The organism is Phycicoccus avicenniae, assembly GCF_050496545.1.
GTDB lineage: Bacteria > Actinomycetota > Actinomycetes > Actinomycetales > Dermatophilaceae > Phycicoccus > Phycicoccus avicenniae_A.
This window is the reverse complement of the sequence record NZ_JBNVZV010000009.1, coordinates 1-56,384: the sequence shown is the minus strand read 5'-3', so window position 1 is coordinate 56,384 and position 56,384 is coordinate 1. Positions and strand designations below refer to the sequence as shown.

Annotated in this window: 47 protein-coding genes, 1 tRNA gene and 1 pseudogene (1 of these 49 running past the window's edge); 24 read left to right on the top strand and 25 right to left on the bottom strand. The window is 73.9% G+C overall.

Going from position 1 to position 56,384, the window contains the following annotated elements; translation table 11 throughout:
• The 6 genes from iolC to ACQZ2A_RS09655 all read left to right on the top strand — a co-directional run.
• Window positions 1-838: the 3' portion of a 5-dehydro-2-deoxygluconokinase gene (gene iolC / locus ACQZ2A_RS09680; protein ID WP_430210121.1), read on the top strand. It extends 119 nt beyond the left edge of the window; only the last 838 of its 957 coding nucleotides appear in the window; its start codon lies beyond the left edge, outside the window; it ends in the stop codon at window positions 836-838.
• Window positions 835-1,725 (top strand): Cgl0159 family (beta/alpha)8-fold protein, encoded by an 891-nt coding sequence (locus tag ACQZ2A_RS09675; RefSeq protein ID WP_430210118.1) that lies wholly within the window; start codon window positions 835-837, stop codon window positions 1,723-1,725. Before iolC ends, ACQZ2A_RS09675 begins: the two co-directional genes overlap by 4 nt.
• Window positions 1,722-2,669: a 5-deoxy-glucuronate isomerase gene (gene iolB / locus ACQZ2A_RS09670; RefSeq protein ID WP_430210115.1), complete on the top strand. Its 948-nt coding sequence runs from the start codon at window positions 1,722-1,724 to the stop codon at window positions 2,667-2,669. Before ACQZ2A_RS09675 ends, iolB begins: the two co-directional genes overlap by 4 nt.
• A 2-nt stretch (window positions 2,670-2,671) precedes the next feature.
• On the top strand, window positions 2,672-3,691 hold the full coding sequence (locus tag ACQZ2A_RS09665) for a Gfo/Idh/MocA family protein (RefSeq protein ID WP_430210112.1): 1,020 nt from the start codon (window positions 2,672-2,674) through the stop codon (window positions 3,689-3,691).
• A gap of 95 nt (window positions 3,692-3,786) precedes the next feature.
• Window positions 3,787-5,292 carry a CoA-acylating methylmalonate-semialdehyde dehydrogenase gene (locus ACQZ2A_RS09660; protein ID WP_430210110.1) on the top strand — a complete coding sequence of 502 codons (1,506 nt, stop codon included), beginning with the start codon at window positions 3,787-3,789 and terminating at the stop codon, window positions 5,290-5,292.
• A 165-nt stretch (window positions 5,293-5,457) separates the two neighbouring features.
• Window positions 5,458-6,873 carry a L,D-transpeptidase family protein gene (locus tag ACQZ2A_RS09655; RefSeq protein ID WP_430210107.1) on the top strand — a complete coding sequence of 472 codons (1,416 nt, stop codon included), beginning with the start codon at window positions 5,458-5,460 and terminating at the stop codon, window positions 6,871-6,873.
• A gap of 93 nt (window positions 6,874-6,966) precedes the next feature.
• On the opposite strand, the gene ACQZ2A_RS09650 is transcribed toward ACQZ2A_RS09655, so the two are convergent.
• The 4 genes from ACQZ2A_RS09650 to ACQZ2A_RS09635 all read right to left on the bottom strand — a co-directional run bounded on the left by ACQZ2A_RS09650 (window position 6,967) and on the right by ACQZ2A_RS09635 (window position 11,408).
• Window positions 6,967-8,055, bottom strand: coding sequence for a transaldolase family protein (locus tag ACQZ2A_RS09650; protein ID WP_430210104.1), 1,089 nt, complete (start codon window positions 8,053-8,055; stop codon window positions 6,967-6,969).
• Between the two features lie 122 nt (window positions 8,056-8,177).
• Window positions 8,178-9,194, bottom strand: a complete 1,017-nt coding sequence (locus ACQZ2A_RS09645; protein ID WP_430210101.1) for a Gfo/Idh/MocA family protein — start codon at window positions 9,192-9,194, stop codon at window positions 8,178-8,180.
• Window positions 9,191-10,177: a sugar phosphate isomerase/epimerase family protein gene (locus tag ACQZ2A_RS09640; RefSeq protein WP_430210098.1), complete on the bottom strand. Its 987-nt coding sequence runs from the start codon at window positions 10,175-10,177 to the stop codon at window positions 9,191-9,193. Before ACQZ2A_RS09640 ends, ACQZ2A_RS09645 begins: the two co-directional genes overlap by 4 nt.
• A 34-nt stretch (window positions 10,178-10,211) precedes the next feature.
• A complete protein-coding gene (locus ACQZ2A_RS09635; RefSeq protein ID WP_430210095.1) occupies window positions 10,212-11,408 on the bottom strand; it encodes a Gfo/Idh/MocA family protein in 1,197 nt (398 codons plus the stop codon).
• A 117-nt stretch (window positions 11,409-11,525) separates the two neighbouring features.
• On the opposite strand from ACQZ2A_RS09635, the gene ACQZ2A_RS09630 reads away from it, so the two are divergent.
• Window positions 11,526-12,587, top strand: coding sequence for a LacI family DNA-binding transcriptional regulator (locus tag ACQZ2A_RS09630; protein ID WP_430210092.1), 1,062 nt, complete (start codon window positions 11,526-11,528; stop codon window positions 12,585-12,587).
• Window positions 12,588-12,650: 63 nt separating this feature from the next.
• On the top strand, window positions 12,651-13,448 hold the full coding sequence (locus ACQZ2A_RS09625; RefSeq protein ID WP_430210089.1) for a TIM barrel protein: 798 nt from the start codon (window positions 12,651-12,653) through the stop codon (window positions 13,446-13,448).
• A gap of 23 nt (window positions 13,449-13,471) precedes the next feature.
• Here ACQZ2A_RS09625 and ACQZ2A_RS09620 read toward each other — a convergent pair whose 3' ends face one another.
• The 3 genes from ACQZ2A_RS09620 to ACQZ2A_RS09610 form a co-directional block, all read right to left on the bottom strand.
• On the bottom strand, window positions 13,472-14,485 hold the full coding sequence (locus ACQZ2A_RS09620) for a Gfo/Idh/MocA family protein (protein ID WP_430210086.1): 1,014 nt from the start codon (window positions 14,483-14,485) through the stop codon (window positions 13,472-13,474).
• Window positions 14,485-15,270: an SDR family oxidoreductase gene (locus ACQZ2A_RS09615; protein ID WP_430210083.1), complete on the bottom strand. Its 786-nt coding sequence runs from the start codon at window positions 15,268-15,270 to the stop codon at window positions 14,485-14,487. The genes ACQZ2A_RS09620 and ACQZ2A_RS09615 overlap by 1 nt, the downstream gene beginning before the upstream one ends.
• A gap of 192 nt (window positions 15,271-15,462) precedes the next feature.
• A complete protein-coding gene (locus tag ACQZ2A_RS09610) occupies window positions 15,463-16,644 on the bottom strand; it encodes a phytanoyl-CoA dioxygenase family protein (RefSeq protein ID WP_430210080.1) in 1,182 nt (393 codons plus the stop codon).
• Window positions 16,645-16,764: 120 nt separating this feature from the next.
• Between ACQZ2A_RS09610 and ACQZ2A_RS09605 the strand changes: the two genes are divergently transcribed.
• Window positions 16,765-17,805, top strand: a complete 1,041-nt coding sequence (locus ACQZ2A_RS09605; RefSeq protein ID WP_430210078.1) for a LacI family DNA-binding transcriptional regulator — start codon at window positions 16,765-16,767, stop codon at window positions 17,803-17,805.
• Window positions 17,806-17,832: 27 nt separating this feature from the next.
• Here the strand turns inward: ACQZ2A_RS09605 and ACQZ2A_RS09600 are convergent, their stop codons facing one another.
• Entirely contained in the window at window positions 17,833-18,978 is a 1,146-nt protein-coding gene (locus tag ACQZ2A_RS09600) for an ROK family transcriptional regulator (protein WP_430210076.1), read from the bottom strand.
• Window positions 18,979-19,071: 93 nt separating this feature from the next.
• Between ACQZ2A_RS09600 and ACQZ2A_RS09595 the strand changes: the two genes are divergently transcribed.
• Window positions 19,072-20,376 (top strand): DUF1479 domain-containing protein, encoded by a 1,305-nt coding sequence (locus ACQZ2A_RS09595; protein WP_430210074.1) that lies wholly within the window; start codon window positions 19,072-19,074, stop codon window positions 20,374-20,376.
• Between the two features lie 53 nt (window positions 20,377-20,429).
• Here ACQZ2A_RS09595 and ACQZ2A_RS09590 read toward each other — a convergent pair whose 3' ends face one another.
• The gene (locus ACQZ2A_RS09590; RefSeq protein WP_430210071.1) at window positions 20,430-21,182 is read right to left on the bottom strand and encodes a sulfite exporter TauE/SafE family protein; all 753 of its coding nucleotides are present in this window, start codon (window positions 21,180-21,182) and stop codon (window positions 20,430-20,432) included.
• Window positions 21,183-21,246: 64 nt separating this feature from the next.
• Between ACQZ2A_RS09590 and ACQZ2A_RS09585 the strand changes: the two genes are divergently transcribed.
• Window positions 21,247-22,287, top strand: coding sequence for a Gfo/Idh/MocA family protein (locus ACQZ2A_RS09585; RefSeq protein ID WP_430210068.1), 1,041 nt, complete (start codon window positions 21,247-21,249; stop codon window positions 22,285-22,287).
• Between the two features lie 29 nt (window positions 22,288-22,316).
• Here the strand turns inward: ACQZ2A_RS09585 and ACQZ2A_RS09580 are convergent, their stop codons facing one another.
• The 4 genes from ACQZ2A_RS09580 to selD all read right to left on the bottom strand — a co-directional run bounded on the left by ACQZ2A_RS09580 (window position 22,317) and on the right by selD (window position 26,679).
• Window positions 22,317-22,814 carry a CAP domain-containing protein gene (locus tag ACQZ2A_RS09580; RefSeq protein ID WP_430210065.1) on the bottom strand — a complete coding sequence of 166 codons (498 nt, stop codon included), beginning with the start codon at window positions 22,812-22,814 and terminating at the stop codon, window positions 22,317-22,319.
• Between the two features lie 167 nt (window positions 22,815-22,981).
• On the bottom strand, window positions 22,982-24,283 hold the full coding sequence (locus ACQZ2A_RS09575) for a fatty acid desaturase family protein (protein ID WP_430210061.1): 1,302 nt from the start codon (window positions 24,281-24,283) through the stop codon (window positions 22,982-22,984).
• 43 nt (window positions 24,284-24,326) lie between these two features.
• Window positions 24,327-25,487, bottom strand: a complete 1,161-nt coding sequence (locus ACQZ2A_RS09570; RefSeq protein ID WP_430210058.1) for a ferredoxin reductase — start codon at window positions 25,485-25,487, stop codon at window positions 24,327-24,329.
• A gap of 172 nt (window positions 25,488-25,659) precedes the next feature.
• Window positions 25,660-26,679, bottom strand: a complete 1,020-nt coding sequence (gene selD, locus ACQZ2A_RS09565) for a selenide, water dikinase SelD (protein WP_430210055.1) — start codon at window positions 26,677-26,679, stop codon at window positions 25,660-25,662.
• 140 nt (window positions 26,680-26,819) lie between these two features.
• Between selD and ACQZ2A_RS09560 the strand changes: the two genes are divergently transcribed.
• From ACQZ2A_RS09560 to selB, 3 genes are all read left to right on the top strand, one after another.
• A tRNA-Sec gene (locus ACQZ2A_RS09560) sits at window positions 26,820-26,915 on the top strand.
• Between the two features lie 27 nt (window positions 26,916-26,942).
• On the top strand, window positions 26,943-28,235 hold the full coding sequence (selA, locus tag ACQZ2A_RS09555; protein WP_430210052.1) for an L-seryl-tRNA(Sec) selenium transferase: 1,293 nt from the start codon (window positions 26,943-26,945) through the stop codon (window positions 28,233-28,235).
• A 1-nt stretch (window position 28,236) separates the two neighbouring features.
• A complete protein-coding gene (gene selB / locus ACQZ2A_RS09550; protein WP_430210049.1) occupies window positions 28,237-29,988 on the top strand; it encodes a selenocysteine-specific translation elongation factor in 1,752 nt (583 codons plus the stop codon).
• Window positions 29,989-30,104: 116 nt separating this feature from the next.
• On the opposite strand, the gene ACQZ2A_RS09545 is transcribed toward selB, so the two are convergent.
• The 8 genes from ACQZ2A_RS09545 to ACQZ2A_RS09510 all read right to left on the bottom strand — a co-directional run bounded on the left by ACQZ2A_RS09545 (window position 30,105) and on the right by ACQZ2A_RS09510 (window position 38,909).
• Complete coding sequence (locus tag ACQZ2A_RS09545) at window positions 30,105-31,790, bottom strand: ABC transporter ATP-binding protein (RefSeq protein ID WP_430210046.1); 1,686 nt, start codon at window positions 31,788-31,790, stop codon at window positions 30,105-30,107.
• Entirely contained in the window at window positions 31,790-32,788 is a 999-nt protein-coding gene (locus ACQZ2A_RS09540) for an ABC transporter permease (protein WP_430210043.1), read from the bottom strand. Before ACQZ2A_RS09540 ends, ACQZ2A_RS09545 begins: the two co-directional genes overlap by 1 nt.
• Before the next feature lies 1 nt (window position 32,789).
• Entirely contained in the window at window positions 32,790-33,956 is a 1,167-nt protein-coding gene (locus tag ACQZ2A_RS09535) for an ABC transporter permease (RefSeq protein ID WP_430210040.1), read from the bottom strand.
• 220 nt (window positions 33,957-34,176) lie between these two features.
• Window positions 34,177-35,265, bottom strand: a complete 1,089-nt coding sequence (locus ACQZ2A_RS09530; RefSeq protein ID WP_430210037.1) for a BMP family ABC transporter substrate-binding protein — start codon at window positions 35,263-35,265, stop codon at window positions 34,177-34,179.
• 281 nt (window positions 35,266-35,546) lie between these two features.
• Entirely contained in the window at window positions 35,547-36,299 is a 753-nt protein-coding gene (locus tag ACQZ2A_RS09525; RefSeq protein WP_430210034.1) for an SDR family oxidoreductase, read from the bottom strand.
• Window positions 36,296-36,787: a cupin domain-containing protein gene (locus ACQZ2A_RS09520; RefSeq protein WP_430210031.1), complete on the bottom strand. Its 492-nt coding sequence runs from the start codon at window positions 36,785-36,787 to the stop codon at window positions 36,296-36,298. Before ACQZ2A_RS09520 ends, ACQZ2A_RS09525 begins: the two co-directional genes overlap by 4 nt.
• A complete protein-coding gene (locus ACQZ2A_RS09515) occupies window positions 36,784-38,136 on the bottom strand; it encodes an amidohydrolase family protein (RefSeq protein ID WP_430210028.1) in 1,353 nt (450 codons plus the stop codon). The genes ACQZ2A_RS09520 and ACQZ2A_RS09515 overlap by 4 nt, the downstream gene beginning before the upstream one ends.
• Entirely contained in the window at window positions 38,133-38,909 is a 777-nt protein-coding gene (locus tag ACQZ2A_RS09510; protein WP_430210025.1) for an S-methyl-5'-thioinosine phosphorylase, read from the bottom strand. The genes ACQZ2A_RS09515 and ACQZ2A_RS09510 overlap by 4 nt, the downstream gene beginning before the upstream one ends.
• A gap of 62 nt (window positions 38,910-38,971) precedes the next feature.
• Here ACQZ2A_RS09510 and ACQZ2A_RS09505 point away from each other — a divergent pair, with 62 nt between their 5' ends.
• From ACQZ2A_RS09505 to ACQZ2A_RS09495, 3 genes are all read left to right on the top strand, one after another.
• Window positions 38,972-40,513, top strand: a complete 1,542-nt coding sequence (locus ACQZ2A_RS09505; RefSeq protein WP_430210022.1) for a gamma-glutamyltransferase — start codon at window positions 38,972-38,974, stop codon at window positions 40,511-40,513.
• A 160-nt stretch (window positions 40,514-40,673) separates the two neighbouring features.
• Window positions 40,674-43,982: a S8 family serine peptidase gene (locus tag ACQZ2A_RS09500; RefSeq protein ID WP_430210019.1), complete on the top strand. Its 3,309-nt coding sequence runs from the start codon at window positions 40,674-40,676 to the stop codon at window positions 43,980-43,982.
• Between the two features lie 106 nt (window positions 43,983-44,088).
• Window positions 44,089-45,447: an MATE family efflux transporter gene (locus tag ACQZ2A_RS09495; protein ID WP_430210016.1), complete on the top strand. Its 1,359-nt coding sequence runs from the start codon at window positions 44,089-44,091 to the stop codon at window positions 45,445-45,447.
• 27 nt (window positions 45,448-45,474) lie between these two features.
• Here ACQZ2A_RS09495 and ACQZ2A_RS09490 read toward each other — a convergent pair whose 3' ends face one another.
• Window positions 45,475-46,701, bottom strand: a complete 1,227-nt coding sequence (locus ACQZ2A_RS09490; RefSeq protein WP_430210014.1) for an acetyl-CoA hydrolase/transferase family protein — start codon at window positions 46,699-46,701, stop codon at window positions 45,475-45,477.
• Window positions 46,702-46,797: 96 nt separating this feature from the next.
• Here ACQZ2A_RS09490 and ACQZ2A_RS09485 point away from each other — a divergent pair, with 96 nt between their 5' ends.
• From ACQZ2A_RS09485 to ACQZ2A_RS09470, 4 genes are all read left to right on the top strand, one after another.
• Complete coding sequence (locus tag ACQZ2A_RS09485; RefSeq protein ID WP_430210011.1) at window positions 46,798-47,073, top strand: DUF2277 domain-containing protein; 276 nt, start codon at window positions 46,798-46,800, stop codon at window positions 47,071-47,073.
• 455 nt (window positions 47,074-47,528) lie between these two features.
• Window positions 47,529-48,899: a replicative DNA helicase gene (gene dnaB, locus ACQZ2A_RS09480; RefSeq protein ID WP_430210008.1), complete on the top strand. Its 1,371-nt coding sequence runs from the start codon at window positions 47,529-47,531 to the stop codon at window positions 48,897-48,899.
• A 170-nt stretch (window positions 48,900-49,069) separates the two neighbouring features.
• Entirely contained in the window at window positions 49,070-50,050 is a 981-nt protein-coding gene (locus ACQZ2A_RS09475) for a GTP pyrophosphokinase (protein WP_430210005.1), read from the top strand.
• 31 nt (window positions 50,051-50,081) lie between these two features.
• The gene (locus tag ACQZ2A_RS09470; protein ID WP_430210002.1) at window positions 50,082-52,040 is read left to right on the top strand and encodes a glycoside hydrolase family 30 beta sandwich domain-containing protein; all 1,959 of its coding nucleotides are present in this window, start codon (window positions 50,082-50,084) and stop codon (window positions 52,038-52,040) included.
• 14 nt (window positions 52,041-52,054) lie between these two features.
• Here the strand turns inward: ACQZ2A_RS09470 and ACQZ2A_RS09465 are convergent, their stop codons facing one another.
• Window positions 52,055-52,729 carry a TetR/AcrR family transcriptional regulator gene (locus tag ACQZ2A_RS09465; RefSeq protein WP_430209999.1) on the bottom strand — a complete coding sequence of 225 codons (675 nt, stop codon included), beginning with the start codon at window positions 52,727-52,729 and terminating at the stop codon, window positions 52,055-52,057.
• Window positions 52,730-52,821: 92 nt separating this feature from the next.
• Here ACQZ2A_RS09465 and ACQZ2A_RS09460 point away from each other — a divergent pair, with 92 nt between their 5' ends.
• Window positions 52,822-53,505 (top strand): DUF4386 domain-containing protein, encoded by a 684-nt coding sequence (locus ACQZ2A_RS09460; RefSeq protein WP_430209997.1) that lies wholly within the window; start codon window positions 52,822-52,824, stop codon window positions 53,503-53,505.
• A gap of 13 nt (window positions 53,506-53,518) precedes the next feature.
• On the opposite strand, the gene ACQZ2A_RS09455 is transcribed toward ACQZ2A_RS09460, so the two are convergent.
• Entirely contained in the window at window positions 53,519-54,325 is an 807-nt protein-coding gene (locus ACQZ2A_RS09455) for an alpha/beta fold hydrolase (protein WP_430209995.1), read from the bottom strand.
• Window positions 54,326-54,495: 170 nt separating this feature from the next.
• Here ACQZ2A_RS09455 and ACQZ2A_RS09450 point away from each other — a divergent pair, with 170 nt between their 5' ends.
• Together ACQZ2A_RS09450 and ACQZ2A_RS09445 are read left to right on the top strand one after the other, a co-directional pair.
• On the top strand, window positions 54,496-55,131 hold the full coding sequence (locus ACQZ2A_RS09450) for a hypothetical protein (protein ID WP_430209992.1): 636 nt from the start codon (window positions 54,496-54,498) through the stop codon (window positions 55,129-55,131).
• A 43-nt stretch (window positions 55,132-55,174) separates the two neighbouring features.
• On the top strand, window positions 55,175-56,119 hold the full coding sequence (locus tag ACQZ2A_RS09445; RefSeq protein WP_430209990.1) for a GNAT family N-acetyltransferase: 945 nt from the start codon (window positions 55,175-55,177) through the stop codon (window positions 56,117-56,119).
• Here the strand turns inward: ACQZ2A_RS09445 and ACQZ2A_RS09440 are convergent.
• A pseudogene (locus ACQZ2A_RS09440) lies at window positions 56,066-56,384 on the bottom strand (lytic transglycosylase domain-containing protein); the annotation flags it as partial. The gene ACQZ2A_RS09445 and the pseudogene ACQZ2A_RS09440 overlap by 54 nt on opposite strands.

The window sequence follows — 56,384 nt, the reverse complement described above, 5'->3', positions numbered from 1 at the left end:
CGCGGGCAACGTCGCGGTGGCCGTGGCACGGCTCGGGCACTCCGCGGCGCTGGTGAGCCGCACCGGGAACGACCCCTTCGGGCGGTTCGTCACCCGCACGCTCGCCGAGCTGGGCGTGGACCCGGTCTACGTGAGCACCGACCCCTCGCTGCCGACCCCGGTGACCTTCTGCGAGATCTTCCCCCCGGACCACTTCCCGCTGTACTTCTACCGCTACCCCCAGGCCCCCGACCTGCGCGTCACGCCGGAGGAGATCGCCCCGGTCGCGGTGCGCGAGAGCCGGCTCTTCTGGACGACCCTCACCGGCCTGTCCGCCGAGCCGAGCCGCACGGCGCACGCCACGGCGTGGTCGCTGCGCGGCCGCCGGGAGCACACCGTGGTCGACCTCGACTTCCGCCCGCAGTTCTGGCGCGCCGAGGCCGAGGCCACCCGGGCCGCCGCGGAGGCCCTCGAGGCCAGCACCGTCGCCATCGGCAACCTCGACGAGTGCCGCGTCGCCGTCGGCACCGACCACCCCGAGGACGCCGCGAAGGCGCTCCTCGACCGCGGGGTCGGGCTCGCCGTCGTCAAGCAGGGACCCAAGGGCGTCCTCGCCGTCTCCGCCTCCGGTGACCGGGTGGAGGTCCCCCCGGTGCCCGTCGAGGTGGCCAACGGCCTGGGCGCGGGCGACGCCTTCGGCGGGGCCTTCTGCCACGGGCTCCTCGAGGGCTGGGACCTCGAGCGGACCCTGCGCTTCGCGAACGGCGCCGGAGCCATCGTCGCCTCGCGCCTCGAGTGCTCCACGGCGATGCCGGAGGAGCACGAGGTGCTGGCGCTCCTCGCGGGGAGCGCGTCGTGACCCGCATCGACACCGCGGCGCTGACGGCACGACGGGTCGCCGAGCCCGGCGCCGTCGCCGCCGCGTGGGCGGGGCGCCGCCGCCGCGAGCGGCTGAGCGCCGACGGGCGCCTGCTCCTCATCGCCGCCGACCACCCGGCGCGCGGGGCGCTCGCCGTGCGCTCCGACGCCACCGCGATGGCCTCCCGCCCCGCGCTGCTCGAACGGCTCGCCACCGCGCTGGAGCGCCCGGGCGTCGACGGTGTGCTCGGCACGCCCGACGTCCTCGAGGACCTGCTCCTCGCCGGCCTGCTCGACGACAAGGTCGTCATCGGGTCGATGAACCGGGGCGGCCTGCAGGGCGCGGTCTTCGAGCTCGACGACCGGTTCACCGCCTTCGACGCCGACACCCTCGCCGCCCACGGCCTCGAGGGCGGGAAGATGCTCACCCGCGTGGCCCTCGACGACCCCGGCACCGCGCCGACGCTCGAGGCGAGCGGTCGAGCGGTCAGCGAGCTCGCCCGCCACGGGCTGATGGCGATGGTCGAACCCTTCCTCACGGTGCGGCGCTCGCCGACGCGCGTCGAGAACCTCCTCGACCCCGACTCCGTCATCTCCTCGATCCACGTCGCCGCCGGTCTCGGCGCCACGAGCGCGCACACCTGGCTCAAGCTGCCCGTCGTCGAGGAGATGGACCGCGTCCTCGACGCCACGACCCTGCCCAGCCTGCTGCTCGGGGGCGACCCCACCGGCGACCCCGGAGACACCTACGCGCAGTGGGGCAAGGCCCTCGGCCACCCCTCTGCCGCAGGCCTGGTCGTGGGGCGCGCCCTGCTCTTCCCGCCCGACGGGGACGTCGCGTCCGCCGTCGACGTCGCCGCCGACCTCGTCCACGGAGGATCCCGATGAGCACGCACACCGGCCTCGGGGTCGACAACCCCGACTTCGTCCGCCCGTGGGGGTCCTCGGCCGAGGGGGCCTTCCAGGTGGTCATCGCCCCGACCTCCGCCGCCCCGGTCCCCGGCTGGGTGCACACGACGCTGCGGGTGGCGGCGGTCGAGGGGGAGGAGACGCTCGAGCACGTCGCCGGCGAGGAGGAGACCCTCGTCGTGCCCCTCGCGGGGTCCTGGCGGGTGGAGGTCACCGACGCCGACGGCAGCACGCACACCGCCGACCTCCCCGGGCGGGCCACCGTGTTCGACGGGCCCACCGACGTCGTGTACGCCGGCCGCGGCTCGACCCTGCGCCTCGCGAGCACGACCGACGGACCGGCACGGGTCGCCCTCTGCGGGGCCCCGGCCACCAAGTCCGCCGCCCCGAAACCGTTCCGGCACATCACCGCCGGCGAGGTGCCGGTCGAGCTGCGCGGTGCCGGGCAGGCCAGCCGCGAGGTGCGCAACATGGGTCTGCCCGACGTCCTCGACGCCGACTCCTTCCTCGTGTGCGAGGTCATCACGCCCGCGGGGAACTGGAGCTCGTGGCCCCCGCACAAGCACGACGAGGAGCGGCCCGGCGAGGAGACCGAGCTCGAGGAGATCTACTACCTCGAGACCCGCGCCACCGACGTCCGCAACACCGACCCCGTCGGCTACCTGCGGGCCTACGGCTCCTCGAGCGAGCGTCCCCTCGACGTGCTCTCCGAGGTGCGTACCGGCGACGTCGTCCTCGTGCCCCACGGCTGGCACGGCCCGGCCGTCGCGGCGCCGGACGCCGACCTGTACTACCTCAACGTCATGGCCGGCCCCGGGCCGGAGCGGGCCTGGCGGATCTGCGACGACCCGGCGCACGCCTGGGTCCGCGACTCCTGGGCCGCCGAACCCGTCGACCCCCGCCTCACGAAGGGACAGCAGTGACCATGCGCATCGGACTCGCGGGGACCGGCCGGATCGGCGCGTTCCACGCCAAGACGCTCTCGACGCTGCCCGGCGTCGACGAGGTGGTCGTCGCCGACCTCGACACCGCGCTCGCCGAGCGGGTCGCGGCCGACCTCGGGGTGTCCGCTGCGCCGTCCATCGACGCGCTGCTCGGCTCGGGCCTCGACGGCTTCGTCATCACGGCCGGCACCGCAGCGCACGCCGACCTCATCGAGGCCGCCGTCGCGCGGGACATCCCGACGTTCTGCGAGAAGCCGGTCGCCCTCGACCTCGAGCGCACGATCGCCCTCGCGGAGCTCGAGGAGCGCAGCGAGGTACCGGTGCACATCGGCTTCCAGCGCCGCTTCGACCGCGGGTACCGGCGGGTGCGGGAGGCCGTCGCCGCCGGCGAGATCGGGTTCGTCCACACGATCCGCGCGGCGACGATGGACCAGGCGCCGCCGCACGCCGCGTACCTGCCGACGTCCGGCGGGTTGTTCCGCGACTGCAGCGTCCACGACTTCGACATCATCCGGTTCGTCACCGGCCGCGAGGTGAGCCGCGTCTTCGCCGTCGGCGCCAACAAGGGCGAGGACTTCTTCACCGAGGCGGGCGACGTCGACACCGCGGCCGCCACCCTCGTGCTCGACGACGACACCCTCGTCTCGGTGACCGCCACGCGCTACAACGGCGCCGGCCACGACGTCCGGATGGAGGTGCACGGCTCCTCGGGCACCCTCGGCGTCGGCCACGACACCACGCTGGCCATCACGTCCGCCGAGGAGGGCGTCGAGTGGCCTCCCGGCCCGCGGCACTGGTCGTTCATGGAGCGCTTCCTGCCGGCCTACGTCGCCGAGCTGACCGCCTTCGCCGACGTCGCCCGCGGGGCGATCGCCAGCCCGTGCACCGTCGTCGACGCGCTCCAGGCCTTCCGGACCGCCGAGGCCTGCGCCCGCTCGATGGCGAGCGGCGCTCCGGTCGACCTCGCCGACGTCCCCGGCCTGCGCGCCACGGCCCACTGATCGAGGAGCTGTATGCCGCCACGAGCGCGGCATCCGTCGCACCACCGTACCTGACACACTGAATCCACCATCCCCACGGACAAGGACCGATACCCGTGAGCACGACCCCCACCCGCATCACCCACCTCGTCGGCGGCACGCCCTGGGAGGGCACCGCCGAGCGCACCAGCCCCGTCTACAACCCCGCCACCGGGGCGCAGTCCGGCGAGCTCGACCTCGCCTCGGCCGCCACCGTCGGTGAGGTCGTCGCGACCGCGAAGACGGCCTGGACGAACGAGTGGAAGGACGCCTCGCTGACCAAGCGCACGCAGGTCCTCTTCGCCTTCCGCCAGCTGCTCAACGAGCGCAAGGAGGACATCGCCGCCCTCATCACGGCCGAGCACGGCAAGGTCCTGTCCGACGCGCTCGGTGAGGTCACCCGTGGCCTCGAGGTCGCCGAGTTCGCCTGCGGCATCCCGCACCTGATGAAGGGCGGCTTCTCGGAGAACGCCTCCACGAAGGTCGACGTCTACTCCATCCGGCAGAGCCTCGGCGTCGTCGCCGTCATCAGCCCGTTCAACTTCCCGGCGATGGTGCCGCTCTGGTTCGTGCCGGTGGCCATCGCCTGCGGCAACGCGGTCGTCATCAAGCCCTCCGAGAAGGACCCGTCGGCCGTCAACGCCGTCGCGGCCCTGTGGAAGGAGGCCGGCCTGCCCGACGGCGTGCTGAACGTCGTCCACGGCGACAAGGAGGCCGTCGACGCCCTGCTCACCCACCCCGACGTCAAGGCGGTCTCCTTCGTCGGGTCCACCCCCATCGCGAAGTACGTCTACGAGACCGGCACCGCGCACGGCAAGCGCGTCCAGGCCCTCGGCGGGGCGAAGAACCACATGATCGTCCTCCCCGACGCCGACCTCGACCTCGCGGCCGACGCGGCCATCAACGCCGGGTTCGGGTCGGCCGGCGAGCGCTGCATGGCGATCTCGGCACTCGTCGCGGTCGAGCCCATCGGGGACGAGCTGGTCGCGAAGATCGAGGACCGGATGGGCAAGCTCGTCACCGGCGACGGCACCAGGAACCCGGACATGGGGCCGCTCGTCACGCGGCAGCACCGCGACAAGGTCGCCTCCTACCTCGACTCCGGCGTCGCCGACGGCGCGACGCTCGTCGTCGACGGCCGCGAGGGCGACGTCGACGCCGACGGCGAGGGCTTCTTCCTGCGCCCGACCCTCTTCGACCACGTCGAGAAGGGCATGTCGGTCTACGACGACGAGATCTTCGGGCCGGTGCTCTCGGTCGTGCGGGCGCGGAGCTACGACGAGGCGCTCGAGCTCATCAACAGCAACCCCTACGGCAACGGCACGGCGATCTTCACCAACGACGGCGGCGCCGCCCGGCGCTTCCAGAACGAGGTCGAGGTCGGGATGGTCGGCATCAACGTGCCCATCCCCGTGCCGATGGCCTACTACTCGTTCGGCGGCTGGAAGAACAGCCTCTTCGGCGACAGCCACGCCCACGGCATGGAGGGCGTGCACTTCTTCACCCGCGGCAAGGTGGTCACCTCGCGCTGGCTCGACCCGAGCCACGGCGGCATCGAGCTGGGCTTCCCGCAGAACGCCTGACCTGCGCACCCCGACGATGCCCCGGCGCCCGCGCGCCGGGGCATCGTTGCGGGTTCGTGACGCCCACGGACCGGTCCCCGTGTGGTACGGACCGGGGATCTGCCCCATCATGGTCCGGGGTGTGTCCGGGTCGGAGCCGGCACCGGAAGCGGGAGAGGTGGACCGATGGGTTCACGCAGGAAGGTGCTGCTCGGCGTCGCCGTGGCGGTGCCGCTGGTGCTCACGGGGGCGGGCACGGCGTACGCGACGCACTACGCGGACCGCGCCCTGCCGGGAAGCGCCGTCAGCGGGACGGACGTCGCGGGGCAGACGCGTGAGCAGGTCGCCGCGTCGGTCCGCGAGCGGGCCGAGGCCCTGACCGTCACCGTGCGGAACGGCTCGAGCACGCACGCCGAGCACCTCGCCGACCTCGGCTACCGGGTCGACGTCGACGCCACCGTCGACGCGGTCTTCGCCGCCAACGGCCGCTGGTCCTCCTACGCCAGCTCGCTGGTGTCCGAGCACGACGTCCCCGCCGTCGTCCGGGTCGACGAGCGGGCCCTCGAGGCCGCCGTGGACGAGCTCGTCCAGGAGGCCGGCGAGTCCGGCCGCGACGCCTCCGTCGCCCTCGCGAAGAACAAGAAGTCCTTCGTCGTCACGCCGGCCGTCGCGGGCCGCACCGTCGACCCCGCGAGCCTTCACGACGTCGTCGCCGAGGCGGCCCGCACGCTGCGCCCGGCGACCGCCACCGTCGCCTTCGTCGACGGCGAGCCCGACGTGACCACGGCCGCCGCCGAGAAGGTCGCTGCGGCGGCCAACGCCGTCGTCAAGGCGCCCGTCGTCATCTCCGACGGCGAGGAGAAGCACGCCGCGTCCCCGGCCCTCAAGGCCTCCTGGGTCGTCCTGCCGAGCACCGGGGGCTCGGCCGTGCCGACCCTGGACGCCGCCAAGGTGGGCCGGTGGGTCGACTCGGTCGCGAAGGACGCGAACCGCGACCCCCGCAAGGGGCTGCGCTACCTCGACGGCTCCGGTGAGGTCCGCAAGGTGATGACCGAGGCCCGTGACGGCCGCACCACGAAGAACGCCGAGGCCCTCACCTCGGCCGCCGTCGCCGCCCTCGGCTCCGGCGCGAAGTACTCCGGCAAGCTCGCCTACACGACGACGAAGGCGACCTGGGAGGAGCGGACCATCGCCCCGGGCGCCGAGAACCTGGCGTACCCGGCAGCGGTCGGGGAGAAGTGGATCGACGTCAACCTGAGCCGGCACACGATGACCGCCTACGTCGGCGCCGAGGTCGTGTACGGCCCGGTCGCGATGGTCAACGGCTCGGCGCAGAAGCCGACCGTCACCGGCACGTTCGCGGTGTACTACAAGAACCCGCTGATGACGATGCGCGGCAGCAACGCCGACGGCACGAACTACGAGACGCCGAACGTGCCGTGGTCCTCGTTCTTCCACCGCGGGTTCGCCCTCCACGGGGCCCCGTGGCGCAAGACCTTCGGGTACTCCGCGTCGCACGGCTGCGTGAACCTGCCGGTCCCGGTGGCCAAGTGGGTCTACGACTTCGCGACCATCGGCACCTCGGTCACCAGCCACTACTGAGCGGCGCCCGCGCGCCGCACGCCACGGAGCCCCGGGAGCCGACAGGCTCCCGGGGCTCCGCAGGGTTCCCCTCGGGCGAGGGTCAGGCAGCCCTCACGGGGCGGGGGTGATGACGTCGCGGACGAGCTGGTCGAGCTCCTCGTCGGCGGTGAGGAACTGGCGCAGCGTCTTGCGGGTGGCGCCGAAGTCGTCGAACTCGGCGGGGGTCATGCCGTCCGGCTCGTAGGCGCGGCGGAAGTCCTCGATCCGCTCGAGCGAGGCGATGATCTCGGGGTCGACGGGGACGTCGATGCGCGGCTGCGGGTCGATGCCGCTGTCCTGGAACGTCTGCTGCCACGCGAACGGCGGCGAGAGGACGAGGTCGCCCCCCACGAGCTCGGTCCACTGCAGCTGGTTGCGGTAGGCGGCCGCGAGCACGCGGGCGCGCAGCCCGCGCTCGCGGAAGAGGGCGTAGGCGCGCTTGACCGCTGCGACGCCCGCCCACTCGAGGTGCTCGGGGTCGATGTCGAGCCCGTCGCGGGCGACGACCTCCTTGAGCCAGTCGTCGAGGCGGCCGACCATGATGGTCACGACCGGGCCGATGCCCTCGACGGGCAGGCCCTCGGCCTCGCGGCGCTCCAGCCCGCGCTCGATCGCCTCGCCCGTCGCGAGCGCCTGCGGCACCGTGAAGGAGACGGTGACGTTGATGTTCACCCCGCGGTAGGTGGCGTCCTCGATGGCCTCCACGCCCACCGAGGTCGCCGGCACCTTGACGATGATGTTCGGGGCGAGCGAGGCGAAGTGCTCGGCCTGGTCGGCCAGGTCCTTCGCGGACCGGCGCAGGCGGGGGTCGGTCTGCATCGAGAGGCGGCCGTTGCGGCCGCCGTGCTCGGCGAAGAGCGGCTCGAGCAGCCGGGCGGCCTCGAGCGAGACCTCCTCGACCACGAGCCAGCCGATCTCGGACTCGGTCGCGGTCGGCCGCTCATCGGCGATCTCGCGGATGCGGGCCTCCCACCGGGGCTGGTCCGCGCGGATCGCCGCGAGCGCGATGACCGGGTTGCACGTGGCGCCCACGGCGCCCCACCCGATGGCCGTGGCCAGCTCGCGAGGGTCGGCGCTGTCGTTCCAGAGCGCGGTGGGGGTGGTCCTCGTCATCGCCAGGAGCGGCGAGCCCACTGCCGTCGTCGTGTGCGCGTCGGCCATCACGACTCCTTCCGTTGCTAATGTCCTGACAAACAGACTAACCTACAAATCCGCCGACGGGAACCGCTGCGAGCCCCCGGTCCTCAGGATCCGGGGGCTCGGGCGGCGGCGCTCGCCGATGGTCAGCGCGCGGGGCGCCGGACGTCGAGCCCCGCTGCGCGGTAGGCGGCGTCGACCATCGTCATGGTCGCGACGGGGAAGTCGACGTCGGTGACGACGGGGACACCCTCGCGCACGGCGGCGGCGAACGCCTCGAGCTGGTAGGTGTAGCTCGTCCTCCGTCCGAGCCGTTCGACCGCCGGCTCCCGGCCCGGCCGGCGCCACACGAGGGTGTCGTCCTCGCTCGGTACCGCGAACATCGGCACCTCGAGCGAGCCCTCCGACCCCGTGACCGTCAGGCTGAAGTTCCGCCCCGCGAAGTCCATGTCGGCGCCGCCCGTACCGGTCGCGCCGGAGGGATAGCTCACCTCGAGCGACAGCCGCTCGTCGACGCCGGGGCGGCCCGGACGCTCGGTCGCGGTCGCGGAGACCAGGGTCGGCTCACCGCCGGCGTGCTCGCCGAGCAGCCGGAGGCAGGAGATCGAGTAGCAGCCGAGGTCCATCGTGGCCCCGCCGGCCAGCTCCGAGGACCAGCGCGGGTCGTCGTCGGGGGGTGCCGGCATCCGCAGGGGCGCGTCGACGTGACGGACCTCGCCGATGCCACCCGCCCCGAGGATCTCGCGGACCCGCAGGAAGAGCGGGTGGTACGGGTAGTGGAAGCCCTCGAGCCAGACGACGCGGGCCGCCCGGACGGCCTCGGCCACGGTGCGCATCTCCTCGCCGTTGGCCGCCGCCGGCTTCTCGGTGAGCAGGTGCTTGCCGGCCCGGACCACCGCGAGGTTCCAGTGGCCGTGCATCGCGTTGGGCAGCGGGTTGTAGACGGCCTCGACCTCGGGGTCGTCGATGACGTCCTGGTAGCTCCCGAGGACCCGCTCGATGTCGTGCTCGGCCGCGAAGGCCACCGCCCGCTCGCGGGAGCGGGCCGCCACGGCGACGACCCGGTGCCCGGTGGCCCGAGCGGGTTCGACGAGCGCCAGGGAGGTGATGCGCGCCGCCCCGAGGACGCCGATGCGGAGCGGCTCCGGGGCGGCGGGGCTCACAGCGCCCGCTCGGCCTCGAGCAGGGTGTCCGCCGCGAAGCGCAGGCCCTCGAGCTGGTCGAGCTCGAGGTCCTCGTGCTCGATGTTCACCGGCATGTCGGGGTCGACGTCGCGCAGGGCCCGGAGGAACTCGGTCCACCACTGCACGTCGTGGCCGCGGCCGACGGCGACGAAGTCCCACGAGGAATCGCTCGGCCAGCCCGAGAGGGACGTGCCACCGCCGAGGGGCAGGTAGCCCTTCTCGCCCTCGGCGACCCGGGTGAAACTGTCGTCGAGCACGCCGTTGACCGCGGCGGCCTCGTTGATGCGCGTGTCCTTGGCGGCGGCGTTGACCACGAGCGAGCCGAGGTCCTTGACCGCCTCCACCGGGTCGATCCACTGCCAGAAGAGGTGGCTGGGGTCCATCTCGGCGCCGACGTGGGTGGAGCCGATCTCCTCGGCGAGGCGGTGCATCGTCCGGGGGTTGAAGACGATGTTGCCCGGGTGCATCTCGATGGCCACCTTCACGTCGGCCGCGGCGGCGCGGGCCTGCACGTCCTTCCAGAACGGCACGGCGACGCCCCACTGGTGGTCGCGCACGTCGAGCAGCGGGCTCCACCACGGGAGGGGGTTCCACACGGGGTTCGTGCCGCCCGGGCTGCCCGCGGGGATGCCGGACATCGTCACGACGCGCGTCACCCCGAGCAGGGCCGCGAGCTCGATGGAGTCGAGCAGGTCCTGGGCGTGGGGGAAGCCCTCGCGCGGGAAGAGCGGGTTGCCGTTGCAGTTGAGCGCCGTGAGGGTCAGGCCCCGCGAGCTGAACTCGCCGAGGTACTGCTGGCGGGCGTCCTCGCTGGCGCGCAGCTCCTCGACCGGCAGGTGGATGGGCGGGAGGAAGCCGCCGGAGTTGATCTCGACGCTGGTCATGCCGAGGCCGGCGATGATGTCGAGGGCCTCGCCGAGCGGCTTGTCGCCGAGGCAGGCGTTGTAGACGCCGAGGTACATGAGCTGCTCCTAGCTGCGGGGGAACCGGTGTGGGTCAGGCGGAGTGGTGCACGGGGAGGTCGACGACGGCCCCGCCGGCAGCCGCCGAGCGGATGACGGCGTCGATGATCGTGAGGTCGCGCACGCCGTCGGCGAAGGTCGCGACCGGGGGCAGGCCGCCCTCGATGCCGGCGACCTGCTCGAAGAACGCGCGCAGCTGGAAGCCGAAGAGGTCGCCGACCCCGAACGAGACACCGGGGAAGTCCATCGGCACGCCACCCTTGAGGTACGGGTGCGCCGGCCCGACGAGCACCTGGTTGTAGCCGTCGAGGCCGTCGTCCCGCAGCTGCCGGATGACGGAGAACTCGGCCGGTCGGTCCATGTCCCACTTCGCGGCGCCGGTCTCGGCGAACAGGTCGAAGGCCAGCGAGTTGGCGTGGCCGGGAGCGACTCGCGAGATCGAGAAGGTACCGACGGCGCCCGAGGCGAAGTGCGCCGTGAAGGTGGCGACGTCGTCGTTCTCGACGGGCTCCTTGACGTCGGTGAGCTCGGCGCGGGCGTGGCCGTACGTCGTCCCGGCGGCCAGGTAGCGCTCGGTGACCTTCGTCGTGAACGCGGCCCCGCCGACCTGGGTCATCGGGCCGCAGACGAACTCCGCGAGGTCGATGAGGTGGCTGCCGATGTCGGCCAGCGCACCCGTTCCCGGGCCGCCCCGGTAGCGCCAGGCCATCGGGGTCCGGGCGCTGCGGGCGTAGTCGCACCAGTAGCGGCCGTTGAAGTGAGACACCTCGCCGAGCTCGGTGGCCACGAGCTCGCGGATCGCCGCGACGGCGGGCTGTCGGCGGTAGACGAAGGCCGTGCCGGTGACCAGCTCGGGGTGGGCGGCGGCGGCGTCGGCCATCGCCTGCGCGTCCTCGAGGGAGTCCGACAGCGGCTTCTCGCAGATGACGTGCTTGCCGGCCTCGAGCAGGGCCTCGACGATCTCGCGGTGCAGGGAGTTGGCGACCACGACGCTGACGACCTGGACGTCGTCGGCGGTGAGCAGCTCGCGCCAGTCGGTGCCCGACCGGGAGTACCCGTACCGGGTCCTCGCGTCCTCGGCGACGCCCGCATCGGCGTCGACGACGGCGGCGTAGTGGATCGGGGGCAGCGGGGGGTCGAACAGGGTGGGCGCGGACCGGTAACCGGCGCAGTGCGCGCGACCGGCCATCCCTGCACCGATCACCGCGACCCCGATGGGCTGCTGGGACATCGTCGTCTCTCCTTGTCGCCGTCGTCGTCGACGTGTATAAAGCGCTTTAAGAGATGGTGGACCCGCGGCGGACGCCTGTCAAGATTTTGTCCGGACAAACTGTCAAGGAGAGGGCGGATGGTCACGCAAGGCGGCGCACGACCCCGGCTGGTCGACGTCGCGCGGCGGGCGGGCGTCTCGACGGCCACCGCCTCGCTGGTCCTGCGCGGACGTCCCGGCCCGAGCGAGGTGACGGCGGACGCGGTGCGGGGTGTGGCCGCCGCCCTCGGGTACCGCCCCGACCGCACCGCGAGCCTGCTCGCCCGCCGCCGCTCGCACCTCATCGGGGTCCTCCTCGACGTCACCAGCCCGTTCCACGCCGAGCTCGTCCGGGCGCTCGACGACGAGGCGGGCGAGCAGGGCCTCGACCTCGTGCTGTCCACGGTCACGGCCCGCCGGGACGAGGCCGGGGCGGCCGAGACCCTGCTGGACTTCCGCTGCGAGGCTCTGGCCGTGCTCGGCCCGGCCATGCCCGACGCCGCCCTCGACGCCCTCGCCGCCACCGTGCCCACCGTCGTCGTCGGGCGGCGGGGAACCCCGCTCGCGCCGGGGGTGCTCGTCTCCGACGACCGCGGTCTCGAGCTCGCCGTCGACCACCTCGTGGGCCTGGGGCACCGCCGCATCTCGTTCGTGGACGGTCCGCGTGGCTCCATCGCGACGGCCCGGCGCAGCGGCTACCGGGCGGCCATGTGTCGCCACGGGCTGGCCGGGGAGGTCGACGTCCTGGCCGGGGGCGCGACGGAGGACGACGGCGCGCGCGCAGCCGGCGGCCTCCTGGCCCGCCCCGCCCGCTCCCGCCCGACGGCCACCGTGTGCTTCAACGACCGGGTCGCGATCGGGCTGCGGGACAGCGTCTTCCGATCCGGTCTGAACCTGCCCGCCGACCTCTCCGTCGTCGGTTACGACGACAGCCCGCCGGCCCGGCTCGGCACCGTCGACCTCACCTCGGTCAGCCAGGAGCCCGAGCGACTGGCCCACGAGACGGTGGGGCTGCTCGCCGCCGCCCTCCAGGGCGAGGAGGCTGCGGTCGCGGACGTCGTCATCGACCCTCGGCTGGTGCTGCGGTCCTCGAGCGGGCCCCCGGCTGCGTCGACGTCCCCGCCCTCGACGTCCTCCCCAGCTCGCGACAGAATGTCCTGACAATTGCGGCTATGCTGCTCGCGGACCGTCGCCGAGTCCGTCCCCTCCGACCAGGAGCCCGGCATGAGCACCACCCCGTTCGTCCTCGCCGCGAGTGCCGAGATGCTCTTCGTCGACCTCCCGGTCGCCGACCGGGTGCGGGCCATCCACGACGCCGGGTTCGCCGTGGAGATCTGGGACTGGCGGGGCCACGACCTCGATGTCCTCGAGGCGCTCGCCGCGGACGGTGTGCGCTTCACGTCGATGACCGGGTACACGACGGGCACGCTGGCCGACGAGGCCGGCGCCGACGAGCTGCTGCGCACGGCGGCCGAGTCGGTCGCGGTCTCCCGCCGGCTCGGGGCCCCGAGCCTGAACCTCCACGGCACCGGGCTCGACGGACGCGGGCTGCCGGTCGTCCCCGCCCACGAGGTGACCCCGCAGATGTGGGACACCGCCCGGCGCACGCTGGGCCGCATCGCCGAGCTCGGCGAGCGGGAGGGCGTGACGTTCGTCCTCGAGAACCTCAACACCGCGGTCGACCACCCCCGCACTCCGTTCGCGCGGGCCGCCGACACCCTGGACCTCGTGCGAGGGGTCGACTCATCGCACCTGCGGCTCAACCTCGACCTCTACCACGCCCAGATCGGCGAGGGGAACCTCATCGAGCTGTGCCGGGAGGCGCTGCCGTGGGTCGCCGAGGTGCAGGTCGCGGACGTTCCGGGTCGGTGTGAGCCCGGCACCGGCGAGATCCGCTACGCCGGGGTGGCCGGTGCGCTCGCGGACGCCGGCTTCACCGGGGTGGTCGGCCTCGAGGCCTTCGCGAGCGCCGACCCGGCCGCGGCCCTCGCCGCCTTCCGCGAGGCCTTCACGGTCGACTGACGGCGCGGGAGCGGCCGGTCGCCTCAGCGGGCGACCGCGTCGATGCGCACCGGGCGCTTCTCCCGGGCGGACAGCGTCGCGGCCTCGGCGATCCAGGCCGTCCCCATGGCGTCCTCGATCGTGCAGGGCGACGCGACCTCGCCGGCCGCGACGGCGCAGAACGTCGCGAGCTCGGCCCGGAAGGCGGCGGTGAGGCGGTCCATGAAGAAGGAGTGCGGGGGGCCGGCGGGCCAGGTGACGCCGGGCTGGGTCGGCCGCAGGGGCAGGCCCTCGTCGAGACCGGCGGCCACGGCGTCGAGCACCCCGTGCACCTCGAGGCGGACGTCGTAGCCGCGTGCGTTGGTGCGGGTGTTGGAGACCACGCCGAGCGACCCGTCCGCGAGGGTGATGAGGACCGAGACCGTCGTCCAGTCACCGTGGTCGGCATACATCTCGGCCGGGGCGTCGGGGTCGACCGCGCCCACGGCGTAGACCTCCACGGCCTCCTGGCCGGTGACCCAGCGCACGGCGTCGAAGTCGTGGACCGAGCAGTCGCGGAAGATGCCGCCGGAGCCTGCGAGGTAGCCGGCGGGGGGCGGCGCGGGGTCGAGGGTCGTCGAGCGCACCGTGTGCACCCGGCCGAGCTCCCCGGTGCGGACGGCGTCCCGGGCGGCGACGAACGCCGGGTCGAACCGGCGCGGGTACCCGATCTGCACCGGGACGCCGGAGCCGGCCAGCCGGTCGCGGACGGTGACGGCCTCGTCGGCCGAGCCGGCGATCGGCTTCTCGCAGAACGTGGGGATGCCCCGACCGGCCGAGGCGAGCAGCAGCTCGGCGTGCGCGCCGGTCGCGGCGGCGATGACCACGCCGTCGACCCCGGCGTCGAGCAGCGCTTCGGGCGAGTCGACCGCCGTCGCCTTCGGCAGGCGCGCGGTGACCGCGTCGACGGCAGCCGCCACGGGGTCGGTGACGACGAGCTCGTCGACCCGGTCGAGGGCGGCGAGGGTGTCGGCGTGGAAGGCGCCGATGCGCCCGAGTCCGATGAGTCCGATGCGCATCAGTCTTGACATCCTTGGATGATCTGGTCCCAGTCGAGGACCGAGCCCGTGACGACTCCGCTCCGGTCGGAGAGGAGGAAGACGACCATGTCGGCGATCTCGTCGACCTGGCCCAGCCGGCCCATGGGCACGCTCGCGGCGGCCCGGGCCGCCCAGTCCTCGCCGGCCCCGTGGAACCGTCGCTGGATGTCGGCCTCGCCCTCGGTCTCGGTCCAGCCGATGTCGAGGCCGTTGATGCGGATCCGGTCCCACCGGTGCGCGAACGCGGCGTTGCGGGTGAGCGTGGCCAGTCCCGCCTTCGCGGCCGAGTAGGCAGCCAGGTACGGCTGCCCGCCGAGCTCGGCACTGCTGATGATGTTGACGACCGCGCCGCCCGCGCCGCGGCGGGTCATGTCCGCGACCGCGGTCTGCATCGTGAAGAACGGCCCGCGCAGGTTGGTCGCGACGTGGGCGTCGAACAGCTCGGGGGTGGTGTCGAGCAGCGTGCCGCGCGTGGTCAGGCCGGCGGAGTTCACGAGGCCGTCGATGCGGCCGAAGCGCTCCACCGTGGCCGTCACGGCGGCCACGGCACTCGCCGGGTCGGCGACGTCGCACTGCACGGCCAGCGCCTCGGACCCGCCGTCGCGCAGCTCGGCGGCGAGGGCCTCCGCGCGGTCCGTCCGCCGGCCGGCCACCGCCACGAGCGCACCCTCCCGGGCGGCGGCCCGAGCCACCGCGGCGCCCACGCCCGAGGTCGCCCCGACGACGAGCACGACGCGGTCGACGAGCAGGTCGGTGAGGCTCATGGGGGCTGCGAACTTCCCGTCGGGAGGTCGTGGATGAACCAGGCGCGGTGGCGAGGGCGCGAGGTCCGCGGCCGATCCATCATGGTCCCCAATCGCGCATCTGTCAACAGAATGTCCTGACATATAGCCTGATGACGATGCGCCGTCCGCGCTCGTTCGGCGGGGAGCCCGTGGTCGGTGGCGTGGTCCGCGTCAGTGGCTCAGCCGGGCGTGGGCGCCGGCCTCGAGGCGGGTGCCGAGCTGCTCGGGGGTCAGGGCCACCGCGAGGGCGTCGAGCACGACCTCGGCCTGGCTGCGCGGGGTCATCCCGTCGACCGGCACGTCGCGGTCGAGGTTGGTCGGGAAGGCGTACCCCTCGGCCGAGGCGGCGACGACCCGGGCGGCGGCGTCGTCGGGCAGGCCGTCGGCCACCGCCGCGAGCAGCGCGGGGTAGACCGCGCGCACCACTCGGTCGCGGTCGACGGTCTCCATCGCCCGGCCGAACGCCGAGGACACCTGCAGCAGGTTGGCCATCCGGCGCACGTCGTTCGTGTGGTTCGACCCGGCGGCGTGGAAGAGCGCGGGGTTGAAGAAGACGGCGTCACCGGCCCGCAGGGGCAGCTGGACGTGGTGGCGCTGGAAGTGGTCCTGGAACTCCGGCAGCCAGTAGGCGAGGTAGCCGTAGGCGTACTTCTGGCTGTGCGGGAGGTAGAGGGTCGGTCCGGTCTCGACCGGCATGTCGCAGTGGGCGACCGCGCCCTGGAGCGTGAGCAGCGGTGAGACGTCGTGCACGCGGCCGGGGTAGCGCCCGGTGACCTCGGGGCTCTGGAACCCGAGGTGGTAGTCGCGGTGGACGGTCTGCCCCTTGCCGCCCGGGTTGACGACGTTGACCTGCGAGGTGACCTGGTAGGCCGGGCCGAGCCAGGCGCTCGCGGCGAGGGCGACCATGTCGTTGGCGTAGTAGGCGACGAAGGCCTCGGGGTCTCGGACGGCGAGCTTCTCGAGGGCGTTCCACACCCGGTCGTTGGAGCCGGGGCCGGCGAAGTGGTCGCCGGCCAGCTGCCCGGCCGCCTTCTCCTGCGCGATGACCGCCTCGAAGGCCGCGGTGACCCGCTCGAGCACCGGGGGCTCGAAGGCCCCGGCGAGCACGACGATCCCCGGGCCGTCGGCGAACGCGTCGGCGAGCTCGGCCCGCACGACGTCGGCCGACGCCTGGTCCGCGAGGCGCGGACGCAGCGACTCCGCCTCGTAGACCAGGACGCCCTCGAGCACCCGGTCGGCGTGCGGGTACGCCGCTGCGTCCGTCGTGTCCTCGAGGACGGCGAGCAGGTCCTCGAGCCGGCAGTCCTCGGCCCGGCGGAAGCCCGGGGTGGCGGTGGCGGTCGTCGGCGTCATCGGGGTGCTCCTCGTCGAGCGGGCGGTGGTGGTCCGTCCACTGTGCGGTGGACGGGGCTGGCCGGCACGGGGCAAAGTCCATCAGAATCACCTCAGCATCCGTCGCCGAAGGGAGGGACCGTGCCGCGCACCGGCCACCGCGTCCGCGACGTCGCCGAGCAGTGCGGCCTCTCGACCGCCACGGTCGACCGGGTCCTCCACGGCCGCGCCGGTGCCAGCCCCCGGGCCGTGCGGGCGGTCGAGGAGGCCCTCCTCGAGCTCGACCGCCAGGCCACCCAGCTGCGGCTGGCGCGGCGCACCGTCTTCGTCGACGTCGTGCTCGACGCCCCGGGCCGGTTCCGTGACGCGGTGCGCACCGCGACCGAGGAGACGCTGCCGGCCCTGCGCCCCGCGACCGTGCGGGCCAGGTTCCGGATGGGCGGCGGCGCGGCGCCCGAGGCCGTCGCGGCCCTCGTCGACGCGGTCGGCACAGGAGGGCGGGTCTCGCACGGCCTCCTCCTCAAGGCACCCGACCACCCCGCGGTCGCCGCGGCCGTGCGCCGAGCGGGCGCGCGCGGCATCCCCACCGTCACCCTCGTCACCGACGTCGCCGGGTCGGGGCGGGTGGCCTACGCCGGGCTCGACAACGTCGCGGCCGGGGCCACGGCGGCCCACCTGCTCTCGGCGGTGCTCCGGGGCGCCCCGGGCCCGGTCCTCGCCACGGTCAGCCACCGCGCCTTCCTCGGCGAGCAGGAGCGGCTGGTCTCCTTCGAGGAGGGGCTCGCGGTGACCGATCCCGGTCGCGAGGTGCTGCGGGCCGGTGACGTGCACGGGGCCGACGAGCCGATGGCCGAGGCGGTCGCCGCGGTGCTGGCCCGGCGACCCGACGTCGCGGGGGTCTACTCGATGGGCGGCGGCAACGCCGGCACGGCTCGGGCGCTCGCCGCCGCAGGGCTCGCGGGCATCCCGTTCGTCGGCCACGACCTCGACGCCGACAACCTGCCGCTGCTGCGGTCCGGGGTCCTGACCGCGGTGCTCCACCACGACCTGCGGGCCGACCTGCGCACCGCCCTCACCCAGCTGCTGCGGGCCCAGGACCTGCTCCCCGGCGCCCCGGCGAGCGAGCCGTCATCCCCCCAGGTCGTCACGCCGTGGAACATCCCGCCCCGTCTGCGCGGCTGACCGGCGGTCAGCGGCCGACTGCCGGGCTCATCCGGGGGCTCCGCCGCCGGTGGACACCCAGGTCCGCAGCCGCGCCAGGGCGTCCTGCCGCACACCGGTCAGGGACGGCTGGTCGACGATCGTGGCCCGGCGCAGCGGCACGTGCCGTGGCATGGCCCGGAACGCCGCCTCGGTCGCTGCGAACAGGCGAGGGTCCGACCCCACGGCGCCGCCGAGGATGATCTCCTCCGGGTCGAGCAGGGCGATCATGGCCGCCAGCACTCCACCGATGGCGCCGGCGAGGTGGCCGAGGGTGCCGGACGGGTCGTCGGCGCCGGGCGCCTCGGCGATGGCCGAAACCGTCGCCTCGACCTCGATGGCCGTGGAGCCCTCCTGTCGTAGCCCCAGCTCGGCGAACACCTCCGTGAACGGCACTGCCCGCCCGGCGGCGCCCCGGGTGAGCAGGTGGGCGACCTCCCCGGCCAGGCCCCGCGCACCACGAAGGACCTCGCCGTCACTGACGACGGCGCAGCCCAGCCCCTCGTCGAGGTACAGGTAGGCGAAGTCGTCCAGGGAGTCGCCCGTTGCCCTGCGCTCGGCTCGCGCCGCCCAGTTCACGTCGTTGTCGATGGAGACAGGAGCGGACACCACGCCCTGCAGGACCTCCTTCGGCGAGAGGTCCCCGACGAGGAACGGGGCGTCGGGCAGGTGCACCAGGCGACCACTCCGGCGGTCGACGGGGTCCGCGGCGCTCACGACGACCAGCCGGACCGCGGGCCGGGAGGCGGAGCCCACCTCGGTCACCACCCGCTGCAGCGTCCGGCCGACCTCGTCGGGGGAGGCCGGCCGGGACAGCGACTCCACGGCGGTGGCGACGACCTGCCCGTAGACGTCCACGGCCTCGGCGCGGATGCCGTCCGGGGCGATGCTGACCGCGAGCGCGACGCCGATGTCGTCGGCCAGGGCGAACAGCGTCCCGGCACGGCCGCGGCGCCCCGTGGTCACCCCGCCCGTGTCGCGCACGACCCCCGACTCGACGAGCCGGCGCACGCTCTCGCCGACGGTGGGCTTCGAGAGGCCGGACCGGGTCGCGATCTGCGCGCGGGTGAGCCGGGGCTCGTCGATCAGGGCGGTGAGGACGTGCTGGTCGGAGAGGTGCCGCAGCAGGTCCAGCGACGGCTTCGAGGGCTCCACGTCCGCAGTCTAGTAAGGAGTCTTGCCCAAAAGCCATCGGGCGCGTAGTCTCTCCATTCAGTAAGGAGTCCTTTCTGAATGGAGAACACCCTGATGTCCGTCTCTGACGCCGCCCTCGCCGCCCCGGCCGACCTGCCGGCCCTACCGCACTGGGACGAGCCCCCGGCAGACCTCGAGGAGGCCGTGCGCGAGACGAAGGCCGCCATCCGGGCGCGGATCGCCGCGTCGGGGCGCTCGGTCGAGGAGGTCTTCGCCGTGGTCGAGGCCCGCGTGCGGTCCGCCGTCGAGGAGATCGAGGCGGCCACGGCGCGCGGCGAGGAGATCTGGCCGGTCGTCGACTACGCCGAGGTCGAGGCGGGCACGGTGTCCGCCGACCTCCTCGCCGCCCTGCGACGCCGCGGCTGCCTGGTCGTCCGGGGTCACTTCCCCCGCGAGCAGGCGCTGGCCTGGGACACGGACATCGTCGACTACGTCGAGGGCAACGGCTTCTTCGAGGACTACCGCGGCCCGGGCGACGACTTCTTCGGCAGCGTCGGCTCCAAGCCCGAGATCTACCCCGTCTACTGGTCGCCGGCCCAGATGGAGGCCCGCCAGAGCGAGCGGATGGCCACGGTGCAGCGCTTCCTCAACGCCCAGTGGACGCACGAGTCGGGCGGCACGACCTGGTTCGACCCCGACCGGGACTCCCTCTACCCCGACCGGATCCGCCGGCGCCCCCCGGGTGCGGACTCCGGTGGGCTCGGCACCCACCTCGACCCCGGGACCCTCGACCTGTGGATGACCGAGGACTACCAGCGGGCGTTCCGGCACCTGTTCGACGGCTCGGTCGAGGAGTACGACCCCTGGGACGCCGCCCACCGGACCGCCGGGCCGCAGTACCCCGGCTCCACGATGTGCTCGGCGTTCCGCACCTTCCAGGGCTGGACCGCCCTGTCGGACATGGACCACGACCAGGGCGTGCTGCACACCGTCCCGATCCCCGAGGCGATGGCCTACCTCATGCTGCGACCGCTGTTGGACGACGTGCCCCAGGGCGACATGTGCGGGGTGACCACCAACCAGGTCTTCCCCGCCACCCAGCAGTGGCACGAGCTCCTGCTGCGTGCGGTCAGCGGCATCCCCGACGTGCGTGCCGGTGACTCCGTGTGGTGGCACTGCGACATGATCCACGGCGTCGACCCGGTCACGGACCAGCGCGGGTGGGGCAACGTCATGTACATCCCCGCCGCCCCGTGGTGCCCCCGCAACGAGGTGTACGCGGCATCCGTCCGGGAGGCGTTCGCCACCGGCAACAGCCCGACGGACTTCCCGGCCGAGGACTACGAACGACTGTGGCCCAACCGGTTCCAGCCGGAACAGCTGAACCCCACCGGTCTGCGCGGCCTCGGGCTGGCCTGACGGCGCCGGCCTCCATCACCGCGGGGGGGGGGGGGCGGTGCTGGCCCGGGCGATCAGCCGAGGAGGAGGGCGCCGGCGGCCAGGGCCGAGGCGAGGAGCACGGCGACGTCGAACCCGCGCTGGCTGATCCGTCGCACGGTCGCGTAGCCGAGCAGCCCGCCGAGGAGGACGAGGGGCGCGAGCAGCCCGGCCCGGCCGGCGTCGCGCCAGTGCAGCAGCCCGAGCCCGATGGAGAAGGGTACCTTGACGAGGTTGACGATGAGGAAGAACCACGCGTTGGTGCCGACGAACCGGCGCTTGTCGATGCCCGAGGCCGACAGGTAGAGCGTCATGACCGCCCCGGCCGCGTTGGCCGTCATCGTCGCGAAGCCGGCGCCGGTGCCCGCCGCCCAGGCCGCCGCGCGCCGCTCGTGCAGGGTCGAGGACTCCTCGCCCGAGCGCCACTTCACCCAGAGCTGGAGCAGCACGAGGGCCAGGAGGATGCCGCCGATGCTCCGGCGCAGGACGGTGTCGTCGACCAGCCCGAGGAAGACCGAGCCGAGGACGAGGCCGGGGAGCACGGCCGGCAGCAGCCGCCGGACGATGGCCCAGTCGGCATCCCGCCGGTAGTGCCAGACCGCGACGAGGTCGCCGACGATGAGCACCGCGAGGATCGCGGCGGTGGACTGCCGAGCGGGGAGCACGGAGGCGAAGATAGCGACCGAGACCACGGCGAGCCCGCCGAGCGCGGTCTTGGAGAACCCGATGACCACCGCCGCCACCGCCATGAGCGACGCGGCGAGCAGGCTGCCCCCGAGGAGGTCCACGCCGACCTCCTGGCGGTCGAGACGGCTGGTGCAAATGTCAGGACATGACGATATCGTCCCGAGGGTGCCGCCGACCTCGTTGCCCACGCCCCGGACCCCGTCCTCCGCCGACGCGCCGCCGCTGCGGTGGGGTGTGCTCGGCACGGGCTGGATCGCCGACCGGTTCGTCGGCTCGCTCGGCCGACACACCACGCAGGTCCTCGCGGCGGTCGGCTCGCGCAGCCAGGGCTCCGCCGACGAGGCCGCGGCCCGGTGGGGTGCGGCTCGGGCCCACGGCTCGTACGAGGCGCTGGTGGCCGACCCCGGGGTCGACGTCGTCTACGTCGCCACGCCGCACAACCTCCACCTGCCGCACGCGCTGCTGGCGATCGCCGCGGGCAAGCACGTGCTCGTCGAGAAGCCGGTCGGCCTCGACGCGGACGAGGCCCGGGCCATCGGGGACGCGGCCGCCGCAGCCGGCGTCTTCTGCATGGAGGCGATGTGGAGCCTGTTCCTCCCGCGCTTCGACGTCGTCCTGCAGCTGCTCGCCGACGGCGTGCTCGGCGAGCCCACCTCGGTCGTGTGCGACATGGGGGAGTGGTTCGGGCCGGGGCACCGCATCCTGCGCGAGGACCTCGCGGGCGGGCCGCTGCTCGACCTCGGCACCTACCCGGTGACGCTGGCGACCTGGGCGCTCGGGACCCCCGAGAGCGTCGTCGCCGTCGCCACGCCGGCCCCGAACGGCATCAACGGCCAGCTCTCGATGGCGCTCGCGACGGCGTCCGGGGCCACCGCGGCGCTCCAGTGCTCGATCCTCGCCGACACCCCGACGACGGCGTGCATCGCCGGGCCGGAGGGGCGCATCGAGCTGCACCGGCAGTTCTACCGGCCGGGGCCGTTCACGCTGTACCCGCGCGCGGGCCAGGCCCTGCACTGGGACGAGCCCCGCGTCGACCACGACGGCCTGCACTTCGAGGCCGCCGAGGTGGCGCGGCGCATCACGGCCGGCGAGACCGGCTCACCGCTGCGGCCGTGGGCCGACACCGTGGCCACCCTCGCGGTGATGGACCGGGTGCGTGCGGCGACCGGCCTCGACTTCGCGGCCGCGCTCGCCGCCCGCGGCTGAACCACGCCGCCGGCGGACGGCGCGGGAGGTCAGCGGGTGCCGAAGTCCTGGGTCCAGTAGATGTAGTAGGCGTTCGTGCCCCCGCGCGAGACACCGACACCGACGGCCTTGTTGGCGCAGTTGAGGATGTTCTTGCGGTGGCCCGTGCTCTTCATCCAGGCCGAGACGACGGCCGAGGCGGTGCGCTGGCCCGCGGCGATGTTCTCGGCGGAGCCGTACTGGTAGCCCTGCGCCCTGATGCGCGTCCAGGGGCTGCGACCGTCCTTGGAGGTGTGGCTGAAGTAGTTCTTCGCGCGCATGTCCTGGCTGTGGAGGGTCGCGGCGCGCTGGAGCCTGGCGTCGACCCGCAGGGCCTTGCAGCCGACCTTCGCGCGCTGGATGTTGACGAGGCGGGTGACCTCGGCCTGCATCTGGGGGACCGTGGCGGCGCTGGCCGGCTGGGCGGCGGCCAGGCCGAGGGGTGCCAGCAGGGCGGTGCACGCGGCGGCGCGCACGAGGGTGGGACGCAGGGGGTGGGTGCGGTTCACGGCGGTACTCCGGGGGTCGGGGACAGAGGGTCCGGGGCGCCGACACGGTAACCCCGGGGACGGGGGCAGCGCACACCGCTTCGCACCGGCGGGGGCCGAACGGGGGATGTCGACCGCCCCCGGCCGTGGGGGCCGGGGGCGGTCGTGGGGTGGTGCGGGGTGGCGCGTCAGCCGCGGAGGGCGCGCTTCTTCTTCCGCCAGGCCTTGGTCAGCTCGAGCCTGACGATGTCGCGGCGCCGGCGGCCCTCGACCTTGTTCGGCAGCGAGAGCTCGACGACCTTCCAGTACACCGAGCCGACCTGGCGGGGCAGGCTGCCGGTGACGTACGGCAGGTCGTGGCGCTCCATGAGGTCGCGGATGCGGGGGGCGATCTGCGCGTACCGGTTGCTGGGCATGTCCGGGAACAGGTGGTGCTCGATCTGGTGGCTGAGGTTGCCCGTCATGACGTGCATCGCCTTGGACCCCGAGATGTTGCCGGAGCCGAGCATCTGGCGCAGGTACCACTCGCCGCGGGTCTCGCCCTCGATCGAGGTCTTCTCGAAGGTCGCGATGCCCTTGGGGAAGTGGCCGCAGATGATGACGGTGTTCGTCCAGACGTTGCGGACGAGGTTGGCGACGATGTTGGCCGTCAGCGTGGTCCGGGCCGAGCCGGTCGGCACCGAGAGCGCCGGGTGGACGAGGTAGTCCTTGGTCGCCTGGCGCTTGATCTTCTGGAGGACCTCGTCGCGGTCGGCGCGGAACTTGGCCTTGTCCTCCTCGCTCATCCGGTGCTTCTTCGCGAGGTAGCCGCCGAGCTCGAGGTCGTAGGCCGCGATGGAGTACTCGAAGAGGAGCGCGTTGCCGACGTGCCAGATCGGCTGGAAGAGGAAGAACGGGCTCCACTTCTGGTCCTCGTCGACGCGCAGGATGCCGTAGCCGAGGTCGTTGTCGCGCCCGAGCACGTTGGTGAACGTGTGGTGGATCTCGTTGTGGCTGTGCTTCCACTGGCTCGCCGGGGAGGCGTTGTCCCACTCCCACGCGGTGGAGTGGATCTTCGGGTCACGCATCCAGTCCCACTGGCCGTGCATGACGTTGTGGCCGATCTCCATGTTCTCGAGGATCTTGGCGACCGACAGGCCGGCGGTGCCGATCCACCACGCGGGGCGGAAGCCCTTGACCTTGACGTTGCTGAAGAGCAGCGCTGCGCGAGAACCCATCTCGAGGTAGCGCTGGACCTTGATGACCTTGCGGATGTAGGCCGCGTCCTTGGCCCCGCGGGAGTCCATGACCTCCTTGCGGAGGGCGTCGAGCTCGACACCGATGCCCTCGATCTGCTCGGGGGAGAGGTGCGCGGCCGGGTTGGGGCGCCCGGACTTCTTCAGGGCGGGGCGCTGCGGGCGCGGGCTGTCGCTCTGCACGCGCAGGCGGGTGTTGATGCCCTGCGGCTTCGTGGAGCCGTGGGCGGGGGTGCGCTCGGGGGCGAGGGTCATGCTGTCGTCCTTCCGTGGGGTGTGCGGGAGGTGGTCGGTGGGGTCAGAGGTTGAGCTCGCAGGAGCCCGCGACGGCGTTGACGCAGGTCTGGACAGGCAGCGGCTCGTCGGACTCGTGGACGGTGACCTCGCCGGTGCGCAGGTCCCGGATGGCGCCGGCGCGCATCGGCACGACGCAGCCGAAGCAGATGCCCATCCGGCAGCCGCTCGGCATGAGGACGCCGGCGTCCTCACCGGCGTCGAGGATGGCGGTGGCGCCGTCGGCCTCGACGACCCGGCTGCTGCGGGCGAAGGTGACGGTGCCGCCCTCGCCCGGCTCGACGACGCTGGGGCGGAAGCGCTCGACGTGCAGCCGCTCGGGGACGCCGGCGTCGGCCCAGTGCTGCTCGGCGGCGTCGAGGAGGGCCGTCGGGCCACAGAGCCAGGTCTCGCGCTCGCGCCAGTCGGGGACGAGGGTGTCGAGGCGGGCGAGGTCGAGGACGCCGTGGACGTCGTCGAGGTTGAGGGAGAGGGCGAGCCGGCCGGCGTCGTGGTGCCCGGCGAGCTCCGCGGAGAAGATGACGTCGCGCTCGCTCGGGGCGCAGTGCACGTGGGCGACGTCGGCGAGCTCGGGGAGGTGGTTGCGCAGCATCCCCATGACCGGCGTGATGCCGCTGCCGGCGGTGAGGAAGAGGACCTTGGCCGGGGCGGGGGTCGGCAGGGTGAAGTCGCCGGTGGCCTGGTCGAGCATCACGAGCGTGCCCGGGGCGGTGCGGCGCACGAGGTGGTTCGACACCTTGCCCTCGGGGATCGCCTTGGTGGTGATGGCGACGCAGCCGGCGGGGATGCCCGCGGCCGGCGAGCCGTCGGCGCGGTGGGTGAGGCTGTAGGCCCGCCAGTGCCGGACGCCGTCGATGTCGACGCCGATCCGGATGTACTGGCCGGGGACGTGCCCGCGCCAGCCGCGGCCGGGGCGGATGACGACGGTGGCGGCGTCGGCGGTCTCGGGGCGGACCTCGACGATGCGCCCGCGCAGGTCGGCGCCGGCGCGCATCGGGTCGAGGAGGTCGAGGTAGTCGTCGGGGACGAGGGGAGTGGCGAGGGCCTCGGCCACCTTGCGGGCTCCACGCACCAGGCCGCCGAGCGGTCCGGGGGCGTGGGCGCCGAGGCGCGGCCGGGAGGCCCCCGGGGCGGGGGTCGGACGGTCGACGGTGGGTGCGCTCACTACGCCAGCGTAACCTACGTTTGCGTAACCTACGACTCCGTAACCAAGGATTCCCTCAGGCGCCGGGTCCGGCCACGCGAGCCGGTTCGCCGTCCTCGAGCCGCCTGCAGGGGGCTCGACGGCCGGATGCCGGCTCGGCTGCGGGCTCCCGGCGGGGTCGCGGTGGCGCCGGTCAGACCGGGCGCGGGGTCCGGCCACGGAGGACGACGAGGGCGCCGTCCTCGCGGCGCGGCACCACCTCACCGATGACCGGGGCGCCGGGCACCTCGCCGCCCAGCAGCAGGCCGCCGGAGGTCTGGGCGTCGGCCAGCAGGAGCAGCGCGTCCTCGCCGGCCTCGCCGGGGTCGAGGTCGGGGCGCACCCAGTCGAGGGTGCGGCGTGACCCACCGGGGACGTACCCCTCGCCGAGTGACGCGACGGCCGCCGCCAGGACCGGCACGGCGTCGACGTCGAGCGCCGCGGTGGTGCCGGAGGCGCGCATCATCGTCGCGAGGTGGCCGAGGAGGCCGAAGCCGGTGACGTCGGTGGCCGCCCGGATGCCGGCCGCGAGGGCGGCGCGCGAGGCGTCGCGGTTGGGGCTCGTCATCACCTCGACGGCCTCGGGGAAGGCCTCGCCGGTGGCCTTGTGGCGGTTGTTGAGGACACCGAGGCCGAGCGGCTTGGTGAGCGAGAGGGCGGTGCCCGGGGCGGCCGCGTCGTTGCGCAGCAACCGGTCGGGGTCGGCGAGGCCGGTGACGGCCAGGCCGTAGACGGGTTCGGGGCCGTCGATGCTGTGGCCGCCGGCGAGCGGGACGCCGACCTCCGCGCAGGCCCGGGCACCGCCGCGCAGGGCCTCGGTGAGCAGCTCCATCGGCAGGCTGGTGCGGGGCCAGGTGACGAGGTTGACCGCCACGAGAGGCTCACCGCCCATCGCCCAGACGTCGGACATCGCGTTGGTGGCCGCGATCCGTCCCCAGTCGTGGGGGTCGTCGACGACGGGGGTGAAGAAGTCGACCGTCGAGACGACGGCCCGGCCGCCGTCGAGGCGGACCACGGCGGCGTCGTCCCCCGTGTCGGCGCCGACGACGAGGGCGTCCGACCCCGGCAGGTCGACCCCGGCCAGGAGGGCGCGCAGCTCGCCGGGTGGGATCTTGCACGCGCAGCCGCCCCCGGAGGCGGTCTGTGTGAGGCGCGCGGTCAGCCGGGGAGCCATGCCGCCGAACCTACGCGTCCGCCCACCCGCGGTCGACCGACGAGGACATGCCGCGAGACACGGACCGCCGGCGGCATGTCCTCGTCGTTCGACGGGAGGGAGGGGTGGTGGCGCCGTGGCCATCGGCTAGGTTCGGGACCGGAGGTGTCTGGGCTCCTGGTGGTCCCCGCGGTCTTCAACACCGACGAGCCCGAGTCGCTCGGGCTGGCGGGTTCGATTCCCGTCCACCTCCGCCAGACGTCCGGCCGGCGTGAGGAGCAGGGTTGTCCGACACCGACGCCCGGGCCGCGCTGCCCCGCACCGACGCCCTCCTGGCCGACCCCGACGTCCTCGCGGCCGGCGCCGGCCGGGCGCCGGAGGCGCTGCGGCGGGCGGTGCGCTCCGTGCTCGGACGGGCCCGGGCCGGAGACCTGCCCGTGGCGGAGGTGCGGGCCGCCCTGCTCGCCGAGCTCGCCGCCCCGGCCTCGTCGTTCTCCCCGGTCCTCAACGCGACCGGCGTCGTCGTGCACACCAACCTCGGCAGGGCGCCGCTGTCGGCGGCGGCCGTGGCGGCGCTCGTCGGCGCCGCCGGGCACACGGACGTCGAGCTCGACCTCACGACCGGCCGTCGCGGGCGGCGGGGGGCCTCCGTACTCCAGGCCCTCCTCGAGGCCGTGCCGGCGGCGGAGGCGGCGCTGGTCGTCAACAACGCCGCGGCCGCCCTCCTCCTCGCGAGCACGGCGCTCGCGGGCGGACGCGAGGTGCTCGTCAGCCGGGGCGAGATGGTCGAGATCGGGGACGGCTTCCGGCTCCCTCCCCTCGTGGAGTCCGGGGGCGCGCGCATCCGCGAGGTGGGGATGACCAACCGCACCTCGCTGCGCGACTACGAGGAGGCGCTCGGCCCGGCCACCGGGGCCATCCTCAAGGTGCACCCGAGCAACTACCGCGTCACCGGGTTCACGAGCAGCGTCGGCGTCCGCGAGCTCGCCGCGCTCCCCGTGCCGCTCATCGTCGACGTGGGTTCCGGTCTGCTGCAGCCCGACAGGCTCCTGCCTGACGAGATGGATGCCGCCTCGACCCTCGCCGACGGCGCCGACCTCGTGCTCTTCAGCGGGGACAAGCTCCTCGGGGGCCCGCAGGCCGGCATCGTCCTGGGCCGCGCCGAGGTCGTGGAGCGGCTCCGGCGCCACCCGATGGCCCGGGCCATGCGGGTCGACAAGCTGACCCTCGCCGCCCTCGAGGCGACGCTCCGCGGCCCGGTACCGCCGGTGCCGGCCAGCCTGCACCTCGACCCCGCCGAGCACGAACGCCGCACGGCCGGGCTGTGCGACGCGGTCGGGACCGGCGAGGTCGTGCCGTGCGTGGGGCGGGTCGGCGGCGGGGGCGGGCCCGGCGTCGAACTGCCCGGTGTGGCCCTGGCCGTGCCCGAGGTCGTCGCCGGGAGGCTCCGGCTCGGTCGTCCGCCGGTGCTGGCGCGGGTCGAGGGCGGGCGCTGCCTGGTCGACCTGCGGTGTGTCGCACCGGAGGACGATGCGGTGCTGGCCGCGGCACTGCGGGCGGCCCTGGCCGGGGCCTGACGTGCTCATCGTCGCCACGGCGGGCCACGTCGACCACGGCAAGTCCGCACTCGTGCGGTCGCTCACCGGGACCGAGCCGGACCGCCTGGCCGAGGAGCGCCGGCGCGGCCTGTCCATCGAGCTCGGGCACGTGTGGACGACGCTGCCGTCCGGGCGGCGCCTCGCGGTGGTCGACGTCCCGGGCCACGCCGACTACGTCCGGACGATGCTCGCCGGCGTCGTCCCGCTGCGGACGGTGCTGCTGGTCGTCGCCGCCGACGAGGGCTGGTCGGCCCAGACCGCCGAGCACGTCGCGGCGCTCGACGCCCTCGGCACCCGGCACGGCCTGGTCGTCGTCACCAAGCGCGACATCGCCGACCCGGCACCCGTCGCCGCCGACGTCACCGACCGCCTGCGCGGGACGAGCCTGGTCGGGCTACCGGTGGTCGCCGTCTCGGCCCGCACCGGCGACGGGATGGACGCGCTCGTCGCCCGGCTCGACGCGCTGGAGGTCCCGGACGACCCGGAGGCGCGGGCCCGGCTCTGGGTCGACCGCGTGTTCTCCGTGCGCGGGTCCGGGACCGTGGTGACCGGGACGCTGGCCTCCGGCCGGCTGGCGACCGGTGATGCCGTGCTCGTCGGCGGACGGCCCGGGCGGGTCCGCCGGCTGGAGTCGCTCGGCTCGGTGGTCGAGGAGGCGGTGGCCCCGGCGCGGGTGGCGGTCAACCTGCGCGACCTGGAGGTGGGCGATCTGCGCCGCGGCGAGGCGCTGGTCCGTCCCGGCGACTGGTGGGCGACCCGGCTCGTCGACGTCGCGACCGACCGCGAGCTCGACCCGCCGACCCACGCCGTCGTCCACGTCGGCTCCGCGGCGGTGCCGGCACGCGTCCGCCCGCTCGGGCCGCGGCTGCTGCGCCTCTCGCTCGAGCGCGAGCTGCCGCTCTCGGTCGGCGATCCCGCGGTGCTGCGCGACCCCGGGCTGCGCCGTGTTCTCGGGGGCGTGCGCGTCCTCGACCCCGACCCGCCCGCGCTCCGGGGGCGCGGGGCGGGGCTCCGTCGCGCGGCCGCCCTCGCCGACGACCCGACCGGCCTCGCGGGGGCGGTGCGGCGCCGGGGCGTCCTCTCCGTCGACCACGCCCGACGACTGGGGCTCGTCGGCACGGGGGACGGTCCGCCGTCCGGCGCACAGGACCCGGTGCTCCGGGTGGCGGGCCACCTGGTGGACCCCGACCTCCTCGACCATCTGGCGACCGACCTGCGCCACGAGGCGGAGCGTGCCCAGCGGCTCGAGCCGGCCTCCGGGGCAACGTCCCTCGCGGCCGCCGCGCGTGAGCACGGCGTCCCGATGCCGGTCCTCGCCGAGGCCGCCGCCCGCGCCGGGCTCGAGGTCGCCGGCGGCCGGGTCTCGCTCGCGCCCACCGCCGACCTCGGCCCCCACGAGGACGGCGTCCGCGCGCTCGAGCAGCGGCTGGCCGCCGACCCCTACGACGCCCCCACCCGGCCGGAGCTCGAGGCGCTCGGCATCGACGACCGGGTCCTGGCGGCGGCCGTGCGGGCCGGACGCCTCGACCGCCCCGGGCCGGATGTCGTGCTCCTCCCGGGCGCGCTCGCCGACGCGCAGGCGCTCCTGGTCGACCTCCCCGCACCCTGGACGCTCGGCGAGGCGCGCGCCGCCCTCGGCACCTCGCGCCGGGTGGCGCTCGCGGTGTGCGCCGACCTGGACCGGCGCCGCGTCACGCGTCAGCTGCCCGACGGCCGCCGCGAGCCCCGCTGACTCCCCACGACCCGACCCCGCCGCGCCCCCACCGATTTGCCCGAAAGCCACCTCCGAGAGCCGTTTCCGGGCCCTCCGAGGTGGCTTCTGGGCAATGAGTCCGAGCTAGAGGCGGGTCAGTGGTCGCCCGCCATGAGCCGGCCGATCTCGGTGCGGTCGGCGTCCTTGCCGTCCATCTCGGCCACCACGGCTCCACCGTGCACGACGGCGATGCGGTCCGAGAGGGACAGGATCTCGTCGAGCTCGGCCGAGACGAGCAAGACCGCGGCGCCCTCGTCACGAGCCTCGACGATCCGCCGGTGGATGAACTCGATCGAGCCGACGTCGACGCCACGGGTGGGCTGGGCGGCCATGAGCAGCTTGGGCTTGAAGGCCATCTCGCGGGCGACGACGACCTTCTGCTTGTTGCCGCCCGACAGCGAGCCGGCCGACTGCATGACGCCCGAGGACCGGATGTCGAACTCGTCCCGCAGCTTCTCGGCGTTCTCGCGGATCGCGTCGAACTGGCGCACACCGGACTTCGCGTACGGGGGCTGGTCGAACTCGTTGAGGACGAGGTTGTCGGCGATGGAGTACGCCCCGACGAGCCCGTGCTTCTCACGGTCCTCGGGGACGTGGCCGATCCCTGCGTGGTGCGTCTGGTGCGGGTTCGCCTTCGTGAGGTCGAGCGACCCGAGGGTCATCCGGCCCGACACGACCTTGCGCATGCCGGCGAGGGCCTCGACGAGCTCGCGCTGGCCGTTGCCCTCGACACCGGCGACGCCCACGATCTCGCCCGCGCGCACGGTGAGCGAGAAGCCGTTGACCGCCCGCAGGCCGCGGTCGTCGAGGACGTTGAGGTCCGCGACCTCGAGCACGGTCTCGCCGGGGGCTGCGGCGGCCTTGTCGATGGACAGGACGACGTCGCGGCCGACCATCATCGTCGCGAGTCCCTTGGCGTCGGTGTCCTTCGTGGCCACCTCGCCGACGACCGCGCCCTGGCGCAGCACGTAGACGCGGTCGGCGACGGCGAGGACCTCGCGCAGCTTGTGCGTGATGAAGACGATCGAGGTGCCGGAGTTGGCGAGCTCCTTCATCACCGCGAGCAGCTCGTCGGTCTCCTGCGGCGTGAGCACGGCGGTCGGCTCGTCGAGGATGAGAAGGTCGACCTTGCGCGAGAGCGCCTTGAGGATCTCGACGCGCTGCTGGGTGCCGACCGGGAGGTCCTCGACCTCGGTGTCGGGGTCCACGGCCAGCCCGTGCTTGGCCGACAGCTCGCGGACCATCGCCCGCGCGGCCTCGAGGTCGAGCACACCGGCACCGCGGGTGGTCTCGTGCCCGAGCACCATGTTCTCGGCGACGGTCATGACCGGCACCAGCTGGAAGTGCTGGTGCACCATCCCGATGCCCCGGGCGATGGCGTCGCGAGGGTCCTTGATGGCGGTGGCGTCACCCTTGATGGCGACGGTGCCGGAGTCCGGCGTGATGAGGCCGAAGATCTGGTTGACGAGGGTCGACTTCCCGGCGCCGTTCTCCCCGAGCAGCGCCACGATCTCGCCGCGGCGGACCTGCAGTGAGATGTCGCGGTTGGCCCGCACCGGCCCGAAGGACTTGGACAGACCCTCGATGTCGAGGAGGACCTCGCCGACGTTGCCCTCGCCGAAGCCGGACTGCTCGGGAGGCAGCGCGAGGATGTCCTCGTTGGTCACGACCGCGGCGAGGTGCTCCTCGCTCGTGTCGAGGTGGGACTCGACGGCCGCCTGGGTGTCGGTGTGGACGTCGGGGACCTGGGGGGACCCGGGGGTCTCGGGCGTCTGGCTCATCACTGGTCCTTCTTGACGTAGGGCTGTCCTGCGGCGGCCGGACCTCGGACCCGGCCGGCGGCGACGGCGAGGACGACGAGCGTCGCCACGTACGGGAGGGTGCCGGTCAGCTGCGGCGGGACGTCGAACCCGCCGGTCTGCTGCAGCTGGGAGGCGACGGCGTTGATGAAGCCGAAGAACAGCGCCATGACCAGCGCCCGCAGCGGCCGCCACGCGCCCATGATCATGATCGCGAGGGCCAGGAAGCCGCGGCCGGCGGTGATGCCCCGCTCGAAGGAGGCCGAGGCGTCCATCGAGAGGTAGAGGCCGGCCAGCCCGGCGAGCGAACCCGCGAGCGTGACGTTGACCAGGCGCAGCCGCTCGACGTTGATGCCGGCGGTGTCGGCGGCCGACGGGTACTCGCCGACCGCGCGGGTGCGCAGGCCCCAGCGGGTGTGGAAGAGGGCGAGGTGGACCGCGACGGCCGCGATGATCGCGATGAGCGCGATGGCGCTGCGGCCGCTGAAGAACGTCTCGCCGATGAGCGGGATGTCCTTGAGCAGCGGCACGTCGAGGTTGGGGATGACACCCGGGAGGATCTCGCCGGACTTGAGGTAGAAGGACGTGATGCCCGTGGCGATGATGTTGAGGACGACACCGGCGATGATCTGGTCCATCCGCCAGCGCACCGTGGTCCACGCGAGGAAGCCACCGGCGATGAGGCCGGTGCCGACGCCCGCGAGGACGCCGACGAGCATCGAGCCGCTGTACGCGGCGCCGAAGAACCCGGCGAACGCGGCGAGCAGCATCTGGCCCTCGATGCCGATGTTGACGACGCCCGAGCGCTCGCCGATGACGCCGACGAGGGCGGCGAGGACGAGCGGGATGGCGTAGCCCCACGCCGATCCGTACATCGACGGGGCGATGTCGTGCTTGGCGTAGTAGAAGACGTACGCGGCCACGAGGACGACGGCCGCGATGAGCAGGGTGGAGCGGTTCTTGGCGACCCAGGTGGTCATGTCAGTTCCCCCAGCTCGTGGAGGCCACGCTCACCTTGTCGGCACGGCTGCGGAACAGCCACTTGCCGAGCACGGGGATCGAGACCATGAGGAGGATCGTCGCGAGGAGGACGTCGACGATCTCGGGCGTGATGCCGCTCGGCAGCGCGGGGCTCTGCGTGGCGAACTGCAGGCCGGCGGCCCCGGTGCGCAGCATCCCGACGAGGAAGGCCGCGGGGATGGTGGCCAGCGGGTTGGCCCGGGCGAGCAGCGCGATGGTGATGCCGTCGAACCCGAGCGTGCCGACGATGGCCGGCTCGAAGCGGTGCAGCGTGCCCTCGGCCTCGAGGGCCCCGCCGAGCCCGGCCAGGCCGGCGCCGAGGGCCATGGCGAGGACGGTGATCGTGGAGATCGAGATGCCCGCGTAGCCGGCCGCGCTCTTGTTGGCGCCGACGGTGTTGAACTTGAAGCCGAGGGTGGTGCGCGAGAGCATCCACCAGCAGGCCACCGCGAGGACGACGGCGATGACGAACCCGATCGGCACGCCGCCGACGGCGCCGAGCTGGGCGGCCTCGGGGATCTCCTCGGTCTGCGGGATGCCGCTGGTCTTGGAGGACTCGGCCTGCAGCGGCCCGACGACGAGCCAGAACGTGACGCCCGCGACGATGTAGTTGAGCATGATCGTCGAGATGACCTCGTGGACGCCGCGCCAGGTCTTGAGGACACCGACGAGGACGCCGACGAGCGCGCCGCAGACGAGGCCGACGACCATGCCGAGCACGGCGCCGAGGATGCCGGAGCCGCCGGTGACGTAGGCCACCCAGGCACCGAAGATCGCGCCGGTCGCGAACTGGCCCTGGCCGCCGATGTTGAACAGGCCGAGGCGCAGCGGGAGCACGACGGCGAGCCCGGTGAGCACGAGCGGGGCGGTCTTCTGCAGGGTTCGGGTGAAGGACCCGTCGACGAAGAGGGCCTCGCGCACGAGCGTCTCGTACGCGTAGGGGGCGTTGACCCCCTGCGACAGGATGATCGCCCAGCCGATCGCCAGCGAGATGAGGAGGGCGACGATGATCGTCACGCCGCTCTGGTGGCCGATGAGGTAGGCGAGCAGGCCTCCGCGGTCGCGGGGCTCGCGGGGCTCGGGCTCCGCGGGCGGCGACGGCTGCGCTGCCGTGCTGGTCTCGGACATGGGTCTCCAATGGCTCGGGCTCGGGTGCCCACAGTCTGGCCTGCGGCCCGCGTGGGCGGAAGTGCGGGGGTGCCCGATCGTGGCCGCTGGCATCGGCACGTTCTGCCAGTCCGCCGGGCCCGGGCTGCGGGCGGGGGACGTGCGAAGGGGCGGGCATCCGGTGGATGCCCGCCCCCTCGTCGCACGAGTGGTCACACGAGGTGACCGCGAAGCGCCTGCGTCAGAGGGTCACGCCGGTCTTCAGCGTGCCGGCCTCCATCTGCTTGACGATGTCGGCGACCTTGGTCTTGACCTCGTCCGGGATCTTGCTGTCGAAGTCGTGGTAGTCCGACAGGCCGGCCTGGCCGAGGGTCTGCAGACCCTCGAAGGCGCCGTCCTTGGCCGTCGTGATCGTGTCGGTCACGCCCTTGGTGATGAGCTTCTCCGCGGAGGTGACGAGGCACGGCTGGGCGGCCGGGACGGTGTCCCACTGGTCGGTGTCGACACCGATGCAGAAGGTGCTGGTGCCCGCACCGGAGGACTTGGCGACCTCCTGGAGGGCACCGTTGCCGGTGTTGCCACCGGCGCCGAAGATGACGTCGGCCTTCTGCGCGAGCATCTTGCGGGCCTCACCCGCGCCCCACACCGGGTCGTTGAAGGCGTTGTCGCCGGCGGGGTGGTAGACGGTCGAGACCTTGACCGAGGGGTTGGCGGCCTTGGCGCCCGCCTCGAAGCCCTTGGCGTACTTCTGGACCGGCGGGATCTCGAGGCCGAGGACCTGGCCGAGCTGGTTGGTCTTGGTCATCAGGCCCGCGAGGTAGCCGGCGCCGTAGCCCGCCTGGTCCTCGGGGAAGACCAGCCCGGTGATGTTCTTCTCGGTCACCTTGGTGGCGTCGTAGCCCTGGTCGACACCGATGAACTTGGTGTCGGGGCTGCCCTTGGCGGCCGCGGCGGTGGCGTCGGTCATGAGGAAGCCGACGGTGACGACCACGTCGTACTTCTTGTTCGTGAACTGGGCCATGTTGGCCGCGTAGTCCTTGGCGTCCTGGGTCTCGATGTACTTGTAGTAGCCCTTGAGCTCCGCGGCCGCGGCCTTCGCGCCCTCGTGCGCCGACTGGTTGAACGACTTGTCGTCGACCTTGCCGGTGTCGGTGACCAGGCCGATGCAGAAGACGGCGGCGTCCGCGCACTTCGAGTCGTCGGTCGGGGCGCCGGCGGCGGCCGAGCCGGTGTCGGTGCTGCCACCGGAGTTGCCGGTGCTGCCGCCACAGCCCGCGAGGGCCAGGGCGAGCGCCGCGGGGACCGCGACGAGGTAACGCGAAGACTTCATGGAGGATCTCCTCGGGAGGACGGGTCAGACGAGCAGATGCTACGGCCAGATGCGCGCCCCACCGCATGCGACCCGGCTTCGTTGCGGGGTCGTTACCGAGGAGTTCCGATGCCCCGGCGTGCTTGGGTCGGATGGGGCGGATGGGACCAGAGCGGCCCGGGTGGAGCGGACCTCCGAGGGACCTACGGGCGACCGGCCGACGACACGCAGTGCCCGGTCGTGCTGCGGTGCGTGCTCGTGCGAGAGGCGTCGGCGGTCATCGTGTCGTCCGTCGGACCGGGTCACCAGCCGGGGGCGGCCGACCATCCCGCGTCGACCGCGACGGTGGTGCCCGTGATGCCCGACGCCGCGGGCGAGGAGAGGAACGCGATGGTCGCGGCCACCTCGAGGGCGAGCACCGGCCGCCCGAGCGCCGAGGCCGCCCGCCAGCGCGCGACCCCCTCGGGCCAGTCCTGCTCCAGGCCCTCCCGGTGGACGAGCCCGGGCGCCACACCGACCACCCGCACCCCTCGGCGACCCAGGACCTGGGCCGAGCTCGCGACGAGGTGGTGCAGCGCGGCCTTGGTCGCGCCGTAGGCGGCGCCGGCCGCGGTGGCGCGCACGCCCTCGACCGACCCGACGACCACGACCACGCCGCCGTCGGTCATCCGGGTGGTGGCCCCGCGCAGCAGCGCCGCGCTCGGCCGCAACCCCCCGACGAGGTGGGCGTCCCACGCGGCGGTGTCGAGGTCGTCCCAGGGGAGGTGGTCCTGCGGGGCGGCGTTGAGCACGAGCACCGACGGCTCGCCGACCTCGGCGGCGCACCGGTCGAGGAGGTCGGCGACGGCGGCGTCGAGGCCTGCGGCGTCCACCACCGCGAGGTCGGCGTGCAGCGCGACACCCCGCCGACCGGTGTGCTCGACCTGCCGGCAGGTCCCGGCGGCGCCGTCCGCGTCGCCGCGGTAGTGGACGCCGACGTCGTGTCCGGCCGCGGCCAGCGCCACCGCGACGGCGCGGCCGAGGCCGCCGCTCGCCCCGGTGACGAGGGCGGTCACCGCATCCGCCCGGCCGGCTGCTCGCGGGTCAGGGTCTGGATCTCGGCCGTGAAGGTGGGGTACTCCTCGGTGAGCGCGGCGCGCTCGCCGAGCTCGAAGTGCTCGGGGCGGAAGGCCGGGGCGCACCAGCAGGACAGGAGGGTCCAGTACCCGAGGGTGGTGGCGCCCATCCACGTGTTCTTGCGGACGAGGACCTGGGCGTGCTCCTCGCCGACGTAGTTGAGGACACCCGAGCCGCCCGGGCGCAGCCGAAGCAGCGCCGCCGGGTCGCCGGCCAGCCACTGCCACCCCTCGTCGATGGTCAGCCGGTGCATCGCCGAGAAGCCGTCGGGGCGGTTGGTGAGGAGCACGGTGATGGCGTTGAGGCCCTGGGTGCGCGGACCGGCCACGTACCAGGCACCCTCCTCCGGGATCGGGACCATCCCGAGCCGCTCGATGACCTCCTCCGCGCTCTCGGCGGGGGGCGGGGTGACGGGGAGGCTGCTCACGGCTGCTCCGCCGCCGCCCGGGCGGCCGCTCCCGCGGTGGCGCCGCGCTCGCGGGCCCGGGCCAGCAGGTCGGCGGTGTCGAGCCGGGTGCTCCGGCCGGCGCGGACGACCACCTCGCCGTCGACGAGCACGTCGGTGACGTCGCTGCGCCCGGCGGCGAAGACGAGGAGGGCGTGCACGTCGTGGACGGGCGTGAGGTGCGGGCGCTCGAGGTCGAGGAGGACGAGGTCGGCGCGCTTGCCGACCTCGACCGAGCCGACGAGGTCGCCGAGGCCGAGGGCGTGCGCTCCGTCGACGGTGGCCGCGCGCAGCACCTCGTGGGCGCTCGCGACGTCGGGCCGCCCGCTCGTGAGCCGGGCGAGCAGCGCGGCCTGGCGCATCGACTGCCACATGTCGAGGTCGTTGGACGAGGAGCAGCCGTCGGTGCCGATGCCGAGCCGGACGCCGCTGCCGCGCACGTCCTCCCAGTGCAGGGCGCCGCTGGCCAGCTTCTGGTTCGAGCCCGCGCAGTGCGCCACGGCCCCGCCGGCCGCGGCGAGGAGCTCGCGGTCGGAGGGGGTGAGGTGCACCCCGTGGCCGGCGACGAAGGGTGCGGCGCCGTCGAGCCAGCCGGCGCCCGAGAGCACCTCCGTGGGCGTTGCGCCGTAGCGGCCGCGGACGTCGTCGTTCTCGAACGCGTTCTCCGAGACGTGGGTCGTGAGCAGCGTGCGGTGCCCGTCCCCCACCTCACCGAGCACCCGGGCGACCTCGGCGAGCTTCTCCGGCGAGCAGGTGTAGGTGGCGTGTGGCATCGCCGGGACGGGGACCTCAGGGCCACCGAGCGCGGTCATCGCGGCGGGCCAGGCCCGCATCAGGGCGATGCGCTCCTCCCAGGCGAGGCCGTCGGGGCCGGGGCCGTCCATGAACACCGGCCCGATGACGTGCCGGCTGCCGGCGGCCACCGCGCCGCGGTGCGCGGCCTCGTGGTGGAAGTACATGTCGAGCTGGGTGGTGCAGCCGCCGAGGAGGGACTCCAGGGCCCCGAGCGAGGCGCCGAGCTCGACGGTGGCGGGGTCCATCACGGCGCCCTCGGCCGCCCAGACCCGGGTGAGGAAGCCCTGGAGGTCGACGTCCTCGGCCAGACCGCGCAGCAGCGTCATCGGCAGGTGCGTGTGGAGGTTGACCAACCCCGGCATGAGCAGCCGGCCGCGGGCGTCGAGGACCTCGTCGGCGTCGACCGGCCCGTCGGCCGACGGTCGCACCTCGGTGATGGTGCCGTCCTCGACGACGACGGTGGTGTCGGTGAGGACGGTGTCGGCGTCGTCGACGGTGACGACGTACGACGCGCCCTCGATGGCCAGCCGGCTCATCCGGTGCCCTCCTCGGTGAACGTGGCGCGGGTGTGGACGAGCTCGTCGAGGACCGCGAGGACGGCTTCGCGGCTCGTGGCGAGCACGGCCTCGATGTCCTCCATCGTGATCGGCTCCTCGGAGTCACCGACCCCGGTGCAGGGGTTGACGACCAGCGCGACGGCGGCGTACCGGAGCCCGGCCTCGCGCGCGAGGACGACCTCGGGGACCCCGGTCATCCCCGCGACGTCGCCCCCGGCGAGGCGGGCGAGGCGGATCTCGGCGGCGGTCTCGAAGCGCGGCCCCTCGAAGGCCGCGTAGACCCCGCCGTCGCGCAGCGGGTGACCGGCCGCGACGGCGGCCTCGAGCAGCTCGCGGCGCAGCGCCGGGTGGTACGGCGTCGTGACGTCGACGTGGACGACGCCCTCGGGGCCACTGCCGTCGAAGAAGGTCAGCGGGCGCTGGCGGGTGAGGTCGAGGAAGTCGTCGAGGCAGAGCAGGTCGCCGGGCACCAGCCCGGGGTCGATCGAGCCGGTGACGTTGACGGCGAGCACGTCCTCGCAGCCGAGGTCGGCGAGGGCGCGGATGTTCGCGCGGTAGTTCACGAGGTGCGGCGGTACCGAGTGGCCGGGGCCGTGCCGGGTGAGGAAGACGACGGGCAGCCCGTGCCAGGACCCTCGGGTCACCCGGGCCGGGCCCCAGCGGGTGTCGATGCTCTCCTCGACGCGGTCCTCGAGCGCCTCGAGGTCGTAGAACCCGGTGCCGGCGATCACGGCGAGGGGCGGGCGGGTCATGCCCCCGAACGCTACCGGTCCGCCGGACGCCGGGCGACGGGACGTGGGGCGCCGGTGGCAGGATGCGGCGCGTGGGTCAGGTGGCGATCGCGGCGACCGGTCCGGTCTCGCTCGCGGCCGGCCGGACGGTGGCCCGCGCGGGCGGCAACGCCGTCGACGTCGCGGTGGCCGCGGCGCTCGCGGCGATGGCCACCGAGCCCGGCATCGTCTCGCTCGGTGGCGGCGCCTTCGTGTCGGTGTGGGCAGCGGGCGAGGAGCCCGTGGTGCTCGACGGCAACGTCGAGATGCCCGGCCGCGGCCTCCCCCGGGACGCCTTCGGGCGCGGTGTGCGCGAGGTGTACACCGAGTACGGCGGGGGCGTGACGATGTTCGCCGGCCACGGGTCGGTGGCCACCCCGCTCGCCGCCGCCGCCTGCGAGGACGCCGTGACCCGCTTCGGGGTAGCCCCGTGGGCCGAGGTCGTGGCCCCCGCAGCAGTAGCGTGCCGGGACGGCTACCCGATGGGGGCCGCCGCGGCCCGGTACCTGGGCTTCGTCGCCGACAGCCTCTTCGGGACCGACCCCGAGGCGCACGGTGTGGTCACCTCCTCCGACGGTGCCCCGCTGCGCGCTGGGCAGGTCGCCACCAACCCGATGCTCGCCGACGTCCTCGACCTCGTCGCGGCGCGCGGCGCGGGCGTCCTGACGACCGGCGAGGTGGGCCGGGCGATGGTTGCCGACATGGCCGCGCACGAGGGGCTGGTCACGGCGGCCGACCTCGAGCAGGCGGTGCCCGTCGAGCGGGTCCCGGTGCGGCGCATCGTCGGTGACTGGGACCTCGCCGTCAACCCGCCGCCGTCGGTGGGCGGGCCGATGCTGGCCGTGATGCTCGGCGAGCTGGCCCGGCACGGCTCCTACGACTGGGCCGACGTGCTCGCCGTGCAGCAGGCCGTCCTGCGCTACCGGTTCGAGGTGCACGACGTCGCCACCGACCTCGACGCCGCCGGCCACGCCCTGCTGTCCTCCGTCGACCGGCACGGCCTCGCCGGGCTGCCGACCTCGGCCTCCACCGCCCACGTCTCGACCGTCGACGCCGACGGGCTCGCCTGCGCCGTCACGGTGTCCGCCGGCTACGGCGCGGGGATCACGGTGCCCGGCACCGGGATGCTGCTCAACAACGCCCTCGGTGAGCCCGAGCTGAACCGGCTGGGGCTGCATGCGCTGGCGCCCGGTACCCGGCTCGCCTCGAACATGGCCCCGACCACCGGGCGGGCCGCCGACGGGCGCGTCATCGCCGTCGGGTCGCCCGGCGCGGACCGCATCACGACCGCCCTCATGCAGGTGCTGGGGCAGGGCTGCCTCCACGGCGCCGACCTGCGCACGGCCATCGAGGCGCCGCGCGTGCATGTGCGTTTCGACGCGTCGGGCCGCCCCGTCGTGGAGCACGAGTCCGACCCTGCCATCACCGCCGCGGTGCACGCCGCGGGCCTGCGCGCCACCGACCACGGGGCCCGCTCGATGTACTTCGGCGGCGTCGGTGCGGCCTACCGCCGCGAGGACGGCGAGCTGCTCGCCGCCGGTGACCCGCGCCGCGAGGCCGCGGTCGAGGTCGTCGCCGGCGCGTGAGCTCCGTTCCGCCGGAACGCGATGCGCGCCCGTTGGTAAAGCGGAGGTAAATCCTCGATCTCCTGCGCTTCTGCTGTTCCCCTGGCGCACTTTGCGTGGTTCCCTGTCGGCACCGATGCCCGATGCAGGCAGAGTGCATCTCGGGAAAGACAGGACACCGATGAGACACCCCATCCACCGACGGTCCGCGCGCGTCGCGCTCGCGGGCCTCGCAGCCGCAGCCCTCACCACGGGTTCGCTCGGGGCGGCCACCGCCGCCGGAGCCGACCGCAGTGACCCGGCGGCTCCGCTCGAGAAGGCCCCGCAGGCCACCCTCCAGACGAAGGAGGTGAAGGACCCCACGACGAGCCCCACCGAGCGCAAGCTCGGCCAGCACGACGTCGAGCTGCTCGACAAGGCGCAGGCCAAGGGCACCAAGCGGGTCACCCTGATCCTCGCCGTCGAGAAGGGCACGACCAAGGCCGTCGCGGACTCCATCCGCGCGCAGGGCGGCTGGGTCGGCATGACGAACGACAAGGTCGGCTACGTCCGCGCCAGCGTCCCCACCGGCGCCGTGGCCGAGGTCGCGGCCCTCTCGAAGGTCGACGCCGTCGACCTCGACGAGACGGTCAAGCTGCCCGCGCCCGCCGCGGACGGCAAGGGTGCCAAGACCAAGACCTACCCGGGCCCGGGGAAGAGCACCCCGAACGCCAACCCGTACATGCCGACCGACGAGACCGGCTCGGTGGACTTCAAGAAGTCCAACCCCCGCTGGGACGGCCGGGGCGTGACCATCGGTGTCCTCGACTCGGGTGTCGACCTCGACCACCCCGCGCTGCAGAAGACCTCCACCGGCGCGCGCAAGATCACCGACTGGGTCACCGCCACCGACCCGCTGCTCGACGGCGACGCCACCTGGCGCGCGATGCTCACGCCGGTCTCCGGCCCGAGCTTCAGCTACCAGGGCGCCACCTGGACGGCCCCGGCCGGCAGCTACCTCGTGAACCGCTTCTCGGAGGCGATCACCAAGGGCAGCGAGCCCGGCGGCGACGTCAACCGTGACGGAGACACCACCGACGTCTTCGGTGTCCTATACGACCCGGCCAGCCACGACATCTGGGTCGACGCGAACCAGGACAACGTCTTCGCGGCGAACGAGAAGATGCGCCCGTACCGCGAGAACGGCCAGTACTCGCACTTCGGCACGGACGACCCGAAGACCGACATCGTCGAGCGGATGCCCTTCACGGTCGAGTACCGCGAGGACGTCGACCTGACCCCGGCCGGGCTGCCCGGCCAGAAGGCCGACTTCGTCAACATCGGCATCGTCGAGGACGCCCACGGCTCCCACGTCGCGGGCATCGCGGCCGGTCACAGCCTGTTCGGCGGCAAGATGGACGGCCAGGCGCCCGGCGCCAACGTCGTCTCGTCGCGAGCCTGCACCTGGGGCGGCGGCTGCACCAACGCCGCGCTGACCGACGGCATGGTCGACCTCGTCGCCAACCGCGGCGTCGACGTCGTCAACATGTCGATCGGTGGCCTCCCGGCCCTCAACGACGGCAACAACGCCCGGGCGCAGCTCTACGACCGGCTCATCGACGTCTACGGCGTCCAGCTCTTCATCTCCGCCGGCAACAGCGGCGCGGGCATCAACACCATCGGTGACCCGTCCGTGGCCACCGACGTCGTGAGCGTCGCGTCCTCGGTGAGCAAGGAGACCTGGCTGGCCAACTACGGCTCGGTCGTCTCCAGCAAGCTCGCGCTGCACAACTACTCCTCGCGCGGCCCGCGCGAGGACGGCGGGTTCAAGCCGAACGTGATGGCCCCCGGCTCGGCGATCTCCACCGTGCCCCAGTGGCTCAAGCAGCCCGACCTCGCCGAGGCCGGCTACACGCTGCCCGTCGGCTACGCCATGTTCAACGGCACCTCGATGGCCTCCCCGCAGGCCGCCGGTTCCGCTGCGCTCCTGCTCTCGGCCGGCTTCCAGAGCGGGACGCCCATCACCCCGAAGCAGCTGCGTGAGGCGGTCTACACCTCGGCCGACTTCCAGAAGTCGCTCGAGGCCGCCGGTCAGGGCACGGGTCAGCTCGACGTCCCGGGTGCGTGGAAGCTCCTGCGCAAGAACCCGAAGACCGTCGACTACACGGCCACGGCCGACGTCTGCACCGCCCTCTCCGACTTCCTCGCGAAGCCCGGCAAGGGCACGGGCGTCTACAACGACTGCGCCGCCGGCAAGGGTGGCCAGAAGGTCGGCGAGAGCAAGACCTACCCCGTCACGGTGACCCGGACCTCCGGCGCCTCGGGTGCGGTCCAGCACAAGGTCCGCATCGTCGGCAACGACGGGACCTTCTCGGCGCCGTCCTCGGTGAACCTCCGCCAGGGCCAGCCGGTCGACGTCGCGGTCAAGGCCCGCGCGAAGACCGGTGGGCTGCACTCGGCGATCCTCGAGATCGACGACCCGAAGACGCCGCTCGTCGACCACCGCGTGATGCTGGCGGTCGTCGTCTCCACCGACCTGAAGGCGCCGTCGTACGCGACGAGCACCTCCGGCTCGGTGCAGCGCAACCTCTTCGAGCGCGTGTTCGTCACCGTCCCCGAGGGCACCAAGGCCCTCCAGGTCAACCTGTCGGGCATCGCCACGAAGAGCCAGGTGCGCTGGGTCGCGTTCAACCCGTACGGCGTCCCGGTCGACAGCACCGCGACGACGGCCTGCTACACGAACTTCAGCGACGTCGCGGCCTGCAAGCCGAGCTCGCGGTCCTACGCCAACCCGCTGCCGGGCGTGTGGGAGCTGATCGTGGAGTCGCGGCGCACCTCGCCGTTCCTGGACAACCCGTTCAAGGTCACGGCCGCCGTCCAGGGCGTCACCGTCGACCCGGCCATCCAGACCGTCGAGGCCACCACGGGTCAGTCGACCCCGGTCTCCTGGACCGTGAAGAACGACTTCGGTCCGGTGACCGTGACGCCGAGGGGCGGGCCGCTCGGCTCGGCCCACGCGGAGCGCGCCACCATCGCCGACGGTGACACCCTCGAGTACGAGGTCGCCGTGCCGGCCGGGGCCAGCCGCCTCGACGCCGTCATCGGCAACACCTCCGACCTCGGGGCCGACCTCGACCTGACGGTCTTCGGGCCGACGGGTGCGCAGGTCGGGCAGTCCGCCGACGGTGACTCCGAGGAGGCGGTCTCGATCGCCAACCCGGCGCCGGGCACGTACACGGTCGTCGTCGACGGCTACTCGGTGCCCGCGGGCACGACCCAGCTGGACTACCGCGACGTCTTCTTCTCCTCGGCGCTCGGCACCCTCTCGGTGCCGGCCGGCGCGGTGGCGCTCGACGGTGGCCAGTCGGTGGAGATCACCGGGGCGATCACGCCGCAGGCGGCGGCCGCGTCCGGTCGCCAGCTGTTCGGCGAGATGAACGTCGTCTCGTCCGAGGGCGCGGTCCTCGGGACCGGCTCGGTGCTCGTCGGCGGGACCCCCGCCACGAGCTGACGCACCATCCCCGTGGGGGCCCCGCCGGCAGCACGCCGGCGGGGCCCTCCCGCGTGCCGGGCGGACGTCGCGCGCCCCCGGCGGCGAGGCGTGCGAGAGTGCCGGGGTGAGCGCCAGCCCGGCCGACGGCCAGCACCGCGAGGTCCTGCGCCTCGCGCTCCCGGCCTTCCTCGCCCTCGTGGCCGAGCCGCTCTTCCTCCTGGTGGACTCCGCGATCGTGGGGCGCCTTGGGGTCGAGCCGCTCGCCGGCCTGGGGGTCGCGAGCGCGGTGCTGCTGACGGCCGCGAACATCTTCGTCTTCCTCGCCTACGGCACGACGAGCGTCGTCGCCCGCCAGCTCGGGTCCGGGTCGCGGGCCGGAGCGGTCGCGGCGGGCATCGACGGCACGTGGCTCGCGGTGGGCCTCGGCGCGGTGACCACGCTCGCGGTGGCGGGGGGCGCGCGGACCCTGTCGGGCCTGTTCGGTGCCTCGCCGGCCGTGCTCGAGGAGGCCACCACCTACCTGCGGGTGTCCGCGTTCGGGCTGCCCGCGATGCTCGTCGTCCTCGCGACGACCGGTGTCCTGCGGGGGTTGCAGGACACCCGGACTCCTCTGTTCGCGGCGCTGGCCGGCTTCACCGCCAACGGGCTGCTCAACGTCTGGTTCGTCCACGGCCTCGGGTGGGGCATCGCCGGGTCGGCGTGGGGGACGGTCATCGCCCAGTACGGGATGGCCGTGGCGCTCGTCGTCGTGCTCGTCCGGGAGGCCGGCCGCACCGGGGTGCCGCTGCGGGCCCACCCGGGCCGGGTGCTCGCGGCCGCGCGCGACGGCGTGCCCCTCCTCGTGCGGACCCTGGCCCTGCGGGGTGTCCTCGTCCTCACCACCTGGGTCGCGGCCGGCCTCGGCGACGTGCCGCTGGCCGGCTACCAGGTGACGGCGACCATCTGGTCCTTCCTCACCTTCGCCCTCGACGCGCTGGCCATCGCGGCGCAGGCCATCACCGGCAAGGCGCTCGGCGCCGGCGACCTCGCGACGACCCGGGCCGCGACCCGCCTGATGGTGCGCTGGGGCATCCTCGGCGGAGTCGTGCTCGGGCTCGTCGTGCTGCTCGTGCGGCCCTGGGTCGGACCGCTGTTCACGCCCGACGCCGGCGTCCAGGCGGCGGTCGCCGCCGGGCTCCTCGTCGTGGCGCTGGGGCAGCCGCTCTCGGGGTTCGTCTTCGTCGTCGACGGCGTCCTCATCGGCGCGGGCGACGGCCGCTGGCTGGCGGGGGCGATGCTCGCCACGCTCGCCGCCTACCTCCCGGTGGTCCTCGCGGTGCACTTGGCCGGCGACTGGTTGCTCCAAGGTGGTTCTGCCAAGGGGCAGTCCGACGCCGTGACCTGGTTGTGGCTCGCCTTCACCGTCTTCATGGGGGTGCGCGGCACGCTCATGTGGCTGCGCGTGCGCACCGACCGGTGGATGGTGGTCGGCGCGAGCCGGTGACGGATGGTGACGCAGGAGCGGTGTCGCTCAGGCGAGCCCGAGGGCCCGCGCCTCCTCCCAGAGCTCGTCGCGCACGTCGGGGTGCGCGGCGTCGCGGATGATGTGCCGGCACTGCCCGCGCTGGTCGTAGCCGAACAGCTCGGCGGCGCCCTGCTCGGTGACGATCGCGGTCTGCTGCACGCTGGTCACCGGCTCGTCGAGGAGCGGGACGACGGTGGAGCAGTTCGCCTTCGGGTGCCACGAGCGCAGCGCGATGAACGACTGGCCGCCGGGTGAGTGCAGCGCGCCGACCACGAAGTCGGTCTGCCCGCCGAAGCCGGAGTGGATGCGCGCGTCGATGCGCGAGGCGTTGGCCTGGCCGAACAGGTCGACCTCGAGGGCCGAGTTCACCGACGTCATCGCGCGCTGGCGGGCGATGAGGCCGGGGTCGTTCGTGGTCTCGGTGCGCGTCATCCGCACCCGCGGGTTGCCGTCGACCCAGTCGTAGAGGTCCTGCGACCCGAAGAGGAAGGACGTCGTCAGCGGGTGGTCCGGGTCGAGGGCCCCGGCGCGGTCGAGCGCGACGACGCCGTCGGAGAACATCTCGGTCCACACCCGCAGCCCGCGCCGGCCGGTGAGCGCGGCGATGGTCGCGTCGGGGATGCCGCCGATCCCCGCCTGGAGCGTGGCACCGTCGGGCACCCGGTCCGCGATGCGCTCGCCGATGAGGCGGCTGTCGTCGTCCGGCACGAGGGGGGCGTGCGACGGCACCGGCACGGACACCTCGACGGCGAGGTCGACGAGCGAGGTGTCGAGCAGCGCGTCGCCGCCGGTGTAGGGCATCCGGTCGTTCACGACCGCGACGACGAGCCCGGAGCGGGCCCGGCAGGCCTCGACGGCGGCGGGCAGGACGTTGACCTCGATGCCGAGCGAGAGCATCCCGTCGCGGGGCGGGGCGCACTGCACGATGACGACGTCGGGGGCCAGCGGCCCGGCGTAGAGCACGGGGACGAGCGAGAGCCGGCTCGGGACGTAGGACAGGTTCGGGTGGCGCCGCATCCCGCTCCCGACGAAGCAGGTCTCGGCGGTGACGCCGGGCCGCTCGGGGATGCCCGGCGGCGCGTTGAGTGCGTGGAGGACGTACTCCTCGCGGGCGGCGTCGAGGGTGTGGACCGCCTCCCAGGGGACCGCGACGTTGCCGGAGACGACGACGCGGGGGCGACCGGGGAGGGCGGCGAGGTGGCGGCCGAGCTGCTCGAGACCCACGGTTCTCATGGCAGCCAGTCTGCTCCCGTCGAGCGCGCGACACACCGCAGGTGAGGCTGTCCTGGCCCCTCGCCACCTGCGGCGACCGCGCCTACGGTGGAGGGCATGTGCCGCAACATCCGCCAGCTCCACAACTTCGAGCCGCCCGCGACCACGGACGAGGTGCGCGCCGCGGCCCTCCAGTACGTCCGCAAGGTCAGCGGTGCCACTCGCCCGTCGCAGGCCAACGAGGACGCCTTCGCGCGGGCCGTGGAGGAGGTCGCGCACGCCACGCAGCACCTGCTCGACGCGCTCGTGACCAGCGCCCCGCCGAAGGACCGCGAGGTCGAGGCGGCCAAGGCGCGGGCGCGCGCCGCCGAACGGTACGGCCGGGCCGGCTGAGGCCGGTCGCAGTCCTCATCACCGTGGCGCGGCGGCACCACGCGGGCTCGGCCGAACGGCCCGTCGAGGTGCCCGTCCGAACGGGCGGGGGAGGCCGCCGACACCCCGCGGCGCGGCGCGCCCCCTGTGGACCGGGACACGCCCGAGACTTTCTGCGGTGCACATGCCGTGGACGACGTCATCGCAGGTCAGCGCCTTGCTGGGAGCCCACTGGGCGCGGTGTCCACAGGGTTGTCCACCGACGGTGCACAACGTTGCCGGGCGTTTTCCCCACGTTCTCCACAGACCGTCCCCAGCCGTTCGGCCCCCCGGCTTGGAGGGCGCGCGCGCAGGTCCTACGGTGACTGCGGCGCCCCCGCTGTCGGTGCTCTCTGGTGACCTTGTCAGAGTCCGACGGCCACGGTGCGGACCCCCTCGAGGAGGGGCCAGGACCAGTCGGTGAAGGGGAGCAACAGGTGAGCATCGCGGAGCTGAGCGAGGCCTTCGCCGGACCGTCCGAGCGCCCCGACGAGCGGGTGCCGCCGCAGGACCTGCACGCCGAGCAGTCGGTGCTGGGCTCGATGCTCCTCGACAAGGACGCCATCGCCGACTGCCTCGAGGAGGTCAAGGCCCACGACTTCTACCGGCCGGCCCACGAGGCGATCTTCGACGCCGTCCTCGACCTCTTCGGCCGCGGCGAGCCCGCCGACGCCATCACCGTCGCCGACGAGCTGACCAAGCGCGGCGACCTCGCCCGGGTCGGCGGCCAGGCCTACCTCCACCAGCTGATCCAGTCGGTGCCCACGGCGGCCAACGCCGGCTACTACGCCGAGATCGTCCACGAGCGGGCGGTGCTGCGCCGGCTCGTCGAGGCCGGCACGCGCATCGTGCAGATGGGCTACGGGCAGGGCGAGGGCGACATCGACGAGATCGTCAACCGGGCCCAGGCCGAGGTGTACTCCGTCGCCGAGAAGCGCGGCGGCGAGGACTACCACGCGCTCGGCGAGCTGCTCAACGAGACGATGGAGGAGATCGAGGCCGCCTCGGGGCGCACCGACGACCTCATCGGCGTGCCCACCGGCTTCCTCGAGCTCGACGCGCTGACCCACGGCCTGCACCCGGGCCAGATGATCGTCGTCGCGGCGCGCCCGGCCGTGGGCAAGTCCACGCTCGGCATCGACATCGTGCGGGCCGCGGCCATCAAGCACGACATGGCCGCGGCGGTGTTCTCCCTCGAGATGAGCCGCACCGAGATCACGATGCGCATCCTCTCCGCCGAGGCCACCATCCAGCTCCAGGACCTGCGCCGCGGCCTGAAGAACCAGGACCAGTGGACCAAGCTCGCGCGGATCATGGGCAAGATCTCCAACGCCCCGCTGTTCATCGACGACAGCCCGAACATGTCGCTCATGGAGATCCGGGCCAAGGCGCGCCGGCTCAAGCAGCAGCACAACCTCAAGCTCATCGTCATCGACTACCTGCAGCTGATGACCAGCGGCAAGAAGGTCGAGTCGCGTCAGCAGGAGGTCGCCGAGTTCTCGCGTGCGCTCAAGCTGCTCGCCAAGGAGATCGAGGTGCCGGTCATCGCGATCAGCCAGCTGAACCGAGGCCCCGAGCAGCGCACCGACAAGCGCCCGCAGATGTCGGACCTGCGTGAGTCGGGCTCGATCGAGCAGGACGCCGACGTCGTCATCCTCCTGCACCGCGACCGCTCGGACCCCGAGCGCGACGGCGAGGCCGACGTCATCGTCGCCAAGCACCGCAACGGCCCCACCGCCGACCTCGTGCTCGCCTTCCAGGGCCACTACTCGCGCTTCAACAACATGGCCCGCGACGGCGGCTTCTGACCTCCTGACCCGGTCGCCGTACTGCGCCGCCGGGGTCCGCCTGTCGTGCCGGTGTCCCGCTGCCCCGCCGGGGCACCACGGCACCCCGGCGAGACAAGGCCGCCCCGGCGACGCGGGGTGGCCCCGGCGCGGTGGGCGCTCCGAGGCACCGGCCGTGGGAGGGTGAGGCCATGTCCCTGCGCCGCATCGACCGCGCCGTGGCCGGGTACTCGGCCCTGCGCCCCCGGCTGGTCCCGGCGACCGAACAGTTCGTCGCGGACGTCACGGCGACCATCGACGAGGCGGGCATCAACTACCTGAGCGTCACCGGCCGCACCAAATCGGTGGCCTCGTTCGCCGGCAAGGCCCGCGGCGTGCTCGCGACGAGCCCCGGTGACGACCCGCTCGTGGCCGTCACCGACCAGGTGGGCGTGCGCGTCATCACCTACGTCCAGCGCGACATCGACGCGGTCGCCGACCTGCTCGCCGAGCAGTTCACCGTCCTCGACGACCGCGACCTCGGCGTCGAGACCGCCGCCGCCGGCCGCTTCGGCTACGCGAGCCGGCACCTGCTCGTCTCCCGTTCCCCCGGAACCGATGTCGGCTACGAGCCGCTCGAGTGCGCGTCGGTGCAGCTGCGCACGGTGCTGCAGCACGCGTGGGCCGAGTTCGAGCACGACATCCGCTACAAGGGCACGGTCCCGCCCGAGCAGGTCCCCGACCTCGACCGCCGGTTCACGCTCGCCGCCGGCCTGCTCGAGCTCGCCGACCGCGAGTTCCAGACCATCCGCGACCGGCTCCAGGCCGGCTTCGGGACCAGCGACGTCGACACCGCCGACGCCCTCGACCCGCGCATCAGCGCCCCGGAGCTCGCGACCTTCCTCGCGGGCCGGTACTCGAGCGCCGGCTGGTCGCGCACGGAGCACTACGAGTGGATCTCCGGGCTGCTGCTCGAGCTCGGCATCGCCTCCCTCGACGAGCTGAGCGCGGCGCTGCGCGACGTCGACAGCGCCGCCGTCACCGACGCGATGGGGTACCGGTACCCGCCGGGGGCGGTGCGCCGGCTCGACGACGACCTGCTCGCCCACTTCGGTGGGGCCTACGTCGCCCTGCACGGCAACGCCCACCGCCGCGAGGCCCTCGACGCCCGGCGGGCCCGCCTCTCCGGTTGACAGCCGTGGTGGGTGGTCGTTGACTCGACGGATGCGCCGCACCACCGCCGTCGTGGGCGCCGCCGCTGCCGCGGTGACGCTGCTCGCCTCCACCGTCGCCGCCGACGCGGCACCCCGGGGGCAGCGGCCGCCGGACCGGCCACTGCAGGCACGGGTCGTGGTCACGACCCCCGACCGCGCCGAGCTGCTCCACGAGCGCGCGCCGGTCACCTTCGGCCGGGCCGCCAGCGACGCCCCGACCGTCGTCGTCGACCCGACGCAGCGGTTCCAGCCGATGGACGGCTTCGGCGCCTCGATCACCGACTCCTCGGCCGACGTCCTGTACCGCCTCTCGCCGGCGAAGCGCGAGCAGGCGATGCGCTCGCTCTTCGACCCCCGCTCCGGCATCGGCGTCAGCTTCCTGCGCCAGCCGATCGGCTCGTCGGACTTCACGGCGGCCGACGAGCACTGGACGTTCGACGACGTGCCGGCCGGCGAGACCGACTTCCCGTTGCGGCACTTCAGCATCGCCCGCGACGAGCGCCAGGTGCTGCCGCTCCTGCGCCGCGCCAAGCAGCTCAACCCGCAGCTCACCGTCCTCGCCACCCCGTGGAGCCCGCCGGCGTGGATGAAGACCGGCGACTCCCTCGTCGGCGCCCGGCTGAAGGACGACCCGAAGGTCTACGACGCCTACGCGCGGTACCTCGTGAGGTTCGTCCAGGCCTACGCGCGGGCCGGCGTGCCGGTGGACTACCTCACCGTCCAGAACGAGCCGCAGAACCGTGCGCCCAAGGAGTACCCCGGCACCGACCTCCCGGTCCGCCAGGAGGAGAAGGTCATCGAGGCCCTCGGCCCGATGCTCCGGAAGGCCTCCCCGCGCACGAAGATCCTCGCCTACGACCACAACTGGTCGACGCACCCGGACGACGTCGCCACCACGCCGCCGGGCGAGGACCCCGAGACCGACTACCCGTACCAGGTGCTGTCCTCGAAGGCCGCCCGATGGGTCGCCGGCACCGCGTACCACTGCTACTCCGGAGACCCGAGCGCGCAGTCGGCGCTGCACGATGCGTTCCCGCACAAGGGGATCTGGTTCACCGAGTGCTCCGGCTCCCACGGCCCGACCGACACCGACGAGCAGATCTTCCGAGGCACCCTCACCTGGCACGCGCGGAACATCATCATCGGCACGACGCGGAACTGGGCACGCTCGGCGGTGAACTGGAACATCGCGCTGGACGAGCGCGGTGGGCCGCACCTCGGGGGCTGCGACACCTGCACCGGGCTGCTGACCCTGATGGACGACGGCAGCGTGCGCAAGGACGCCGAGTACTACACGATCGGGCACGCCGCGAAGTTCGTCCGCCCCGGAGCCGTGCGCATCGCCAGCACCTCGTTCGGCACGACCGGCTGGAACGGCCAGGTGATGGACGTCGCCTTCCGCAACCCCGACGGCACCATCGCCCTGGTCGCGCACAACGAGAACGACGACCCCCGCACGGTCGCGGTCCGCTACGGCGACCGGACCTTCGAGTACACCCTCCCCGGAGGGGCGCTCGCGACCTTCACCTGGCCGGACGTGCTGCGCAGCCGCTGGGCCCAGGTGCCGACCCCGGACGCGACGGCCGCGGCCGTGCCCGCCGGGAACGCGCCGGACGTCGCCGCGATGGCCGTCGACGGCGACGCCTCGACCCGCTGGACCACGGGAGCCGCGCAGGTCCCCGGACAGCACCTCGACGTCGACCTCGGACGCGCGACGCGCTTCGACCGCGTCGCGCTCGACAGCGGCGGCAACCTCGGCGACCAGGCGCGCGGTTGGTCGCTCGCGACGAGCCGCGACGGGCGGACGTGGCGCACCGTCGCCTCGGGCACCAGCACGGCCCAGCTGACCGAGATCGCCGTGCCGCACAACCGTTCCCGCTGGTTGCGGGTCTCGACGACGCAGGCCGCGGACGCGTGGTGGAGCGTCGCCGACGTCCGCCTGTACCGCTCCACCGGCCACCACCGCTGAGGCGCTGGGGCCCCTCAGCGGGTCGGTGACTCCCAGCCGGTGACCCGGAGCCGGTCGAGGGCGTCGAGGAGCAGGTCGAGGGCGAAGGTGAACTCGAAGTTCTCGTCGCAGCCGGTGGCGCCCGGGCGGCGGGTCCGGGCCTCGGCCGCGACCGCGAGGATCGCGGGGTAGTCGGCGGGGTCGGGGACGGCAGAGGTGCGGGGGGTGGCCGATGCGCCCGCGGACTCGTCGAACAGCTCGGGGCTGAACCCCCAGATGCGGTTGCCGAGCGCGTGCATCCCGTGGTGCGCGAGGTCGGGGGTGAAGCCGCCGCCGAGGAGGAGCGCGGTCACCGCCTCCATGTGCCCGAGGACCGCCGGGGTGCGCACGGTCCGCGTCTCGATGGCCCGCCGCGCCCACGGGTGCCGCTGCACCGCGGCGCGAGCGGACAGGACGGTCCGGCGCACCGCGGCCCGCCAGTCGACGTCCTCGAGGCGTGCCGTGGCGACCTCGCCGAGGACGGTGTCGACCATGCCGTCGATCAGGTCCTCCTTGCCCCCGACGTGCTTGTACAGGGCCATCGGCACGACGCCGAGACGCTCGGAGAGGCGCCGCATGCTGACCGCGGCATCGCCCTGTTCGTCGGCGAGGGCCACGGCCTCGGTCAGCACGCGGTCCCGGCTGAGCGGCGTGCGGGGAGCGGGCGGCATCGGTCCTCCGGGGTTGACGAGGTGTACGCCGTAAACCTACCCTCCGAACATGAGGTGTACGCCGTACACCATCGAGCACCGAGGGATCGACGATGACCGACCGACGCACCACCGCCCGCCTCGCCGGCGGGCTGTTCCTCCTCACCCACGTCACCTCCGTCGGCGCCGTCCTGCTCTACGGGCCGGGTGGGACCGACCCAGCCGGCCGCCTCGGCGGACGCGGCCCCGTGCTCGCGGGAGCACTGCTCGAGGTGGTGCTGGCGGTGGCCGTCGTCGGGACGGCGGTGGCGCTGTACCCGCTCGTGCGGGAGCGGGGCCACGGGTCGGCCACGGCCTACGTCGCCCTCCGCACGCTCGAGGCGGCGGTCATCCTCACGGGCGTCGTGGCGCTGCTGCCGGTCGTCGCCGACCCCGGGTCGGCCGCGACCGCCGGCCTCGACCCGGGTGTGGCCCGGGCCTTCGTCGGCGTCCACGCGTGGACCTTCCTCGTGGGGCCCGGGCTGGTGTGCCCCGTGAACACGGTGGTGCTGGCGTGGCTGCTGCACCGCGACCACCTCGTCCCGCGCCCGGTGACCCTGCTGGGCCTGGTCGGAGGCCCGCTCATCGGCCTGGTGAACCTCGCGGTGCTCGCCGGCCTCACCTCGACCCTGGCCGTGGCCGCGCTCCCGATCTTCGCCTGGGAGGTCTCGCTCGCGGTGGTGCTCATCACCCGCGGCCTGCCCACCGCCCCGGTCCGGACCGGCGACCGGTCCCGGACCCTCGCGCCCACCGGTTGAGGACCTGCCGGCGTCAGTCGCCCGCCGTGGCCAGGTGGTCGCGCAGCAGGTCGACGAACCGCTCGGGATGCTCCATCGACGGCAGGTGCGCCGCGTCCGGCCAGTCGACGCGACGCACGTCCGGGAGGCCGGCCACCAGCCGGTCGGCCGCGTCGTGCGTCGTCTCGAGGTCGTGGCCGCCGACGAGGACGAGGGTCGGGGCGATGACCTCCGTCAGCCGGTCGAGCACGGGCGGGTCGAGCTCGTCCTCCTCGACGTCGTCGAAGGCGGCGCCCACCTCGAAAGCGTGTCGCTGCATGCTCCGGACCGCCTCCCGCACAACGGGATCGACGTCCTCGGCCCGGCGGGACGGCCCCACCACCCAGGTGTCCACGTTGACCTCGGCGGCCGCGTCCAGGTCCCCGGCCGCGAGGGCGGCCCGCTCGGCATCGGCGAAGGCGGCGAGGTCCGGCGTCCGGACGGCCAGCAGGCTCCCACCGGGGGGAGAGAGCGTGAGCGAGAGCACCCGGTCGGGAGCGACCACGGCGACCTCGGCGGCCACCCCGGCCCCGAACGAGGCGCCGACGAGGTGGCAGCGGCCGACGCCCAGCCCGTCGAGGAGGGCCAGCACGTCGTGACGGTGGGAGAGCGTTCCGTCCGGCAGCTCCGTCGACGACCCGAAGCCTCGCAGGTCGCAGCGGACGACGTCGAAGTCACGGGTCAGGCTGTCCCACAACGAGTCCCACATCCGCGAGTCGGCGACGCCCGCGTGCAGCAGAAGGATGGTCGGCGCGTCGCCGGGGCCGCCACGTTCGTGCGCCAGGAGGGAGGCGAGGGTCATCCGGCGGCTGCTCGTTCGGTCACCCGGTCAGTCAACCGTCCGGCGTCATCCGGGGACAACCGGGTTACCGCCCACGGCCCCGCTGACCGGCCGACCGCGACATCGACCGAACGGTCCGGATCGAGCCGTCCCGCCATCCGGATCGGCGTCGGCCTCGGACGATTCAGTCCATGCAGGGAGACTCGATGCAGGGGACCACGCGTGCCGAACGGCGACGCCAGGACGAGAAGGGGTCGCGCCGGCAGGCGCGACGCTCGGAGCGGCGCAGGCGTCGGTCACGCTCGCGCACCTCGCTGCCGAACGTCGTGGCCGAGCCCTCGCGCACCGAGCTGCTGCTCGTCGAGGACAAGGCCTCGCGCAGCGGCCGCCGGGCCTCCGAGCTCGCCCTGCGGGGCCGACGGCGCCGCCGCACGGCCGGCACGCTCGTCGCCGCGGCGACCCTCGCCCTGGCCGGTATCGGCGGGGCCACGTGGGCCGGTCTCGTCCCCGCAGACCTGGGCAGCGCCGCGATGCGGTTGGTCGGCGCCGACGCGCCGGGTGCCGGCACCGCCCGGAGCGCCGAGACCACCGACCCGGCGCCCGCCTCCGTGACCCCGTCCGCCCCGTCCGCCGCAGCGTCGGCCCCGGCCGCGGAGACGGCCGACGAGCGCCTCCTCTCGACGGTGGACCACTGCCGCGCCCTCAGTCGAGGGGAGCTCGACGTCAGCTCGGCCGGGTACCGGAGCCTCGTCGTCTCGGCCGGTTCCGCCGACCTCGACGCCTGGTGCGCCGACCTGACCGGCGACGCCGCCCGCACGCAGTCCTGACCCCGCGCCCCCGCGGACCACGCGTCCGTGGTGGGCTGGTGGGGTGCCGCCCCCCTCCGTCCCGGTCCGCGCGCTCGTCGTCGACGGCGCCAACGTCGTCGGCTCCCGGCCGGACGGCTGGTGGCGGGACCGCGCCGGGGCCGCCGCGAGGCTGCACGCCGGCCTCGTCGCAGCGCTGCTCCCGGACGTCGTCCTCGTCCTCGAGGGACGGGCGCGGGGCGGGGTGGACGAGGGGGCGACCGGCGGCATCCGGGTCGTCCACGCCGACGGCTCCGGTGACGACCGGATCGTCGAGGAGGTGGCGGCCGCGACCCGAGCCGGGCGCGCGGTCACCGTCGTCACGGCCGACCGCGAGCTCGTCGGGCGCGTGACCGCCCTGGGCGCCGACGTCCTCGGTCCGCGGACCCTCCTCGAGCGCCTCGACGCACCGGCCCCGCTGCCGCCGGTCCGGCTCCGGCCGCTGCGCGAGGACGACCTCGCCGTGCACGCCGCCGGATGCGACGCGCTCGTCGTCCGCTGGTCCGGCGGGGGACGGGAGAGCACCGACGAGGACCACCTCCGCTGGCTGCGGGCCAACGCGCGGGCCTGGTCCGAGGGGGCCGATCTGCTCGACCTCGCCGTCGAGGACGCGCTCACCGGCGAGCACGTCGGCGTCGTCGGCATCCAGCGGGCACGCCCCGAGCTCGAGCCCGGCGACGTCAACCTCACCTACGCCCTCTACGCGGGACGGCGTGGCCATGGGTATGCGCTCGCCGCCGTCCGTGCCGCGATGGAGCTCGCCGTCGAGCGGGGACCGGTGCGCCGCTTCGTCATCCGCTGCGACCCCGACAACACCGCGTCCGCCGCCGTGGCCCGGCGCGCCGGCTTCACGCCTCTCGGGGCCATCCAGGAGCCGGACGGTTCAGTCCTCCTCCGCCACGTCCTCGAGGCCGCGTCAGTACCAGTGCGGCGAGCGCGCCTGCCACGCCGACCACGCGGCACAGGGTGACCCGTAGGCGCGGTCGATGTAGTCCAGCCCCCACCGGATCTGGGTCGTCGGGTCCGTCAGCCAGTCGCTCCCGGCGCTGGCCATCTTCCAGCTCGGTAGGGCCTGGGGGATGCCGTAGGCCCCGGACGAGGGGTTCGTCGCGCTCCAGCTCCAGCCGGACTCGCCGTTCCAGAGGTCGACGAGGCAGCCGTACTGGCCGGAGCCCCAGCCGTGGCCTCCGACGAGCGCTGCTGCGGTGCGCTGGGCCGCCGCGGGGGAGCCGCCG

Bases quoted from the DNA above. Each gene is read 5' to 3' on its own strand.
- iolB (WP_430210115.1), top strand. From the start codon at position 1,722: ATGAGCACGCACACCGGCCTCGGGGTCGACAACCCCGACTTCGTCCGC.
- ACQZ2A_RS09665 (WP_430210112.1), top strand. From the start codon at position 2,672: ATGCGCATCGGACTCGCGGGGACCGGCCGGATCGGCGCGTTCCACGCC.
- ACQZ2A_RS09655 (WP_430210107.1), top strand. From the start codon at position 5,458: ATGGGTTCACGCAGGAAGGTGCTGCTCGGCGTCGCCGTGGCGGTGCCG.
- ACQZ2A_RS09650 (WP_430210104.1), bottom strand. From the start codon at position 8,055: ATGGCCGACGCGCACACGACGACGGCAGTGGGCTCGCCGCTCCTGGCG.
- ACQZ2A_RS09640 (WP_430210098.1), bottom strand. From the start codon at position 10,177: ATGTACCTCGGCGTCTACAACGCCTGCCTCGGCGACAAGCCGCTCGGC.
- ACQZ2A_RS09635 (WP_430210095.1), bottom strand. From the start codon at position 11,408: ATGTCCCAGCAGCCCATCGGGGTCGCGGTGATCGGTGCAGGGATGGCC.
- ACQZ2A_RS09630 (WP_430210092.1), top strand. From the start codon at position 11,526: ATGGTCACGCAAGGCGGCGCACGACCCCGGCTGGTCGACGTCGCGCGG.
- ACQZ2A_RS09625 (WP_430210089.1), top strand. From the start codon at position 12,651: ATGAGCACCACCCCGTTCGTCCTCGCCGCGAGTGCCGAGATGCTCTTC.
- ACQZ2A_RS09620 (WP_430210086.1), bottom strand. From the start codon at position 14,485: ATGCGCATCGGACTCATCGGACTCGGGCGCATCGGCGCCTTCCACGCC.
- ACQZ2A_RS09615 (WP_430210083.1), bottom strand. From the start codon at position 15,270: ATGAGCCTCACCGACCTGCTCGTCGACCGCGTCGTGCTCGTCGTCGGG.
- ACQZ2A_RS09610 (WP_430210080.1), bottom strand. From the start codon at position 16,644: ATGACGCCGACGACCGCCACCGCCACCCCGGGCTTCCGCCGGGCCGAG.
- ACQZ2A_RS09595 (WP_430210074.1), top strand. From the start codon at position 19,072: ATGTCCGTCTCTGACGCCGCCCTCGCCGCCCCGGCCGACCTGCCGGCC.
- ACQZ2A_RS09575 (WP_430210061.1), bottom strand. From the start codon at position 24,283: ATGACCCTCGCCCCCGAGCGCACCCCCGCCCACGGCTCCACGAAGCCG.
- selD (WP_430210055.1), bottom strand. From the start codon at position 26,679: ATGGCTCCCCGGCTGACCGCGCGCCTCACACAGACCGCCTCCGGGGGC.
- ACQZ2A_RS09545 (WP_430210046.1), bottom strand. From the start codon at position 31,790: ATGAGCCAGACGCCCGAGACCCCCGGGTCCCCCCAGGTCCCCGACGTC.
- ACQZ2A_RS09540 (WP_430210043.1), bottom strand. From the start codon at position 32,788: ATGACCACCTGGGTCGCCAAGAACCGCTCCACCCTGCTCATCGCGGCC.
- ACQZ2A_RS09535 (WP_430210040.1), bottom strand. From the start codon at position 33,956: ATGTCCGAGACCAGCACGGCAGCGCAGCCGTCGCCGCCCGCGGAGCCC.
- ACQZ2A_RS09530 (WP_430210037.1), bottom strand. From the start codon at position 35,265: ATGAAGTCTTCGCGTTACCTCGTCGCGGTCCCCGCGGCGCTCGCCCTG.
- ACQZ2A_RS09515 (WP_430210028.1), bottom strand. From the start codon at position 38,136: ATGAGCCGGCTGGCCATCGAGGGCGCGTCGTACGTCGTCACCGTCGAC.
- ACQZ2A_RS09510 (WP_430210025.1), bottom strand. From the start codon at position 38,909: ATGACCCGCCCGCCCCTCGCCGTGATCGCCGGCACCGGGTTCTACGAC.
- ACQZ2A_RS09505 (WP_430210022.1), top strand. From the start codon at position 38,972: ATGCGGCGCGTGGGTCAGGTGGCGATCGCGGCGACCGGTCCGGTCTCG.
- ACQZ2A_RS09500 (WP_430210019.1), top strand. From the start codon at position 40,674: ATGAGACACCCCATCCACCGACGGTCCGCGCGCGTCGCGCTCGCGGGC.
- ACQZ2A_RS09490 (WP_430210014.1), bottom strand. From the start codon at position 46,701: ATGAGAACCGTGGGTCTCGAGCAGCTCGGCCGCCACCTCGCCGCCCTC.
- ACQZ2A_RS09485 (WP_430210011.1), top strand. From the start codon at position 46,798: ATGTGCCGCAACATCCGCCAGCTCCACAACTTCGAGCCGCCCGCGACC.
- ACQZ2A_RS09475 (WP_430210005.1), top strand. From the start codon at position 49,070: ATGTCCCTGCGCCGCATCGACCGCGCCGTGGCCGGGTACTCGGCCCTG.
- ACQZ2A_RS09470 (WP_430210002.1), top strand. From the start codon at position 50,082: ATGCGCCGCACCACCGCCGTCGTGGGCGCCGCCGCTGCCGCGGTGACG.
- ACQZ2A_RS09465 (WP_430209999.1), bottom strand. From the start codon at position 52,729: ATGCCGCCCGCTCCCCGCACGCCGCTCAGCCGGGACCGCGTGCTGACC.
- ACQZ2A_RS09460 (WP_430209997.1), top strand. From the start codon at position 52,822: ATGACCGACCGACGCACCACCGCCCGCCTCGCCGGCGGGCTGTTCCTC.
- ACQZ2A_RS09455 (WP_430209995.1), bottom strand. From the start codon at position 54,325: ATGACCCTCGCCTCCCTCCTGGCGCACGAACGTGGCGGCCCCGGCGAC.
- ACQZ2A_RS09450 (WP_430209992.1), top strand. From the start codon at position 54,496: ATGCAGGGAGACTCGATGCAGGGGACCACGCGTGCCGAACGGCGACGC.